Genomic DNA, 57,389 nt, shown 5'->3' with positions numbered 1-57,389 from the left:
CTGAGCCAGCCGGATGCAATCAACAGCATGCTTAGCGCCTGCCTCGGCTCAAGCAACGAGGAAACCCGCCGACTGGGGCAATTACTCGCCCAATACAGCGAACTCCCCTTTGCCCACGCCAGCCCTGCACCACGCATACAAGCCGGGCATCCGTTGCTGGTGGAAGACCCCAGCCACAAACCCGCGAGCACCTCGGTACGGATGTATCGCGGGCAGCGGGTCTACGCCTGAGTCAACGCGGTGGCTGCGTCTGCCACCAGGCGCAGAATTCATCCAGCGCCCTCCATAGGCTGACCCTGGGCTCGTACTCTAGGTACTGCTGCGCACGGCTAATATCCAAAGAGAAATCCTTGGCCATCACCGCCATACCCAAACGGAATAGCGTTGGTTCCGGGCGGCCAGGTAATAGCGTGCACAGCCCTTCATTCAACGCCGCAGCGCCATACGCCAAAGCATAGGGCAGATGACGGATCACCGGCGGCAGGTCGAGCTTCCTAAACACATAATTGATCACATCCCACAGCGGCACGGGCGCACCATTGCTGATGTTGTAGACCTGCCCGAGCGCTGGCCCCGCCGCTAGCAAACAGCTCATCAACGCCTCGTTAAGGTTGTGCATGCTGGTGAAGTCGACCTTATTCAGGCCATTACCGATGATCGACAAACGCCCCTTGCGCTGCATGTTGATCAGCCGCGGAAAGATGCTGGTATCACCCGCTCCGGTGACGAAGCGCGGACGCAGCGCCAGCACCTCCAGGCCGAACTCCTGGGCGGCGAACACGTGCTGCTCGGCCAGGTACTTGGTTTTGCCGTAGTGATCGGAAAAGCGCTTGGGCAACTGCTCTTCCTTCAAACCGACATGCGCCTGGCCGTCGAAATACACAGACGGTGAAGACAGGTGCACCAGCCGCCGCACTTTCTGTTTCAGGCAGGCGTCCACCACGTTTTCAGTGACGCTGACGTTGGCCTGGTAAAAGTGCTCGTAACGCCCCCACACCCCAACCGCGCCGGCGCAGTGCACAACTGCATCGACACCCCGGCACAGCTGCTGCACCAGCGCCGGATCAGACAAGTCACCTTGGATAAACTCCGCACCGCGCGCACACAGGTGCTCAACGCCCTCGGCACGGCGACCGTTGACCCGTACGCTCAAGCCCTGCTCTAGGGCAAAACGGGCAAAGCGCCCACCAATAAAGCCACTGGCCCCGGTTACCAAAATCTTCATTAACGCCCCCTTTAGCTGAACTCAGGCCACTCTAGCAGCGCGCACCAACCACCACCGTGGCATTGCCGGCCAGAACAACGACTGTGTGCACCCTGCACTAGCCGAACAGCAAGGCACACAGCAGCTAAGCTATTGCCCCACCCCACACAACATAGGAGCCGCCGATGGCCACGCATTGGATGATCTACGGAGCCAACGGCTACACCGGCCACCTGCTGGCCGCCGAAGCCAAGCGCCAGGGTCTGACGCCCATCCTGGCCGGACGCAACCCGGCCGCAGTCCACGCCCTCGGCAGCTTGCTGGGGCTGGAATGCCGGGTGTTCGACATCCAACAGCCAGAACGTGCCAAGGAAGCATTGGCCGATATCGCCGTGGTCGCCCACTGTGCCGGGCCGTTCTCGACCACCAGTGCACTGATGCTTGATGCCTGCCTGGCGAGCACTACCCACTATGTCGACATCACCGGTGAGATCAGCGTGTTTGAGGCCGCGCAGCACCGTGATCAACAGGCGCGCGAACAAGGCGTGGTGGTCTGCCCCGGCGTAGGCTTCGACGTAATCCCCAGCGACTGCCTGGCCGCCTGCCTGCATCAGGCCCTGCCCGATGCCACGCACCTGGCGCTGGGTTTCGACAGTGGCAGCGGGTTGTCACCCGGCACCGCAAAAACCTCGGTGGAAGGCCTCAAACTTGGCGGCAAGGTGCGCCGTGCAGGCGTTATTACCGATGTGCCCCTGGGCTATAAGCGCCGTGCCATCAACTTTGGTCGAGGCGAAAAGCCAGCGGTAACGATTCCCTGGGGCGATGTCTCCACCGCCTACCACTCCACCGCTATCGACAATATCGAGGTGTATCTGCCGACCCCAACAGCCGCCGCGATCGTTATGCGCCTGATCGACCCGCTGCGCGCGCTGCTGGGGCTGAATGCTGTGCAGAACTGGCTCAAGCGACTGATCGAGAAACGCGTCAACGGCCCTGATGAAAGCACCCGCGCCCGCCAGCGCACCTGGCTCTGGGGCGAGGCGCGTAATGCTGCTGGGGTGGTGAAAACCGCGCACCTGGAAACCGCCAACGGCTATGACGTGACCGTGCACGGGGTTCTGCTGGCGGTACGGCACCTGCTTGATTACCAGGGCCCCGGCGGTTACTTCACCCCGTCCAAACTACTTGGCGAGCGCTGTATTGAGCAGCTGCCAGGGTCAAAGGCCATCCGCATCAGTTAAACCGCGCTAACACGCCGGGGCTACCAAGCCCCGCGCCTCCTTTCGACACAAACACGCCTGAAGCTGCCCAAGATGGGTGCCTTGTAAACGTATCCGCGCCATCCATCCCTCTCTCGCCCTAAAGCACGCCCTCGCTCAGCCAGACAGCCGCTCGGTTGTTTTATTTTACGAGTCGTCAATTAACTCGCACGATTCTTGCAGAATATTTTACAGCGCACGAACTGTAACCCTTCTACCCGCGGAGCCACCGGACATGCCGTTACGCTTGAAACTTGCCCTGAGCTACTTGCTCATTGGAATTCTTCCCGTATTGGCCATGGCTGCAACGGTGTACTTTCATGCCAGCCAGGCCCTGCAGGAACAAACGCTGAACGCCCTCGAGGCCGTAGCAAATATCAAACAAAGACAGCTACTGGATAACCTGCAGGACCGCCGCGATCAACTCAGCACCCTGGCCAGTAATCTGGGTACCAGCTACAGCGGCCTAGACGAGCCAGCCCTCATCAGCGCGGCCAACTATGACCAACCGATCTTCAAGAACTTTATCCAGACCTATAGCTACCGAGACCTCAAGCTGATCTCCGCAGGCGGCAAAGTGATCTTCAGTGTGCTGCGCGGTGATGACTATCAACAGAACCTCAGCCAGGGCGTCTGGCGCGAGCAATCGATGGGGCGCTTGTTCAACGCCAGCCTGAATAACCGCAAAAGCCTGATCAGTGACCTGGCGATCAACCCGCAATCCGGCGAGCCCAGCCAATTTCTGATAACCCCCATAATCAGTGACGGAGAACTGATTGCCCTATTGATGCTTGAACTGCCCATCGAGCCGCTCAATAGCGTGATGCAAACACGCCAGGGGCTGGGCGATGCAGGGGAAACCTACTTGGTAGGTGCCGATGGTCTGCTGCGCTCGGACTCCATCCGTTTCGCGCAACATCAGGTATCGCGCAACGCCCAGCAAGCCACTGCGCTACAGGGTGAGGCCATCACCCGTGCCCTACAGAACAAGCAAGGCCGCCTGGCTGAGCCCGGTTTGAATGATCAACCCGCACTGAAAGCCTTCGTCCCCCTAGAGTTCGACGGCCAACAATGGGCACTGGTCGCCGAAATGGATCAAGCACAGGCCTTCGCCCCGGTCCGTGAATTAATGTGGCAAGTGTTGTTGCTCGGCGTACTCACCGTGGCTGGCGTTCTGCTAGCGACCTGGCTGGTCAGTCGTAGCGTGATGCGCCCGCTGGGCGGCGAACCGGGCAATATGGCCGCGCTGGCCGAGCGGCTAGCCGCCGGGGAGCTGCAACTACCTGCACAACTGAGCCAAGGCAACGGCCTGATGCTGGCACTACGCGAAATGGCCAATGCCTGGCGTACGGTGATCGAGCAACTGCGCCAAGCCAGCAGTGCCGTTGAACATGCCAGCGGCGATATTCTCAACGCGGCCGGACAAACCAGTAGCCGCCTCGATCAACAGCAGGAAGCCCTGGAGATGGTGGTCAGCGCGGTCGACCAGATGGCCGCCACCGTGCAGGAAATTGCCGCCAACGCCAGCCAGAGCGCCGACAGCAGCGAGGCCGCGCGCGGTGCCTTCAGCACTATGCAGGCGACCCTGCAACGCATGATTGGCCGCCAGGACCAACTTCTCGATGGTCTGCGCGAAGCCGACCAGGTCGTACAGACACTCGCTGGCAACAGCCAGCAGATCGCCTCGGTACTCGAGGTCATTCGTGCGATTGCCGAGCAGACCAACCTGCTTGCCCTGAATGCCGCAATCGAAGCCGCACGGGCCGGCGAACAGGGCCGCGGCTTCGCCGTGGTCGCCGACGAGGTCCGCAGCCTGGCCATGCGCACACGCACCGCCACCGAGGAAGTCGTACAGATCATCGGCACCCTCGCCGACTCCTCCAACCAGGCGTTGGCCAGCATGCACGGCTCGACCGAACAGGCCCGCGCCCTGGAAGATGAAACCCAGGCCGTGCTCGGCTCCCTCGGCCACCTCGATGAGTCCCTGCAAACCTTACATGGCCTGGCCTTCCAGATTGCTGCGGCTGCCGAGCAACAGGCCACCACCACTCAGGAGGTCAACCAGCACATGCATCAACTTAGCGCCATGACCGGCGATAACCGGCAGAACGCCGCGCATACGCGTCAATGCGGCGAGCATCTGCAAAGTGTCGCCGATAACCAGCAACAACTCTTGGCGCACTTCCAGCTGTAGCGCACTCAGCTGGCTGCGGTCACCAACTGGGTGACCGCATGGCGCTGCAAATGCTGAGTCAAGGCGCTCAGCAGCTCGCCGCCGCTGCGCCAATGATGCCAATACAGCGGAACATCCAGCGGACGCTCAGGCAGTAACTCACACAGCTTCCCCGCCGCCAGCTCTGCTTGCACCTGCAACTCAGGCATCAGCCCCCAGCCAAAACCGGCCTCGGCCAGGCGCACAAAACCTTCGGACGACGGACACAGGTGATAGGCCAGTCCACCTTCTACGCCCAGCGCAGACAGGTAGCGATGCTGCAGCAGATCATCCGGACCAAAGACAATCGCCGGTGCCTGAGCCACGCCAGCGGCCGTCACTCCATGGGGAAAATGCCGGGCAATAAAATCCGGACTGGCCAAGGCACGATAACGCATGCTGCCCAACAACAATGCCCGCGCCCCGGCTACAGGGCGTTCGCTGCCGCACACGCAGGCCGCCACTTCACCAGCGCGCATACGCTTGAGACCGACATCCTGATCTTCCACCACGAGTTCAAGCAGCAAACCCTGCGCCGTACAGAAGCTACCCACGGCTTGCGCCCACCAGGTCGCCAGACTGTCGGCATTTAAGGCGATACGCAGACGTTCCGGCGGACCGCCCTCATCCAGCCCTGGTACCTGCGCCTGAATATCGCGCTCAAGCAGCCGCACCTGTTGCACATGGTTAAGCAAGCGGCGACCGATTTCCGTTGGCACCGGTGGTAGCGCCCGCACCAGCACTGGCTGCCCCACCCGTGCTTCTAGCAGCTTGATCCGCTGTGACACCGCCGACTGCGACAAGCCCAGCACCTGAGCGGCGCGCTCAAAGCCGGCCTGCTCCACAACCGCCGCCAGGGCAGCCAGTAATTTGTAATCGAGCAAATCAGTTTTCCTAATGAGCGATCAACACTATTGGTTTCTCTTATACAGCCTGACGCCACAGACTCGCCACACTCCTCACCCTAATCAGGACATCCACATGGCCGGCGAAACCTCATTGACGACCTTATTACGTAGCATGACGCCGGCGCTGAATGAGGGTGCCTACGTCTTTTGCAGCCTGACTGATGCCAGCCAACTGCAAGGCGTGCAGCCACTGGGCAGCTTCCAGGAACGCGAAGGCCTGAGCGTGATACTGCAGCAGCAGCAGGCCGAACAACTGCAACTTGAGATCGACTATGTAGCAGCCTGGCTGACCCTCGAAGTGCACTCGGCCCTGGCGGCAGTGGGGCTGACGGCGGCAGTGGCCGGAGCGCTGGCCAACGCGGGGATCAGCTGCAACGTGATCGCCGGCTACTACCACGATCATCTATTCGTCGCCCATGCCGATGGCCCGCGCGCCCTTGGCGTACTGCAGCAACTGGCCGATGGTACGGAGTAATTGGTATGTGGCAAAGCTATAGCAACGGTCTACTCATCGCCGCCGGGCTGATCATCGCCCTCGGCGCACAAAATGCGTTCGTCCTGGCGCAAAGCCTGCGCCGCGAGCATCACCTGCCTGTGGCCCTGCTGTGTGTGGTCTGCGATGCCCTGCTGGTCACCGCCGGGGTATTTGGCCTGGCCGCCGTACTGGCGCAGAACCCCATCTTGCTGGGCGTAGCGCGCTGGGGCGGCGCGGCCTTTCTGCTCTGGTATGGCGCCCAGGCGCTGTTGCGCGCCTGCCGCCCGCAGGCGCTGAATCAAACGGGCGAAAGCGGCCCTCGCTCACGTCGTGCAGTACTGCTGGCAGCCCTCGCGGTAACCCTGCTTAACCCGCACGTATACCTGGACACCGTCTTGTTGATCGGCTCGCTCGGCGCGCAACAACCGGTACCCGGCGCCTATGCCCTAGGAGCGGCCAGTGCCTCACTGATATGGTTCTCGTTCCTGGCACTGGGCGCGGCCTGGCTCGCCCCTTGGCTGGCGCGCCCGAGCACCTGGCGGCTTATCGATCTGGGCGTCGCATTGATGATGTTCAGCATCGCCTGGCAACTGCTAAACAACCCCGGCATGCTCTGAAACGACCATGCGGAGCACAGGCGAGAACACGCAGAGGCGGTTTCCCACACAGTTGCTGCGTGTTTAAGGCGCTGGGCCAGTGCTATGATCTGGGGCTTGCGGCGCATAGAGATAACTCACGCCGCTTAGATGGCCGCCCGTGATCGGCCTCGCGCACACCGCACCTGACCTGATTAGGAGATAAACCATGGCTTTCGAATTGCCGCCGCTGCCTTACGCTCATGACGCCCTGCAGCCGCACATTTCCAAGGAAACCTTGGAATTCCACCACGACAAGCACCACAACACCTACGTCGTGAACCTGAACAACCTGGTACCTGGCACCGAGTTCGAAGGCAAAACCCTGGAAGAGATCGTCAAGACCTCCTCGGGTGGCATCTTCAATAACGCCGCCCAAGTCTGGAACCACACTTTCTACTGGAACTGCCTGGCACCGAACGCCGGCGGCCAACCGACTGGTGCCCTGGCTGACGCGATCAACGCCGCCTTCGGTTCGTTCGACAAGTTCAAAGAAGAGTTCAGCAAGGTTTCCATCGGCACCTTCGGCTCCGGCTGGGGCTGGCTGGTTAAGAAGGCCGACGGCTCCCTGGCCCTGGCCAGCACCATCGGCGCAGGCTGCCCGCTGACCAGCGGCGACACCCCGCTGCTGACCTGCGACGTCTGGGAACACGCTTACTACATCGACTACCGCAACGCGCGTCCGAAGTACGTCGAAGCGTTCTGGAACCTGGTTAACTGGGACTTCGTAGCGAAAAACTTCGCCGCCTAAGCACCTGCGCAACCCCACAACAAACCCGGCCCAGTGCCGGGTTTGTTGTTATACGGAGACTGCCTCACCACAACCCGCACCACCGGCGAAACCCGCCAGGCCATCCGCAGCGAAAACACTGAGCAGGGCCAAGCAATGCCGGCAGATGAATATTCGCACTTAACAAGCTAAGGTCTGACATGCATTTCCAGACGCTCCGACATTGCCAGCAACGCGACCAAGTACAAAAAGCCGCCCAACGGCGCTCAAGCCACCGACAACCCGAGCCGATACAGTCACGCCATCGCCGCGCAACCGAGAATAAGCTTGCCCCACTTGAGTAATGGCCCTTTGACGGCAAGCGCGACTTTGCCAATACTCAGTGCGTCTGATGCGAACGGCTTCGAACAAGGAACCGCCACTTGAAGCTGGAACTCAAAAACAGCTTGTCACTTAAATTGCTCCGCGTAGTGCTGCTCTCAGCGCTGATCGTCGGCGTGGTCTTGAGCGTTGCGCAAATCGTTTTCGATGCGTACAAAACCCGCCAGGCCGTCGACAACGACGCGCACCGAATCCTTGGCATGTTCCGTGATCCGTCCACCCAGGCGGTGTATAGCCTGGACCGGGAAATGGGGATGCAGGTCATCGAAGGTCTGTTCCAGCACGACTCAGTGCGCATGGCCGCCATCGGCCACCCCAACGAGCCGATGCTGGCGGAAAAGTCCCGCGAACAGGTCAACAGTTCCATGCGTTGGATGACTGACCCGATCCTCGGTAAAGAGCAGCAATACACCACTAAGCTGGTAGGTCGTGGCCCGTACAGTGAGTACTACGGCGATCTCAACATCACCCTCGACACCGCGCCCTATGGCGAGAGCTTCGTTACCAACTCGATCATCATCTTTATCTCCGGCGTATTGCGCGCCTTAGCGATGGGCCTGGTGCTGTATTTGGTCTACCACTGGCTGTTGACCAAGCCCTTGTCGCAAATCATCGAGCACCTGAGCAACATCAACCCGGATCGCCCCAGCGAGCACAAGCTGCCGATGCTCAAGGGCAACGAGAAGAACGAGTTGGGCTTATGGATCAACACGGCCAACCAACTGCTCTCCTCCATCGAGCGCAACACCAGCCTGCGCCGTGAAGCGGAAAACAGCTTATTGCGCATGGCTCAGTACGACTTCCTCACCGGCTTGCCGAACCGCCTGCAACTGCAGCAACAACTCGACAAGATTCTCGAAGATGCCGGACGCCTAAATCGCCGCGTGGCCGTTCTGTGCGTGGGCCTGGATGACTTCAAAGGCATTAACGAGCAATTCAGTTACCAGACCGGCGACCAACTGCTCTTGGCCCTGTCCGACCGCCTGCGCAGCCACAGCGGCCGCCTCGGTGCCCTGGCCCGCCTCGGTGGCGACCAATTCGCCCTGGTTCAGGCCGACATCGAGCAGCCCTATGAAGCCGCCGAGCTGGCGCAAACCGTGCTCGACGACCTCGACACCCCGTTTATGCTCGACCAGCAGCAAGTGCGCCTGCGCGCCACCATCGGCATCACTCTGTTCCCTGAAGACGGCGACAGCACCGAGAAGCTGCTGCAAAAAGCCGAACAAACCATGACCCTGGCCAAGAGCCGCTCGCGCAACCGCTACCAGTTCTATATCGCCAGCGTCGACAGCGAAATGCGCCGCCGCCGCGAGCTGGAAAAAGACTTGCGCGACGCCCTGACCTTGAAGCAGTTGCACCTGGTCTATCAGCCCCAGATCGATTACCGCGACCATCGCGTGGTCGGCGTCGAGGCACTGCTGCGCTGGCAACACCCGCAACATGGCCTAGTACCGCCGGATCTGTTTATTCCGCTGGCCGAACAGAACGGCAGCATCATCCCGATCGGCGAATGGATTCTCGACCAGACCTGCCGCCAGCTACGCGAATGGCATGACCAGGGCTTTACCGAGCTGCGCATGGCGGTCAACTTGTCCACCGTACAGCTGCACCACGTCGAGCTGCCGCGAGTCGTGAACAACCTGATGCAGGTTTATCGTCTGCCGATGCGCAGCCTGGAGCTGGAAGTCACCGAGACCGGTTTGATGGAAGACATCAACACCGCCGCCCAACACCTGCTCAGCCTGCGCCGCTCCGGCGCGCTGATTGCGATTGATGACTTTGGTACGGGCTATTCCTCGTTGAGTTACCTGAGAAGCCTGCCGCTGGACAAAATCAAGATTGATAAGAGCTTTGTCCAAGACCTGCTGCAAGACGAAGACGATGCGACCATCGTGCGCGCCATCATTCAGCTGGGTAAGAGCCTCGGCATGCAAGTGATCGCCGAGGGCGTGGAAACCGTTGAGCAAGAGGCCTACATCATCGCTCAGGGCTGCAACGAGGGCCAGGGCTACCTGTACAGCAAGCCACTGCCGGCCCGCGAGCTGACGGCCTATTTGAAGCAAGCCCGACGCCTAAACAGCGCCGCCAATCCCGCTACAATCTAACCCAGATACATACGCAAAAGCCCGCCAATTGGCGGGCTTCTTGTTGCGCCGTCCTGTTCGCTTAGACGCTGTTGATCCCCAGCAGCCAGGCCGCTGCCAGCGCGCCCGCCACACACAGCAACACCCCGCCAGCCGCCTGCCAGTAGAACAAGCGCACCAGTTCATCCTCGCCAGCGCAGGAAAGAATAAACGGCTGCGCCTCAAGCGGTTTACCCAGGTGATGTTGCACCGCCTGAGTACTTTGCTGGCGATGACGGTCTTCGGCTTCCAGGCTCGCGGCAAGCTGCACCCGCTGCCATTCGCGCTCATCCAGCTGACCATTACCGTCGCTGTCAAAGCGCTGCAACAGGCCGGCGAAGTCACCCTTCCACTGACGAATCACCGCGCCTTGCGCTGCCGCCAAATCCAGGCCCTGACGCCCGCCACCGCTGCTGCGAAAGTTGCCTATGGCATACAAGGGCTGGCCAGCATGCAAGCGCTCCTCGGTATAGCGGTAGCGCTGGCCGTCGCTAAACAACGCGCGCCAAGCGCTTTTGTCCGCGCCAAGAGGATGGCGCAAACGGCCTTTCCAAACGTCGCGGGTCTGCGGCCGTACTTGCGCGCCGCGCGGGTCAATCAGGCAGCTGCCGGTGCTGTCATCGAGTTGCAGCAGGGCTTCGCTGCTGCCGCTTTCCAGGGTGCGCCAGCTGCGTTTTTTGCCGCTTGAAGTGTATTCCTCGATTTTGTAACGCCACCACAGGCAAGGGGTATTGGTCAGCGGCCCGAGCAACTGCGCCTCGCCACGCTCATGCAGAACACCGTAGAACTCGACATAGCCCTGGGCGGCCGATCGAATCTTCGAGGTCGGCGTATCGAGCAGGTGCCGTGCTTGCGAGAAACGCCGCAAGAACCACCAGGCCCCGCCAGCGCTAACCGCCACGCTGCAGGCCACGCCGATAACCTGTCCCTGAATATCCACGGCCTAGGCAAACAGCGACTTGAGATCGACATCGGCCTTTTCCGCCTCGCTGAATTGCAACAACACCGCCTCTTTGAAGGCAAATACGCGGGCAATCAGCACATCGGGAAACTGCTCGATGCGCACGTTGTTCAGGTTGACCGCCTCGTTGTACAACTCGCGGCGGTCGGCAATGCCGTTCTCCAAACCGCTGATGCGTTGCTGCAGGTGCTGAAAGCTCTCGTTGGCTTTCAGTTCGGGATAGTTCTCGGCCAGCGCAAACAGCTGGCCAAGCCCCGCCCGCAAGCCCGTCTCGGCCTGGCCCAGCGCATTCATGTCGGCTTTGGCCTGCGCGTTGGAAACCGCCTGGCGCGCAGTAATCACCGCCTCCAGCGTACTGCGTTCATGCTGCATGTACTGCTTGCAGGTTTCGACCAACTTGGGCAGTTCCTCGTGGCGCTGCTTGAGCATCACCTCGATATTCGACCAGGCTTTGCTGACACCGTGCTTCAACCGCACCAATGCGTTGTAGAGCATCACGGCATAGGCGGCGAGCAGGATCAACAGCACACTAATGACGACACTGGTAAGGCTCATGCAGTACTCCGAGCGGTTATCAAAAAGCAATTCAGCTGGGCATTTTAGCCCTATCGACTTGTCCCAACGCAGACTTCAACCACAGCGTAGGGCAAAAAAAACTGCATGAACCCTTTGCGCATAATGCAAATCTTTCGCATTATGCTTTGCCTTTTGCACTCAGACGCATGAGTGTTTCACCTAACTTGTAAAGGATTTCGCCATGCTCCGTATGCCCCTGGCCTCTGCCAGCCTGCTTGCCATCGCCATTTCACTCGCCGGTTGCGGCGAAGATAAAGCGCCAGCCAACCAAGCCGCCGCACCCGCGGCCAGCAGCGCCAGCGCGGCGGCGGTAACCGCCGGGCAGATTGATCAGGCAGCAGCTAAGGCAGTAGTCAGCCACTATGCGGACCTGGCTCTGGCCGTCTTCAGCGACGCCGCCAGCACCGGTAAAGCGCTGCAAAGCGCAATTGATACCCTGCTCGCCACGCCCAATGCTGACACCCTGCAAGCCGCCCGCGAAGCCTGGTTAGCCGCCCGCGCGCCCTACATGCAGAGTGAAGTATTCCGTTTCGGTAACGCTGTGGTCGACGATTGGGAAGGCCAGATGAACGCCTGGCCGCTGGATGAAGGCCTGATCGATTACGTCGCCAAGGACTACCAGCACGCGCTGGGCAACCCAGGCTCCAGCGCCAATATCATTGCCAACACCGAATTGCAGATTGGCGAAGATAAGCTCGATGTCAGCACCCTCACCCCAGAACTGCTGGCCAGCCTCAATGAGCTGGGCGGCTCCGAAGCCAACGTTGCCACCGGCTACCACGCCATCGAATTCCTGCTGTGGGGCCAAGACCTGAACGGTACCAATCCAGGCGCTGGCGAGCGCCCGGCGACAGATTTCGTGGTGGGTGACGGTGCTACCGGTGGCAACAACGAGCGTCGTCGCGCGTTCCTTAAAGCTGCGACCGACCTGCTGGTCAGCGATCTGGACGCCATGGTCGTGCAGTGGCAAGCCGGCAATGCCGACAACTACCGCGCCACCCTGGAAGCCGAATCGGCCGAGAACGGTTTGCGTAAAATGCTCTTTGGCATGGGCAGCCTGTCCCTCGGCGAACTGGCTGGTGAGCGCATGAAAGTCGCGCTGGAAGCCAACTCCACCGAAGACGAGCATGACTGTTTCAGCGACAACACCCACAACTCGCACTTCTACAACGGCAAAGGTATCCGTAACGTTTACCTCGGCGAGTACAAGAAGGCTGATGGCACCACCCTGACCGGCCCAAGCCTGTCCTCCCTGATCGCCAAAGCTGACGCCGCCGCCGATGACACCCTCAAGGCTGACCTCGCAGCGACTGAAAGCAAACTGCAGGCCCTGGTCGACAGCGCCAACAACGGCCAGCACTTCGATCAGCTGATTGCCGCGGAAAACACCGCTGGCCAGCAAATCGTCCGTGACGCCATCGCCGCCCTGGTCAAGCAAACCGGTGCTATTGAGCAAGCTGCCGGCAAGCTGGGCATCAGCGACCTCAACCCGGACACCGCTGACCACAGTTTCTAAGCCACATAGCGGCCTGGTCCACGCCAGCGCCTCGACTTGCAAGCCGCACTCTGCAAAGGGTGCGGCTTTTTTCTGGACGCTGCGCCGCCACCTTTCGGGGCCGGCGCTAGGCGACGACAGACCGCATTCGGCGATGTTGACGCCCTGCGGCGTTTAGTCATCAGTGATAATGCAAATCCGTCTTATTTAAACCATTGCAGACTGGTAATATCTGCCGCCTGTTTTCTGCTGTGGATGCTCTCCCATGTTTGCGCTGCATCGCGTCGCGCTGCTACTGGCCCTCGGGCTGAGCCTGACGGCCTGTGACAAGCCGCCACGCTTCACCCAAGCAGAGCCCGGCGAAGCCTTGTCTGGCGGCAGCGCCACCGTGCGTAAAGCAGATCAGAACGCTTTTTCGTTACCGTCTGCCAACCTGTCACCGTTACGCCGCCTGGACTTCAGCGTCGGTAACAGCTTCTTCCGCAACCCCTGGGTCACTTCACCGGCCACCACCACGGCGCGCGACGGTCTTGGCCCGCTGTTCAACACCAACGCCTGCCAGAACTGCCACATCAAGGACGGCCGTGGCCATCCACCGGCGCCTGAGGCACAAAGTGCGGTGTCGATGCTGGTGCGCCTGTCGATCCCTGCGGGCAGCGAGCATACGGCGATTATTCAGCGTCTCGGCGTACTGGCCGAACCGACCTACGGCAGCCAACTGCAAGACATGGCCAACCCTGGCACGGCGCCTGAAGGCAAGGTACGCGTCAGCTACAGCCCCCAGTCGGTTAGTTTTGCCGACGGCCTGCTGGTTGAGCTGCGCCAACCCAGCCTGGATATCAGCCAGCTCGGTTACGGCGCGCTGCATCCCGACACCTTGCTCTCCGCCCGTATCGCCCCACCGATGATCGGTCTCGGCCTGCTCGAGGCCATTCCCGAGGCCGCCATCCTGGCCAATGCCGACCCCGAGGACAGCAATGGCGATGGTATTTCCGGGCGCGCCAATCAGGTCTGGGACCGCGCACAACAGCGCACGGTACTTGGCCGCTTCGGCTGGAAAGCCGGGCAACCCACCCTAAACCAGCAAAATGCCGAAGCCTTTGCCAACGACATGGGCCTGACCAGCACGTTGATTGCCCAGGACAATTGCAGCGAGGCGCAGCTGGACTGCCGCAATGCAACCCATGGCGGCAAGCCTGAGGTCAGCGACAGCATTCTCGCCAGCGTGCTGTTCTACACCCGCAACCTGGGGGTTCCGGCACGCCGCGAGGTTGATTCGCCACAGGTCCTGATGGGTAAAAACCTGTTCTATCAGGCCGGTTGCCAGGGTTGCCACAGTGCGACCTTCACCACCGCAGCCGACGCGGCCGAGCCGGAGTTGTCCAACCAGGTTATTCGCCCCTACAGCGACCTGTTGCTGCATGACATGGGCCCAGGGCTGGCCGACAATCGCCCGGAGTTCCTCGCCAGCGGCCAAGAATGGCGCACCCCGCCGCTGTGGGGCATTGGTTTGACGGCAACGGTTAACGGCCACACTCAGTTTCTGCATGACGGCCGCGCGCGCAACCTGCTGGAGGCCATTCTCTGGCATGGCGGTGAAGCCGAAGCGGCCAAACAACACGTCCTGACTTTCAACGCCGATCAGCGCGCCGCGCTGTTGGCCTTCCTGAACTCGCTGTAAGGAGTCACTCATGATCCGCTCCCCCCTGGGCCTGGCCCTGCTCAGTTTGACCCTCACCGCCTGCAGCCCAGCCGATCCACAGCAGCAGGTCAGTCAGGCACTGACCGATGGCGTAATCCTGCCCATTTATAGCGCCTGGCATGAGGCCGACCGCCAGCTGGCGGCCAGCGCCCTGGCCTTCTGCAGCGACCAACAGAACCTCGCCGAAGCGCGCCAGGCCTTCGCCACTGCGCAGAGCGCCTGGGCCGCTGTGCAACCAGCGCTGCTCGGCCCCCTGGCGGAAGGCAACCGGGCCTGGCAAGTGCAGTTCTGGCCCGACAAAAAGAACCTGGTTGCGCGCCAGGTTGAAGCTCTGCTCAACAAAAAGCCTGACATCAGCCCAACCGATCTGGATAAATCCAGCGTGGTGGTGCAAGGCCTGACCGCCTACGAATACCTGCTGTTCGACGCGGCACTTGACCTCAACAACCCCGAGCAGAAAGCCCGTTACTGTCCGCTGCTTGTTGCCGTCGGCGAACATCAGCAAGCGCTCGCAGCTGACGTGCTGGCCAGCTGGCAGAGTGACGAGGGTATCGCTGCGCAGCTAAAGCGCTTCCCCAATGCACGCTACGCCGAAGCCCCGGAAGCGCTGGCAGAATTGCTGCGCACCCAGGTCAGCGCCATCGACGGGCTGAAAAAGAAGCTCGGCACGCCCATGGGTCGCCAAAGCAAAGGCCAGCCACAGCCTTATCAGGCCGAAGCCTGGCGCAGCCAGGCCAGCCTGAGCAACCTCGCCGCCAGCGTGGCGAGTGCCGAGCGCATCTGGCTGGGCGCCGAACAGGATGGCATCCAGGCGCTGCTTAACGCCGAGCAAACCGAGCTGAAACAACGTATCAATGCCGCCTACAGCGACACCCGTCAGCGCCTGGCCAACGCACAGCGCCCGCTCGGCGAACTGCTCAGCGACGAAGCCGGTCGTGCCGAGCTGAACGCTTTGTATGACAGCCTGAGCGCCCTGCATCGCCTGCACGAGGCTGATTTGGCCAAGACTCTGGGCATTCAACTGGGCTTCAACGCCCATGACGGTGATTGATCCATGCCAATCAACCGCCGCACCTTTCTCGGCTTAGGCGCCACGGCCCTCGCCGCCACTGCGGTAGCCGCCAGTACCTTGGGTGGCTGGACGCTGACGCACAGTGGCCCGCAAGCACTGCTGCTGTCGGCGCGCAATGATGCCGCCGGCCAGCACTTCGCCGTCGGCTACCGGCTGGATGGCAGCCAGGTATTCGCGACTGCGGTCAGCGAACGCTGCCACGATGTCATCGCTCATCCGTTTCTGCCGATGGCGCTGTTTGTCGGGCGCCGTCCGAGCACCGAGAGCTACCTAGTCGATACCCGCGACGGCCGCCTGCTGCAAACCCTGCGCGCGCCCGCGCAGCGCCACTTCTACGGCCATGCGGTGTTCCACAAGAGCGGTGAATGGCTGTACGCCACCGAGAATGACACCCGCGACCCCGGTCGCGGTGTACTGGGGGTTTACCGCCTCCAAGGCGAACAGCTGCAACGCAGTGACGAACTCTCGACCCACGGCATCGGCCCGCACCAATTGCTCTGGCTGCCAGACGGCGAAACCCTGGTAGTGGCCAACGGCGGCATCCGCACCGAGGCCGATAGCCGAGTGGAGATGAACCTCAACAGCATGCAGTCGAGCCTGGTATTGCTGCAGCGCGACGGCAGCCTGGTGAGCAAGGAGCAACTGCCCGAACAGATGAACAGCGTGCGCCACCTGGCCGTGGCCAGCGATGGCACCGTCGTCAGCGGCCAGCAATATATGGGCGAACTCAGCGACAAGGTGCCGCTGTTGGCGATCAAGCGTCCCGGCCAGCCCTTCCAGCACTTTCCCGTCGCCGATGCGCAGCGCCAGCTGATGAACCAGTACACCGCCAGCGTGGCAATCCACAGCGAACTGCGCCTGCTGGCCCTGACTGCACCGCGTGGCAATCGGGTATTTATCTGGGACCTGGACAGCGCCGCACTGCGCCTTGATGCGCCCCTGGCCGATTGCGCCGGCGTCGGCGCGGTAGCCGATGGTTTTGTCGTCAGCAGCGGCGTGGGGCGTTGCCGCCTGTATGACTGCCGTGGCGAGCGCATCACCAGCCAGCCCCTGCAACTGCCCGCCGGGCTCTGGGACAACCACCTACGCCTGGCCTGACACCAGGCTTTAGCCCCAGCGATTTTAAAGCGCTAAAACGCTAAAACGCTTACGACACGCTCAAGAATACTGTCGCCGCGCCGATCTATATGTCCAGTCCGCCGCTGCCTCTTGGCAATCCGGCCCAGCCGATACCAGTCGATAGGGATTTTCGCAGTTATGACGCACTCAGCGTCATCGGCATTCTGCTTTCCACATTCCGAGGTATCCATGTTTCTGCAAAAATCCTTGCGCGCACAAATTCTCGCGCTGCTGGGCGGTAGTCTGGCGCTGATTCTGCTCACCGCACTGGCCTGCTTCAGCCTCCTCTCCAATGGTATGCGCGATTACCGCGGGCTACTCGAAGGCCCACTGGAACAGTCGACATTGATCGGCGTCGCCAACCTCGACTTCAAGACCCAGATCCAGGAGTGGAAGAACGTCCTGCTGCGCGGCTCCGACAGCGCTCAACTGAATAAGTACTGGAGCCAGTTCGAGGCACAGGAACGCAAGGTTCAGGACACCCTGAGCAAACTCAGCCTGCTGGCCAGCAACGATCTCGACCTCAAGCGCAAGGTCGATAGTTTGCGCAACGAGCACCAAAACTTGGGCAGCAAATACCGTGCAGGCCGCGATGCTTTTATTGCTGCGGGGGCTGACGCCAAAGCCGGCGACACCGCAGTTGCGGGCATCGACCGCAACACCACCGAGCAAATGGACGCACTGGCCGCACAGCTGTACAAACAGAGCCTCGACCAGGCCAGCCTGATCAATGCCGCGGCGGATCGCACCATACTCGTCGGCATCCTGGCGATGCTCGGTGCCACCCTGCTCATTGCCCTGCTCAGCCTATGGTTGATCAACCGTAATCTGATCAACCCCATCCGTGAACTAATCGCGCACATCGCCCTGCTCAGCCAGGGCAATTTCGGCAAGCGCGTGGACGCCAGCCGTCAGGATGAACTGGGTAACCTGGCCGTGGCCGCCAATATCCTGCGCGACTTTCTCGCCGATACGTTTACTCGCCTAAAGCGCACGACCAGTGACCTCGACACCGCCAGCGGCGAACTCAACGCCATCGCCACCCTGATGGGCCAAGGCACCCGCGAGCAGTTCTCGCGTACCGACCAAGTCGCCACGGCGATGCACGAGATGTCTGCCACCGCCCAGGAAGTCGCGCGCCACGCAGCCGAAGCGGCAAATGCCGCCGACGATGCCGACAGTGCAGCACGCCAGGGCGAGAAAGTGATGCAGGCGACCATCAAGACCATCACCGATATTCGTGGCGAAATCAGCAGCACCTCCGCGGTCATCCGCCGCCTGGAAGGCGACACGGGGCGCATCGGCAAGGTGCTGGAAGTGATTCGCGGGATCGCCGAACAAACCAACCTGCTCGCACTCAACGCGGCCATCGAAGCCGCCCGTGCGGGCGAGCAGGGCCGTGGCTTTGCGGTAGTGGCTGACGAAGTGCGCACCCTGGCCCAGCGCACGGCCGAGTCCACGGCAGAAATCCACCAGATCATCGACACCGTGCAAACCGGGGCAGTCAATGCTGTGCGGGCAATTGAGAGTGGCCAGCACCGCAGCGAGGAAGGTGTGACCCAAGTCACCGAAGCCGGGGCCAACCTGCAACTGATCACTCAAGCCGTGGAGGCCATCCGCGACATGAACCGGCAGATTGCCACCGCCGCCGAAGAACAGACCTCGGTCGCCGAGGATATCTCACGCAACCTCACCGAGATCACCGCCATTGCCACGGCGAATCAGGAGAACGTGCAGCGCACCGAAAGCGCCGGGCAGAACCTGCATGAGCTGTCCGGCCAGCTCGGTGAAGTGACCCAACGCCTAAGCGCCTGAGCACAGCCGCTGTAAACCAAAACTCGATAAGTCAGAGGCACACCTAGAGGGGCCTAGTGGCGCGGATTGGCTTGATCCGCAAGCAGCTGCGCCGTGAGCAAGGCCTGTCTCCGCGCATAACCTCGAAGGGGGTGACCAACAAGGATGGCAGCCCACAAAAAAGCCCTGCATTGCAGGGCTTTTTACTGCCTGAAAATCAGGTGATGCACAACGCCCGCTCAGGAGCGAAGACCTTGGGACAGGCCGAACATAAACAACAACAGGTCCTGATCAGGCTTCAATACATCCGCTTCATGCGCTTGCGGCGGGAGCAAGCAGTAACCCGCAGCATTCTCACTAATAACCTGAGGCGTAGCTTCCTGCCAGGCCGCTGCCGCGAGTGAGGCCACGCTAAGCGCGCCGACCAAGAACAAACCTCGTGCGATTTCTAACTTCATAACTGCAACCTCTTGATAGCGCTGCCAAACGCCGTTTACTTACCCTAGACCACTGATAACCCTGGCGTCGCGATTAGCGACCAATGGTGGTTACTGGAACGCTGCTTACAACCACCCGATCACCTTGATTCGCCGGCAAGCCATTGGCAGGCCACGCCTTCGAACCGTATTCAGGCCGATAGTTCAACCCAACAACTGAGCAGGCACAGGGCGTATCACGCACCTAACGGTAACAACCTCAGGGTCACTTAATTGCCCAATTGCAGCAGAGCGGTGCGTCATACAACCTGCAGCGTTAAAACAGGCGCCGGAAAACCGTAACCGACACAATCTCCGCCCACCCTGCAAAGCAGCGTGGTAGAGCACATCCAGGTGAGGTCAAAACAAGAAGTGGCCATGCTGCAATGCAGCACCGCACAAATTGACAGGCTCCAGTCCGGGAGCAGGCATTAACCAAAGCAATTGGCATACCGCTTTGCCGCGCGGGACTGTTATAGCCGATAAAAATGAAAACCCCGTGACAGGCACGGGGTTTTCTTTACAGCGTGCAAACCGCCTGGCGGCGGCCTGCTAGGGGCCAGGCTGGCTTACATCATGCCGCCCATGCCACCCATACCGCCCATGTCTGGCATGGCCGGTGCAGCCTTGTCATCAGCCACTTCGGCGATCATCGCTTCGGTGGTGATCATCAGGCTACCGATCGAAGCAGCAGCTTGCAGCGCCGTGCGGGTAACCTTGGCCGGATCGAGAATACCCATCTCGATCATGTCGCCGTAGGTGTCGGTGGCGGCGTTGAAGCCGAAGTTACCCGAACCCTGCTTGACCTTGTCGACCACTACGCTTGGCTCGCCGCCAGCGTTGGAAACGATCTGACGCAGCGGCGCTTCAACAGCACGGCGCAGCAGCGCGATACCGACGTCCTGATCGGCGTTTTCGCCTTTCAGTTCGCTGATGGCCTGCAGAGCACGTACCAGTGCCACGCCACCGCCAGGTACCACGCCTTCTTCAACGGCTGCGCGGGTGGCGTGCAGGGCGTCGTCAACGCGGGCTTTCTTCTCTTTCATTTCAACTTCGGTGCCGGCACCGACTTTGATCACCGCAACACCGCCAGCCAGTTTGGCCAGACGCTCTTGCAGCTTCTCTTTGTCGTAGTCGGACGAAGTGTCTTCGATCTGCTTACGGATCTGCAGAACGCGCGACTCGATATCAGCCTGAACGCCAGCACCGTCGATGATGGTGGTGTTTTCTTTGCTGAGGATCACGCGCTTGGCGTTACCCAGGTGCTCCAGGGTGGCGCTTTCCAGGCTCAGACCGATCTCTTCGGAGATTACGGTACCGCCAGTCAGCACAGCGATGTCCTGCAGCATGGCCTTGCGACGATCACCGAAGCCTGGTGCCTTAACGGCAGCGACTTTAACGATACCGCGCATGTTGTTCACAACCAGAGTCGCCAGGGCTTCGCCTTCAACGTCTTCAGCCACGATCAACAGCGGACGGCCAGACTTGGCCACAGCTTCGAGAACTGGCAGCAGCTCACGGATGTTGGAGATTTTCTTGTCGACCAGCAGGATCGCTGGAGCATCAAGCTCGGCAACCATGGTGTCTGGCTTGTTGATGAAGTACGGGGACAGGTAGCCACGGTCGAACTGCATGCCTTCAACAACCGACAGTTCGTTTTCCAGGCCCGAGCCTTCTTCAACGGTGATCACGCCTTCTTTGCCGACTTTTTCCATGGCTTCGGCAATGATTTCGCCGATGGAGCTGTCGGAGTTAGCGGAGATCGAACCAACCTGAGCGATAGCCTTGGTGTCAGCGCACGGCTTGGACAGGTTCTTCAGCTCAGCAACGATAGCGATGGTCGCCTTGTCGATGCCGCGCTTCAGATCCATTGGGTTCATGCCAGCAGCAACGGCTTTCAGGCCTTCGCTAACAATCGCCTGAGCCAGAACGGTGGCGGTGGTGGTGCCATCGCCGGCCGCATCGTTAGCCTTGGAGGCCACATCTTTTACCAGCTGGGCGCCCATGTTTTCGAACTTGTCTTTCAGCTCGATTTCTTTGGCAACGGAAACGCCGTCCTTGGTGATCAGCGGAGCGCCATAGCTCTTCTCGATGACCACGTTACGGCCTTTCGGGCCGAGGGTAGCTTTTACCGCGTCAGCCAGAACGTTAACGCCAACGAGCATTTTTTTACGGGCGGAATCGCCGAATTTAACTTCTTTAGCAGCCATGATGGTTATTCCTTGATTCGTTCAAATAGAGCGGAATTCGTAGCGACAGAGCGCTGCAATCAGCCTTCGATAACGGCGAGAATTTCGTTCTCAGCCATTACCAGCAGGTCTTCGCCGTCAACTTTGACGGTGTTGCTGCCCGAGTACGGGCCAAATACCACTTTGTCACCGACCTTGACGGCCAGCGCACGAACTTCACCGTTGTCCAGCACGCGGCCAGTACCGACAGCGAGGACTTCACCGCTGTTGGCTTTTTCAGCAGCGGAACCTGGCAGCACGATGCCACCGGCGGTTTTCTTTTCTTCTTCGCTGCGACGGATTACGACGCGGTCATGCAGAGGACGAAGCTTCATGGTCGATCTCTCCCAATAGTTTATTTTTCGGCCGGTGTAGTCACCGACGGGTTAGCAAAATCCGGCTAGGCCGGTAGCGCTACGCCAGGCGCAGCGCTGAAGTCTGATTTGTCTGAATGACAAAAAACCTTGCGGTGACCGCTACATAAGGGCGCACAGGGGGATTTCAAGGGCTGAGGACGAAATCTTTATCGAAAATTACCCGCCGAGGCACTCACTCACGACGCTCGTACTCGCCTTCCAGCACATTTGCCTGGGTTGGCCTGGAATGGGCCGCCTGGTCGTCGAAAAAGGCGCGCTGGCGCATGGCTTGCTCAGCGGCGCGCAGGCGCACCTTGTTGACCAACAGGCGACGAGTAAAGGGGATCAGGCAGAAGATCCCGAAGAAGTCACTGATAAAGCCAGGCAACAGCAGCAGGCCACCACCGACAGCGATCAGCAGGCCTTCGAGCATTTCCTGCTCGGGTAACTCACCACGCGCAAGCCGTTCACGCGCACGCCAAGCCGTGGCAACACCGGCCACCCGCAACAGCACACTGCCGAGCACCGCCGAGCCGACGACCAGCAACAGGGTCGGCAAAACCCCGATCGCACCGCCTACCTGGATCAGTACGGCCAGCTCAATGATCGGGAAGAGTAAAAATAAAAACAGAAAAGCGCGCATCAAAAGTTCCTTAACGGAAGATCAGCTTCCAGTAAGAGTGAAGTATGGGGGGTTACGCTGAATTCAAGCTGAAGCCCGACCGTCGGTCGGCCACACCGTTGCCCGCGCCAGCGCTACCAGGGCCTGACGCACCGTAAGCGGACTGTTACAGGATGTTGGAAAGGCCAGCCAATAGACACCCTGAGCGATGCGCAGATGGAAGCCTTCGCTGTCGATACCGACCAACTCAGCCGGCACCTGATTAGGCAAGCCTGCCAGCTCGACATAGTGAGCGATAGCTGCCGCGTGGTCGCTGTTCATATGCTCGAGCATGCTGACTTCACTGTCCCCGGCAAAGGGGTTGGCCTGAGCCACATGATCCAGCCAGTGAATCGCGCCAAAACCACCGATATAACGCCAGCGCACCGGCTCCAGCCGCCAGAAGTCGAAATCATGGGCCTGATGATAACCGCGGGAGTCGGGAAAGTAGCGGTAATAGCGTTGCGCGGCGGCGGCAATCTGCTGCTCATCCTCCAATTGCCGGGCTTCTGCCAGCAGCGTCAGCCGTCCAACCGCCTGCACATCCTCGGCCCCACGCTCGCTGACCAGCAGCGAACACTTGGCGTCCTGCTTGAGGTTGTGAGTGTGTTGGGCTATGCGGCTGATCAGCAGCAGCGGGTAGCCATCCGCATCCAGGCAATAGGGCACCACTGATCCGAAAGGGAAACCCGGCATCGACTTGGAATGGGTGCTGAGCACGCCCCGGTATTCCTTGAGCAGCAATTCTCGGGCATGCTTACCGGCTTTCACGCTCACCTTATGACTCCTTGGATAGAATCCGTCGTTAACGGACAGGCGCTTTAGGATAACGGTTACAGCGCCGGCAAGGTTACACCGATGAACCAGTTGAGCCTCTCGCACGCTGGGCCAAATACTCGTAACGCGTTCTGGCCGGCGCACAGCAGTGGTTGCAGCGGTTCGAATTACTTGGGGATAGGCAATGCAACTCAAAGACAAAGTTATCGTGATCACCGGCGGCTGCCAGGGCCTGGGTCGTGCCATGGCGGAATACCTGGCAGAAAAAGGCGTCAAGTTGGCGCTGGTCGACCTCAACCAAGAAAAGCTCGACGAAGCCGTGGCGGCCTGTAAAGCCATGGGCGTGGAAGCACGTTCTTACCTGTGCAACGTCGCCAATGAAGAACAAGTGACTCAGACCGTGGCGCAGATTGCTGAAGACTTTGGCGCGATCAACGGCCTGGTCAACAACGCCGGCATCCTGCGCGACGGCCTGACCATCAAGGTCAAGGACGGCGAAATGACCAAGCTGAGCCTGGCTCAGTGGCAGTCGGTAATCGACGTCAACCTGACCGGCGTGTTCCTCTGCACCCGCGAAGTGGCGGCGAAGATGATCGAGCTGAAAAGCGAAGGCGCGATCATCAACATCTCGTCTATCTCGCGTGCCGGCAACATCGGCCAGGCCAACTATTCCGCGGCCAAGGCCGGGGTGGCCGCTGACACCGTTGTGTGGGCCAAGGAGCTCGCGCGCTACGGCATCCGTGTCGCCGGCGTGGCACCAGGCTTTATCGAAACCGAGATGGTTGCCAGCATGAAGCCCGAAGCGCTGGAGCGCATGACCTCGGTGATCCCGCTGCGCCGCATGGGCAAACCGGCCGAGATCGCCCACTCGGTGGCCTACATCCTGGAAAACGACTATTACACCGGTCGGATTCTGGAACTGGACGGCGGCCTGCGCCTCTGATCCGCTAGTTCGAGAACACTGAATACAAAAAGCCCCGCTCTGCGGGGCTTTTTGTATTGCTTAGAACCTGTTCACGATCTCGCGAGCTAGGATCCTGCAAGGCGCTACGTAGTAACAGCCTTCTGCTGGCCAAAACAGCGAGGAAGCGGAGTGTACTTTTGTACATGAGCATTACTCGCTTCACTCGCCCTTCGGGCCGCGCTAAACCGCGTTAGCCGCAAGCGGCTGCCGAGCCTGTTTTTAACGCAGCAGGGCCGACGCGCAGCAGATCGATGCTCTAACACTTACCAGCCGACACCAAATCCTAGGCTATAGCGGGTTTCGTCCAGCTCGCCTTGCGAGCCGCTGACCAAGTCCTTCTCGGCCTTCATATTCAGCGAGGCCCAGTCGGTCAGCTTGTAACGCAGTCCGAGTGCTGCATCCAAGGTGTAATCCGCCACACCGTTCAGCGGTTTGCCCACTTCACCATCACTGAACAGCTCGACACTTTTACCGATCAGGTAACGGTTGTAATCCCACTTCATGCTCACCGCATAGAAGTTATCACGCTCACCAGTGTCATATTCATAGTCGGTGCGGTTGAGCAGGCCGGCCACGGAGAAAGCCCCCAGCTCGTTATCCCAGAACTGGTAACCCGGACCCGTACCGACCGTGCGCTGACGGCGCACCTCTTCGATCAGGTCGCGCTTGTATTCCAGGCGCCCCTGCCAGAACCAATGCTCGGTGATGAAGCGGTCGAGGGCATATTCCACACCCCAGTTATCGGTGGTGACCACGTCATTCTGGAATTCGCGGGAGTAGTCCGCTTCTCCGTTATGCCGCCACAGGCCATGGCGCGCCTTGGTCTTCAGGCTGATGTCGTAGTCGTCGGTGTCGGATTCGGCACGCTTGTAATCCAGTCCCGCATCGATATTGCCCTTCCAGACGAAGTCTTCAATTAACGGCTTGGGCTTGAGCATCTGCTGGATACTGGCCAATTCGATTGTTTTGGGCGCGTCACCGTTGACTAAGGTGACCTTACCCGACTCGGCTGGGCGCAGCGATTTAGCCCGCTCACCCACCACAGCATTCTCTTTGATCAACAGCTCCTGGTCGCTTTCGAGGGTGGCGATCTTGTCCCAGCTCAAGGCAATAGCGCCGCCGTAGTCGGTGGCCAGCACCAGCTTGCCACCGTCGTAAAACTTGATCTTGCCGGTCAAACGGTCACCGTTTTTCAGCCAAACGGTGTCCGCTAATGCGGGTGTGGCAGCGAGCGTGAGGGCCAGGCAAAGCAGGGATCTGGAAAACATAAGGAGGGGCTTTCTATCTAGGGGTGTGCGGAAGGCCGAGCATTATCCGTAAGCGCGGCAGCAGAGCAAGCACTGACCGACAGAAGCACCGCGAGTTCACCCGCAGCCCCTACCAGCCGACCCCCACACCCAAGAGATAACGCCGCTCGCTCGATGACTGGCCAAGCCCGCGCACTTGATCGAGCTCGTACAGCAGCGATAGCCGCGCCCAATCATTCAGGCGGTAACGCAGGCCGATTTCACTGTCGAGTACGTAGTCGATCTGCTCGATATCCGGCAGCTGCACCTCGGCTGTGCTGTAAAACTCCAGCCGGGTGCCCCAGAGCAGGCGCTTGAAGTCCCACGCCAGTGAATAGGTATTGAGCGCCAGCTCAGCATCACGGGTTTGCAATTGCAGGCGATTAAGCTGGCCCACCACATCCAGCCGGCCCAACTCGTTATCCCAGAAGCGATAACCTGGCCCGGTACCCAGCGAGCGCTGGCGGGTGAAGAAAGCGAACTCATCCTCGTTTTGCTCGGCACCGACCCGCCAGAACCAGTTGTCCGTGATAAAGCGGTCAAGGTCGTACTCCAGCTGCCAGTTGTCAGCGGTTTTTGCCTGATTTTTGACCTTGCGCTCCAACTCGCCGCTCATCACGTGACGCCAGCGACCGTGCTCAATACGTGTGTTGCCCTTTAGCTTCCACTCGTCGGTGTCGTCATCATCACGCTCCATGTCGAGTTTGGCGTCCAGATTGCCTTCCCAGAAGCGATCCTGCAGCACCGGGCGAGGCGGTATAAGCCGTTTAATGCTGGCCAACGGCACCGTCTGCGTGCGCTCACTGACCACCCGCACCATGCCCTTGCCTGCGGCCTCCAGCTGATTACTGCGCTCGCTGTCGAGGCCCTGACGGCGAATCAGCAAGGGCTTGTCCGAGCGCAGAGTGTCGATATCCTTCCAGGCAATCAGCACCTGGCCGGCATACTTGGTTCTCAGGGCCAGCTTGCCGCCATCGAGTAGAACTATCTCGCCGCTCAGGCGGTCACCATTGTTCAACCACACCGTATCCGCCCACGCCGACGTGGCCAAACCAAGAATCAGTAAACACAACAGAGTACGTAGCAGCATGTTGGAGAAGCCAGATAGCGAACCAGAACAGGTGCCGAAGCATGCCGCGCCAGGCCAGCCCACAGCAAGCCAGAGCGAGCGGCGCACGGCACTTTATGCGGCGCTGGCCCAGGTGCCCGCTGGCTGCGTGGTGAGCTACGGGCAGCTGGCCGCCTATTCCGGCCTGGGCCGCGCTGCGCGCTGGGTCGGGCGCAGCCTCAGCCAACTGCCGGACGGCACGAGCCTGCCGTGGCATCGGGTGATTGGTGCAGACGGCCGTCTCAGCTTGCCGGCCGGCAGCCACTCCGGCGCGGAGCAACGCAGCCGCCTTCGTGAGGAGGGGGTGCCAATCGAAAATGATCGGGTGGATATGCCGCGCTATGGCTGGCGCCCAACAGAGCACAGCGGTTAGAGTGCGCCCTTTGTCCGATAAAAATCAGGCTGATACCCCTTCAATGCCCCGTAAAAGCTGGCGTGACGCCATTGCTGCTTATTCCAGCCCCTCGACACTGGTGCTGCTCCTGCTAGGGTTCGCCGCCGGCCTACCCTACATGCTGGTGTTCTCCACTCTTTCCGTCTGGTTACGCGAGGCCGGTGTGGCGCGCGACACCATTGGCTTTGCCAGCCTGATCGGGCTGGCCTACGCCTTTAAATGGGTCTGGTCACCGCTGCTCGACCAATGGCGCTTACCCCTGCTGGGCAAGTTGGGGCGCCGACGCTCCTGGTTGGTGCTGTCCCAGGTTCTGATCGCCATCGGCCTGGCAGGCATGGCGCTGTGTGATCCGCAAACCCACCTCACCTGGCTGATTTCCCTGGCTGTACTGGTAGCCTTCGCCTCGGCCACTCAGGACATCGCCGTTGATGCCTACCGTCTGGAAATTGTCGACGACACCCGCCAGGCCGCGCTAGCCGCTAGCTATATGGCCGGTTACCGGGTTGCCGCCCTACTGGCCACCGCCGGCGCGCTGTATTTCGCCGAAGGCTTTGGCTCCACTGCCCTGCTCTACCAGCACGGTGCCTGGGCTGGCACCTATCTGGTGTTTGCCCTACTGATGTTGCCCGGCTTGCTGACCAGCCTGTGGATGCGCGAGCCCGACGTACCGCTGCGCACCCAACTGGCCGCCGCACGCTATGGCTTTAGCCACCAGATTGCCTCGGTACTGGTGTTGATTGTGCTGCTGGTGTCGGTACCGGCGATGTTCACCCAGTTCTATTACACCGACTTCGCCAGCCTGATTAATGGTCAGAACAGCCTGCTCGACCTGTTACTGGAGGACCGCGCCTTTCTACGCGCCCTGCTCTACACCGTGCTCAGCGCCCTGTGCCTGTCGTCCATGGGCCGTCGCGGCTTGGCGCCAGTCCTGACGCCGGTCAATGACTTTATCGTGCGTTACCGCTGGCAGGCTTTCCTGCTGCTGGGCCTGATCGCCACCTACCGCATGTCAGACACCGTGATGGGCGTGATGGCCAACGTGTTCTATATCGATCAGGGCTTTACCAAGGATCAGATCGCCAGCGTCAGCAAGCTGTTTGGCCTGGTGATGACCCTGGTTGGGGCAGGGTTCGGCGGCTTGCTGATCGTGCGCTTCGGCATTATGCCGATCCTGTTTATCGGCGGCGCCGCCTCGGCAGCGACTAATCTGCTGTTCCTGATGCTGTCCGGCATGGGCGCGGATCTGCAGATGCTGATCGTGACTATTTCCGCCGATAACTTCAGCGCGGGCCTGGCAACTGCGGCATTCGTCGCCTATCTATCGAGCCTGACCAACCTGAAGTTCTCCGCCACCCAATACGCCCTGCTCAGTTCGATCATGCTATTACTGCCGCGACTGATCGGTGGCTACTCAGGTGTTATGGTGGAGTCATTCGGCTACGCCCAGTTCTTTCTAATTACCGCCGTGCTTGGCATCCCGACCTTGATCCTGATCATTCTGCAATGGCGGCGTGAGCAGCCACAGCACAATGATGTCAGCGGAGTGACCTCAACCGAACGACAATAAAACCAATCCGAGAATGGCCGTATCAGCCCGCCAAGGTAAGTTGCACGGGCGGCTGATACCCTATTAAGGGCAGATTATGGCAATAACACTCAGCACCCCGAACACCTCAGACCACCCAACCAGCTTCGACAGTTGGTGGCAGACCCAGGGCGAATGGGTCGAAGAACCCAACGACCGCCGCGGCGGTTACAGCGGCGTTCAACGCATCAACAAAGACGGCATGTTGCTCTATGCCAAGCGCCAAACAGGCCATATCCACCGCAGCCTGCTCCATCCTTTTGGCCGGCCCACCGTACTGCGCGAGCAAGAAGCGCTGCTCGGTGCCCGCAAGGCCGGCGTCAGGGTCCCCGAGATTGTCTACTGCGCCGCAGAGCAAACATCCCAAGGCTGGCGCGCGCTGCTCGTGACCAAAGCACTCGACGGTTTTCAGCCGCTTGATCAGTGGTACGCCGGCAACGGCCGCGAGCAGTATGGCGAGGCCCTGCACCAGCAATTACTGGTGACAGTAGCGAACACACTGGCACGCTTACACACTGCGCGCTGGCAGCATGGCTGCATGTATATCAAGCATATTTTTGTGCGTATCAGCGGCTCGGGGCAGGCACTGACTGCCGAGGTCGCCTTACTCGACTTGGAGAAGTGCCGGCGCCGCCTGACCAGCAAGCAAGCCGCCATGCATGACATGCTGCAACTGCGGCGCCACTCGCCCTGGGACCAGAGCGACTGGCAAAACCTGATCAGTCATTACCAGCAAGCAATGGGCCGCAACTTCAACCTGCTGTACAACGCCACTCGCCGCTAGCGCGGCGAGTGCTCAAGCAGGGCTCAACTGCTCTGCTGTACCAGGTGCACCACGCGCTGCGGGAACGGAATACCAATGCCCGCCTCGTCCATGCGCTCCTTGGTCTGCTCGGTAAAGGCAAAGGTAACCGGCCAGTAATCCGGCGTCGCCACCCACACCCGCATAGACAGGTTGACCGCACTGTCGCCCAAACCAGTCACAAACACCACGGGAGCGGGCTCGCTGTGCACTCGCGGGTCCTTGGCGATTTCCAGCAGTACGTCACGGGCCTTTTTGATATCACTGGAGTAATCGATACCCACATTGATATCGACACGTCGCTTGGGCTCGCGCGAATAGTTGGTGATATGGCCATTCGACAAGCTGCCGTTGGGCACGATGACCACTTTGTTATCGGCAGTTTTCAGCGTGGTATGGAAAATCTGAATGCTGTCGACACTGCCCGCTACGCCTTGTGCCTCGATCCAGTCGCCTGCGCGGAACGGGCGAAACAGCATGATCAAGACCCCGCCCGCAAAGTTCGCCAGACTGCCTTGCAGTGCCAGGCCAATGGCCAGGCCTGCGGCACCGATCACCGCGATAAAGGACGTGGTTTCCACCCCGATCATCGAGGCGACACTGACCAGCAGCAACACCTTGAGCACGATGCCGACCAGGCTGCGGATAAAACTCCCCAGCGCGCGGTCGACCTGACGCATATCCAGCAAACGGCCAATGCTGCTGGTGAGTTTGCCAACCAGCCACCAACCGATCAGCAGGGTGATCAGGGCCAGCGTCAACTTGCCACTGTATTCCAGTACGACCGGTAGCCAGGCTTCCGACATTTTCACGAGTTGTTCGAGGTTAAAGTCCATCTAATAATCCTTGTAAAGCTTAAAAACAAACCGCCACGGCAAGCCGTGGCGGTTTTTACTGCACGTGCAGCGTTGCGACGCCGGCACGACCACAAGGTTCAATACTCACGCCTTAATCGCGGAAGTTATTGAACTGCAAGGGCATACCGAACTCCTTGGCCCGCAGGGCGGCAATCGCCTCCTGCAGGTCATCACGCTTCTTGCCGGTGATGCGCACCTGCTCGCCCTGAATCGCCGCCTGGACCTTGAGCTTGCTGTCCTTGACGTGCGCAACGATTTTCTTCGCCAGTTCTTTTTCGATGCCTTCACGCAGAATCACTTCCTGCTTGACGCTCTTGCCCGACGGATAAGCGTCCTTAAACTCCAGGCACTGCACATCAATCTTGCGTTTAATCAGGCTGAGCTTGAGAATCTCAACCATCTGCTCCAACTGAAAATCCGCATCGGCGGTCAGATTGACAGTCAGCTCTTTCAGCTCAAAGCTACCTTTACCGCGCAGGTCATAACGACGCTCCAACTCTTTGATGGCATTGTCGATGGCGTTGGTAACTTCATGTTTGTCCAACTCGGACACCACGTCGAACGAGGGCATGGGCTTACTCCTGATAGACGGCGCGCCCTGCATCACGAACGGGGCACGCCTGGCTTGACGGTAAAAAAACCAGACCATTATATAGTGGTAGCGACACACACTGCCCGGCGAAGTACCGGGCTCACGTGATTTCCCCCTAGCGAGCCTGCCCATGCCTAACCCCCACCTGAGTATTTTGGTCGTCGATGACGCCAAGTTCTCCAGTGCCATGATCGGGCGCGCCCTCAGCCAGGCGGGCTATCAGGATCTCCGTTTTGCCAGCAGCGCGGCTGAAGCCATCAAACTGCTCGAACAGCGCCCCGCCAGCGTCTTGCTGGCCGACTGGCTGATGCCGGAGATAAATGGTCTGGAACTGACCATGCAGGTGCGCCAGTACGACGAAATGGCTCACCACTACACCTACGTCATCCTGCTCACGGGTAAAGAAGGCGAAAACGTGCTGGGCGAAGCCTTCGACAGCGGTGTCGATGACTTCATCAGCAAAGCCGCAATGAACGAGCAACTGGTGCCGCGGGTCTACGCCGCCGACCGCCTGTGCAACACCCTGCAACGCCTGCTGCAGGAAAACCGCCTGCTCACCGACAACATTGCCAGCCTGGAACAGCGCAACCTGATTGACCCGCTCACGGGCCTGGGCAACAACCGTTACTTACATCAAAAGATGCACCACAGCCTGCGCCAGGTCGAATCGCGCGGCGGTGCACTGTGCTACCTGCTGATTGGTTTGCCGGACATCCACGCACTGCATCAACAGCATGGCGAGGGCTTCTACAACGAACTGCTCAGCAGCGTAGCCCGCCGCCTGCAACAGTTGGTGCGGCCGCTGGATGTGCTGGTGCGCCTGGATGAAAACCACTTTGGCCTGATCACCCTGCTGACTGATCTGCAGCAGTGCACACCCAGCAGCTTCAAGCGCCTGTACGAGGGCATCAACCTCAAAGCCTTCAAAACCAGCGAAGGCTTTATCAGCCTCAAAGCCGGGATCAGCCTGGTTGGCCTGGATGCCAAAGGTTTGCCGTGCACCCCGGAGAAAATCATCCAACACACCGAAAAATTGCTGCCAGAGTCTTACACCAGTGGCCGGGTGACGGCCCTGCGCCTGCCGTTGCTGCAGTAACTCTCCCTCAGCATGTGGCATATCCTTGGGGCCGGCAGCCTTGGCACTCTATGGGCAACCCGCCTGGCGCGGGCCGGCCTGCCGGTGCAGCTGATCCTGCGTGACCCGCAGCGCCTGCACAGCTACCAACAGGCCGGTGGCCTGACCCTGGTTGAGCACGGTCAGGCGCAACGCTACGCCATCGCCGCACAGACAGTCGATCACCCGCAACCGATCCAGCGCCTGCTACTGGCCTGCAAGGCCTATGACGCCGCCGCAGCAGTAAGCCAACTGGCACCCCGCCTGGCGGCAGGGGCGGAAATTCTGCTGCTGCAAAATGGCCTGGGCAGCCAGGACGAGGTCGCTCGCGCAGCGCCCCAGGCGCGCTGCATTTTTGCCTCCAGCACCGAAGGCGCGTTTCGTCAGGCGGATTTTCAGGTGGTGTTTGCTGGCCACGGTCATACCTGGCTCGGTGACCCGCTTGATCTTCAGCCGCCCACGTGGCTGGCAGAGTTACACCAGGCCGGGATTGCCCATGGCTGGAGCCTGGATATCCTCAGTCGCCTGTGGCGCAAGTTGGCGCTGAACTGCGCGATCAACCCGCTCACCGTGCTGCATGACTGCCGCAATGGCGGGCTGCACGAACACCCGGCGCACGTAGCCTGCCTGTGCAGTGAACTGGCTGAGCTACTGCTCCGCTGTGGCCACAGCAGCGCCGCCGAAAACCTGCATGACGACGTACAACGGGTGATCCAGGCCACCGCAGCAAACTACTCATCCATGCATCAAGATGTCAGACAGGGTCGGCGCACGGAGATCGCCTACCTGCTGGGTTATGCCTGCAATGCCGCACAACGCCACCAACTGCCGCTGCCACATCTGCAAGCCCTGCACCGCCAGCTGCTGGCTCACCTCGAAGCACGCGGATTGCCCAGCCACTGAGCCACGCGTTAACCTGCCGACACGCTCACCACCGACCCGCCTTGCCATGCCCCTGCGTCAGCGCCTTGAAAACTTACCGGTCGGCCGCAAACTGCTGGTCGCCCTGCTGGCTTTGCTGGCCACCGTCCTACTGGTAGCCAACCTGGCCTTTATCAGCGCGGCTTACTGGATCTCCCAGGAAAGCGTGGCACCCCAAGCCCTGCACACCCTCGGCCGGCTGATTGCCAGCCCACAACTGAGCAGGCATGCGTTGAGTTCGCCCGCCGCCGCCGAGGCCTTGCTCAAGCGCCTGGATGACTACGCCCCACTGCGCGCAGCGATGATCTATGACGCCGAGGGCCTGAGCCTGGCGCAGCTGCAGCGCGGCAGCAAACTGCAATTGCCGCAGCGCATCGAAGAGGTCGAGTCCTGGCGTCACAGCGAGTTCCGCATCAACCAACTGGTCGAGCTGCCGCAAGCCACAGGCAATTCCGGCTATTTGCTGCTGGTGGCCTCCAGCGAACTACCAGGGGTGTTCTACACCGGTACGCTAACCGCCAGCCTGGTGATTCTCGCCCTCAGCGTCGTGCTCTGGCTGATCGTCTCGCGCCAGGTACGCCGGCTGATTACCCGACCGATCCGCCGCCTGGAAGAACTCTCGCGCCAGGTCACCCGCGAAGAGAACTACGCCCTGCGCGCACGCCGCGGCAACGCCGACGAGATCGGCAGCCTGGCGGATGCCTTCAACACCATGCTGGTGCGCATCGAGGCCCGTGAGCAGCAGCTCAAGCGCGCCCGTGATGACGCCCAGCAAGCCTTCGACCAAGCCCAGAACCTGGCCGAAGAAACCCGCCACTCCAACCGCAAGCTGGAGCTGGAAGTGCAAGTGCGCAGCAAGATTGAGAAGAAGCTCACCGGCTTTCAGAACTACCTCAACAGCATCATCGACTCCATGCCATCGGCGCTGATCGCCCTCGACGAACAGCTTTATGTGACCCAATGGAACCAGGAAGCCAGCAGCCTCTCCGGCACCCGCCTGGACGAGGCCTTGAACCAACCGATCTTCCTCGCCTTCCCGCCGCTCAAGCCCTTCCTGCCGCAACTAAAACGCACCGTCGAACAGCACCAAGTGGAAAAGATCGAGCGCGTGACCTGGGGCAGCAACGAACAACCGCTGTACTACGCCCTGACCTTCTACCCACTGACCGGCGGCAGCGGCCGTGGCGTGGTGATCCGCATCGACGACATTACCCAGCGCCTCAACCTCGAAGAAATGATGGTGCAGTCGGAGAAAATGCTCTCGGTCGGCGGCCTGGCCGCCGGCATGGCGCATGAGATCAACAACCCTCTCGGGGCCATCTTGCACAACGTGCAGAACATTCGCCGGCGCCTGTCACCCGAGCTGGAAAAAAACCGTGAACAAGCCGAGCAGACAGGCATCAGCTTGCAAGCCATCGACCGCTACCTGCAGGCCCGGGAGATTCCGCGCCTGCTTGACGGCATCCAGCAAGCCGGCAGCCGCGCGGCGAAGATCGTCAGCCACATGCTCAACTTCAGCCGGCGCAGTGATCGCCAGCTCGCCCCGTGCCACTTGCCAGCGCTGATCGACCAAGCCGTGGAAATCGCCAGCAACGACTTCGACCTGACCGACAGCTTCGACTTCAAGAGCCTGAACATTCAACGCGAGTTTGCCAGCGACCTGCCCGCCGTACCGGCCACCGCCAACGAACTGGAACAAGTGCTGCTCAACCTGCTGAAAAACGCCGCCCAGGCCATTCACCAACGCAGCGACAGCGCCGCCCCCGGGCAGATCATTCTGCGCGTGCGCCTGGCCGGACCCTGGGCGGAAATTCAGGTTGAAGATAACGGCGTGGGCATGCCCGAGTCGGTGCGCAAGCGCATCTTCGAACCGTTCTTCACCACCAAGGAAGTCGGCCAAGGCACTGGGCTCGGCCTGTCGGTTTCCTACTTCATCATCACCAACAATCACAAAGGGCAGATGGAGGTGCAGTCCAAACCGGACCAGGGCACCTGCTTCACCTTGCGCCTGCCACTGCCAACCCCCACTCCTGATACAGGCCTCTGAATATGGGTTACCGACTCTCGAAGATTTACACCCGCACCGGCGACGCCGGCGAAACCGGTTTGGCCGACGGCCGCCGCGTGACCAAGGATCACCCGCGCGTGGACGCCATGGGCGAGGTCGATACGCTGAACAGCCAGGTTGGTCTGCTACTCGCCGACCTGGCCGAGCAACAAGGCCAATACCCAGGACTGACTGAGATCATCGAGGTGCTCGCCCCCTGTCAGCATCGCCTGTTCGATCTGGGTGGCGAGCTGGCGATGCCTGACTATCAGGCCCTGCAAGCACCGGAGATCGAACGCCTGGAAGCGGCCATCGACCGCTGGAATGAAGAAGTCGGCCCGCTGGAGAATTTCATCCTGCCCGGCGGCTCACGCTTGATCGCCCAGGCTCACGTCTGCCGCAGCCTAGCGCGCAGCGCCGAGCGCCGCTGCCAGCACCTGAATGCCGTAGAGCCGATTCGCGGCGTTGGCCTGGCTTACGTTAACCGTCTGTCTGACCTACTGTTTGTCGCCGCCCGGGTGATCGCCAAACGCCAGCAGATTGATGAGGTGCTGTGGCAGGCCGCCGCCAAACAGCCGCAAAGCTAAAGTAGGCTGAGTCGGCTCTCGAAGCTGCGCCGCTCGCCGCTCAACGGGTCAGCAAACGCCAGGCCGCGAGCCAGCAGCTTTAGCGGCTTGCTGTAGTCATCGGGAGTGCCCGGCGCATCGGTGACCTCGGGGTAGAACGGGTCATTGAGGATCGGCGCACCCAGCGCCGCCAGGTGCACACGTAACTGATGCTTCTTACCCGTCACCGGGTAAAGCCGGTACAACCAATACTCACCCAGGCGCTGGGCCACTTCAATGCGGGTTTCAGTGTTGGCAACCCCAGCCACTTCCTGCATACGAAAGAACGGCTCAGCCGCGTCCAGGCGCGTCGCACGCACCAGCGGGAAGTTCAGCTGCGGCAGGGCTGGGGCCAATGCCTCGTAGCACTTCTCCATCTGCCGCAGGCGAAACAGTGCCTGGTACTGGCCACGACTCTGGCGGTTGGTGGAAAACAGCACCAGGCCGGCGGTATGCCGATCAATCCGATGCAAGGGCACCAAGTCGGCATTCCCCAAACGCTTGGCCAGCCGTGCCTGCAAGGTCTGTTCGACATACTCCCCCGCCGGCATCACCGGCAGAAAGTGCGGCTTATCGGCGACCAGCACATGCTCATCGACATACAGCACGCTCTCCTCGAAAGGAATCGGCGTCTCTGCCGGCACCTCGCGAAAGTAATGCACCTTGAGCCCTTCACGGTAAATGGCCTCGATAGCGAGTGGCTGCCCTTGAGCATCCAGCACGCGCCCCCGCGTGAAGCGCTCTAACCAGACCTCACGGCTAATAGCCGGAAAGTGCCCGCACAGGCAGTCGAGCACCGTAGCCCATGGCCCTCTGGGCAAGTGCAGGGTGCTGGGACGCATATTCGACGGGGAGCGGAGTTCTACGGACACAGGCATTCTCAACCAGTAAACAGTGCATAGGAGCCTACAGCAAACGTTTGCACGGGCGTCGCGATCAGCCGACCGAGACGCAGGTGTCTGCGCCTTGCAAAGACATACGGAACATTGCGGCCAGCAGGTCGGTCTGGCTGACAATCCCCACCACTCGCCGCTCTTCGTCGACCACCGGAACCTGATGCACATCGCCATCGGTGAACATCTGCAGCAGGTAGGTGACCGGCCAATCCGCGCGACAGGTGGGCACCTGGCGACGCATGCACGCGCCAACATCCTCGGCACCCGTGGGCGCCTGCAACACCTCATGCAGCCCGAGCATGCCGAGCAACTCGCCCTGGGCGTTGACCACCGGCATCGCGGTTAAACAGTGCTCATGCAGGCTGGCACGGGCTTCGCCAAGCTCCGCAGTCGGACCCAGTGTTTGCACATCGCGGGACATGATATCGACGCAGCGCACCTCGCCAAACCGTCGCTGATAGGCACGCGCCTCAGTCTGCAGGAGAATTTCCTCGAGGTCCTCACGGGAAATATCGAGCAGCTCGCCACGGGCTTCGAGCACCGCGTCCAGATCGTCCGGGGTAAAGCCCAAGCGCTCACGCGGGATCGGGTCACGGGTCTTGTGCACGTTGCCATGCGCAAGGGCTTGATGCGGGTATTGCCGGCGCAACGCGTTATTGAACAGCAGCGCAATCAGCAGCAGCCCCAGGGAGTTCAGCGCAACAGGATAAAGCGCGAAGTGATAACCCAACTGGGCCACTTCAGGGCCTGCCAGCACGGCGGTCAAGGCCACCGCGCCGCCAGGCGGGTGCAGGCAGCGCAGGGCAAACATCGCGGCAATCGCCAGACCACCGGCCAGCGCGGCCACCGGTGCGCTATGGCCGAGCCAGGCGGCACAACTGACGCCGACCAGGGCGGAGAACAGGTTACCGCCAACAATCGACCAAGGCTGCGCCAGGGGGCTGGCCGGCACGGCAAACAGCAACACCGCCGATGCGCCCATGGGGGCAATCAGCCAAGGGCTGGCACTGCCCAACGCCTCGCGGCATAGCCAGCCACTGAACAGCAATCCCAGCACCGCCCCAACACAACTCAGCACCCGCTCGCTCAGGCTGACTGCCATAGGAGCCGGCCAGAAGCCTTTCAACCACCCCGTGATGCTGTGCCCCATTAACCGCTCACCTATCGCGCACCATTTGAGGGCGCGACTATAGCGCTGTTTAGCTGATGGTTGCCATTCCAGGGCTTACTCCGGCCAGAACGCCCGAATACCGGCCACACCCTGAGCTCCGACCTGCCAAGCCCGCTCAGCGTCGCCCGGGGTCACCCCACCCAACAGGTAGGCTGGCTGATTAAAGCCCTGCAATAATTCGGCAACCTGCGTCCAGCCCAGCGGCTGGGCATCGGGATGGGTGCGCGTCGCCTGCACCGGCGACAAGGTGATGAAATCCACGCCCATCTGCGTCGCCAGCGCGAGTTCGTCGGCCGAGTGACAGGATGCAGCCAACCAGCGCTCGCGCGGGAACGGCCGCCCTCCGGCACTCAGCTCACGCAATTGCTGCGCCGTCAGGTGCCAGCCAGCCGCGGGAAAGTCGCCCAACCACTCCAGCGGGCCTTTAAGCATTAGTTGCGCCTTGCCGGCACACAGGCCGAGGGCATCCACGGCAATGTCGCGGTACTGCGCGTCGAACATCGCCGGGGCGCGCAACTGCAGCAAACGGATGCCGCTTGTCAGCGCCGTCTGGATACCCCGTAACAGCTCTGGCCCACTCAAGCCCTCCGGGGTGATCAGGTAACGCTCGGGTAAACGTGCAGCGGTGACAATCGGCCGATTGGCCGCCGGGAATTCATAGTCGCCCAACTGCCGGGGGCTGACCCAGGCCAGCGGCTGACCTTCCGCGCCATGCGGTTCGCCGGTGAAAGCCGAGACCTCCCAGACATCCAGCAACACCTGCTTGTCTGGGTAATCATGCCGCACCTGAATCAATGGCCGCGCCGTGCTGGGGCGAATGCCCAGCTCCTCTTCCAGCTCGCGAGCCAGGGCGACCGGAACAGCTTCACCGACTTCAACCTTGCCGCCAGGAAACTCCCAGAGGCCGCCCTGGTGTTTATCTTCAGGGCGTTTGGCGAGCAGGATCTGCCCGTCGGCACCGCGAATGACGGCGGCGGCTACATGAATACGTTTCACCCCAGTTGTTCCTCTTGAGCAGCCTGGAACCAGCGCTGGAACGCTGGCCACTGGTAAATAGTCTCGACATAAGCGCCCGCCTCAGCCGGCAACGCCACCTGATAACTGTGCAGGCGCGCCGCCACGGGAGCAAAAAAAGCATCCGCAATACTGGGCCGGCCAAACAGGAAGGCACCGCCCTGAGCAAATCGCTGCCGACACTCGGCCCATAGCTCGCAGACGCGGTGAATATCGGCCAGGGCCTCGGCCGGTATTGCTGCCAATGCCTGGTTACGCTTGAGGTCCATCGGCATATGCGTGCGCAGGGCGAAAAACCCACTGTGCATTTCGGCGCAGGCACTGCGGGCCAACGCTCGGGCAGCGCGTGCCTGCGGCCAGAGTTGCGCCGCTGGAAACCGTTCGGCCAGGTACTCGGCAATCGCCAGCGAATCCCAAATCGCGCCGTCGTCGCTGATCAGCAGCGGGACTTTGCCAGTGGGCGAATAACGCAAAATCTGTGCACGGGTATCCGCTTGATACAACGCAATCAGCTGCTCGCTGTAGGCTGCCCCGGTCAACTCTAGGACCAGCGCCGCACGCAGCGACCAGGACGAATAGGTTTTGTCGCCGATCACTAAAGTAAGGGACATGGCTGCACTCCGGGCGAGAAGATCGAACGACCTTAGAAGGCGCCCCCCTCAATAGCAAATTCCCGTTGCTTATGCGGGCATAAACAACGGGAATGCGGAGAGTCAGACAGCCAGCAAGTGAATGATCAGGTGCGGTATTCGGCGTTGATCTTCACGTACTCATGGGACAGGTCGGTGGTCCAGATGGTCTCGCTGCAACCACCGCGACCCAGCTCGATGCGGATGGTGATTTCTTCCTCGGCCATCACCGCAGAACCCTGCGCCTCGGTGTAGCTGGCCGCACGACAGCCGCGGCTGGCAATGCACACCTCACCGAGGAACACGTCGATCAGGCTGACATCCAGTTGCGCCACACCGGCACGACCGACAGCGGCGAGAATGCGCCCCCAGTTCGGGTCAGAGGCGAACAGCGCGGTCTTGATCAGCGGCGAATGCGCTACGGCATAGCCGACGTCCAGGCACTCTTGATGAGTAGCCCCGCCATTCACCTGCACAGTGACGAACTTGGTTGCACCTTCGCCGTCACGCACGATGGCCTGCGCCACCTCCATGCATACGCCGAACACGGCTTCCTTGAGCTTAGCGAACAGATCACCGCTGGCCTGGGTGATTTCGGGCAAGGCGGCCCTACCCGTAGCAATCAGCATGCAGCAGTCGTTGGTCGAGGTGTCGCCGTCGATGGTGATGCGGTTAAACGACTTGTTCGCCGCATCGCGCAGCAGGTCCTGCAGCACGCCTTGGGCGACCTTGGCGTCGGTGGCGATGTAGCCGAGCATGGTCGCCATGTTCGGCTTGATCATGCCTGCACCCTTGCTGATACCGGTGACGGTTACCGTCACGCCGTCATGCACAAACTGGCGGCTCGTGCCTTTGGGCAAGGTATCGGTGGTCATGATGCCGGTCGCCGCATCCGCCCAATGGGTTTCGGAGAGGTTAGCCAACGCAGCCTGCAGCGCGCCCTCGATCTTCTCAACCGGCAACGGCTCACCGATAACCCCAGTGGAGAACGGCAGCACCGCACTCTCGTCCACTCCAGCCAGTTTGGCCAGGGCCGCGCAGGTACGCTGGGCATTCAGCAGGCCCGGCTCACCGGTACCGGCGTTGGCATTCCCGGTGTTGGTCAGCAAATACCGCACGCTGCCCAGCACGCGCTTCTTGGCCAGAATCACCGGGGCGGCGCAGAACGCATTGAGGGTGAATACACCCGCTACGCTGGAGCCCTCGGCGCAGCGCATGACTACCACATCCTTGCGCCCAGGACGCTTGATGCCCGCAGAAGCGATGCCCAATTCAAAACCTGGAACCGGGTGCAGGGTAGACAACGGGCCAAGACCAACAGCCATGGGAACGCTCCTAGAGGTGGTAGGACAGAATGAGATGGTAAAACGCCGCGAGCGGTCAGACCGTTCGCGGCGTTAATCAAGCTGAGCCCAGCATAGCCAACTTCACTGCCGGCTCAACCCATGCGACACGATCGGTTTAATTCACCTGACCGTGACAATGCTTGTACTTCTTGCCGGAGCCACACGGGCAGCTCTCGTTACGGCCAATCTTCGGCTCGGTGCGCACAGGCGCCACGGCAACCGCGACATCACCCTCTTCGTCAGTGGCGGGCTGCGGCAAGGCCGACGCGTCTGCGTGCTGGAACTGCATGCGCTCAGCCAGGGCTTCAGCATCTCGACGCAGACGAGCTTCTTCTTCGGCCGGATCTTCGCGGCGTACCTGCACATGCGACAGCACGCGGATGGTGTCGCGCTTGATCGAGTCCAGCAGCTCCTGGAACAGGGTGAAGGACTCGCGCTTGTATTCCTGCTTCGGGTTTTTCTGCGCATAACCGCGCAGGTGAATGCCGTGGCGTAGGTGATCCATGGTCGACAGGTGGTCTTTCCACAGGTCATCCAGCACACGCAGAAGGATCTGCTTCTCGAAGGTGCGCAGCGCCTCGGCGCTGGCCTCGATTTCCTTCTCGTTGTAGGCCGTGATCAGCTCTTCGAGAATGCGCGCACGCAGGGTTTCTTCGTACAGCTTATGGTCATCATCCAGCCACTGCTGGATTGGCAGACGCAGGTTGAAGCTGGTGAACAACGCTTCTTCCAGGCCGGCGATATCCCACTGCTCTGGCAGCGACTGCGGCGCGATATGCTCGTTGATCAGGCTCTCAAGCACTTCCTGACGGAACTCGGCGATGGTTTCGCCAATGTTGTCCGCAGCCAGCAGCGTGTTGCGCATGTGATAGATCACTTTGCGCTGCTCGTTGGCCACGTCATCGTATTCCAGCAGCTGCTTACGCATGTCGAAGTTGCGCCCTTCAACCTTGCGCTGGGCTTTTTCGATGGCATTGCTGACCATGCGGTGCTCAATGGCTTCACCGGACTGCATGCCCAAGGCCTTCATAAAGTTCTTCACCCGGTCGGAGGCGAAAATGCGCATCAGGCTGTCTTCCAGCGACAGGTAGAAACGGCTGGAACCCGGATCACCCTGGCGGCCGGCACGGCCACGCAGCTGGTTGTCGATGCGGCGCGACTCATGGCGCTCGGAAGCGATCACATGCAGGCCGCCCGACTCAATCACCTGCTGGTGACGCTTCTGCCAGTCGGCCTTGATCTGCGCGATTTGCTCGGGCGTGGCGTTTTCCAAACTGGCAACTTCGACTTCCCAGTTACCACCCAGGAGGATGTCGGTACCGCGACCGGCCATATTAGTGGCAATGGTTAGCGCGCCTGGGCGGCCGGCCTGGGCAATGATTTCCGCTTCTTTCTCGTGGAACTTGGCGTTGAGCACCTTGTGCGCAATGCCTTCCTGGTCGAGCAGCCTGGACATGTGCTCAGACGTTTCAATGGTGGCCGTACCAACCAGCACCGGCCGCCCTTGCGCCATGCTTTCCTTGATGTCGGTGACGATGGCCGCGTACTTCTCATCCGCAGTCAGGTAGACCAGGTCATTGAAGTCCTTACGCGCCAACTCACGGTTGGTCGGGATCACGATCACCGCCAAGCCGTAGATCTGATGGAACTCAAACGCTTCGGTATCAGCAGTACCGGTCATGCCGGACAGCTTGTTGTACAGACGGAAGTAGTTCTGGAACGTGGTCGAAGCCAGTGTCTGGCTCTCGGCCTGAATCGGCAGGCCTTCTTTGGCCTCGATGGCCTGGTGCAGGCCCTCGGACAGGCGGCGACCCGGCATGGTGCGGCCAGTGTGTTCGTCGACCAGCAGTATCTGGTTGTTCTGCACAATGTATTCAACGTTACGGTTGAACAGCTTGTGCGCGCGCAGGCCCGAATAAACGTGAGTCAACAGGCCCAGGTTGTGCGCCGAGTACAGGCTTTCGCCCTCGGCCAATAGGCCAACTTCGGTGAGCATCTCTTCGACGAACTGGTGGCCGGCTTCGTTCAGCTCAACCTGGCGCGCCTTCTCGTCAAGCTTGTAATGGCCTTCCTGAGTGACGATGCCTTCCTCTTCCTCGACATGCAGCTTGAGGCGCGGAATCAGTTTGTTGATTTCACTGTAGAGACGCGAGCTGTCTTCGGCCTGGCCGGAGATAATCAGCGGGGTACGTGCTTCGTCGATGAGGATCGAGTCAACTTCGTCGATTACGGCGAAATTCAGCTCACGCTGGAATTTATCTTCCAGGCTGAAGGCCATGTTGTCGCGCAGGTAATCGAAACCGAATTCGTTGTTGGTGCCGTAGGTGATGTCAGCCGCATAGGCTTCACGCTTCTCTTCCGGCGGCATAAACGGGGTGACGATACCCACCGACATGCCGAGGAATTCATACAGCGGGCGCATCCAGTTGGCGTCGCGGCGGGCCAGGTAGTCGTTGACCGTGACCACGTGCACGCCTTTGCCCGACAGCGCATTGAGGTACACCGCCAGTGTCGCCACCAGGGTCTTGCCCTCACCGGTGCGCATCTCGGCGATCTTGCCTTCGTGCAAGGTCATGCCACCGATCAACTGCACGTCGAAGTGGCGCATGCCCATCACTCGCTTACCGGCTTCACGGGCAACCGCGAAGGCCTCAGCAAGCAACTGATCAAGGGTTTCACCTTGGCTCAGGCGGGCCTTGAACTCATCTGTCTTGGCACGCAGTTGCTCATCGGAGAGGGCAAGCATCTGCTCCTCGAAGGCATTGACGGCAACAACCGCCTTGAGCATGCGTTTAACTTCACGCTCGTTCTTGCTTCCAAAGAGTTTTTTCAACAAAGGCGCAAACATATCGACAGGATCTTCCAGGCGTATGGATTGAGGGCTACTGAACAGCGACCCATGCAGCCCTTAAGGCTGCGTGCGAGGTGGGCATTCTACTCGGAAACGCCAATGAGGAAAGCGGCGTTATTCGACATCGCCAACTCGGGCGATGTAGCTGGCCGGATTGACCACCCGGCCATTCTTGGTGACTTCGAAGTGCACATGATAGCCGCTGGCGCGCCCGGTGCGCCCAACCTTGGCAATCGTCTGGTCGCGTTGTACCAGGTCACCGATCTGCACCAGGTTGCTCTGATTGTGCGCATACAGCGTGGTGTAGCCGTCTGCGTGACTGAGCTCAACGACATTGCCATAACCCGACTTGACTCCGGAGAAGCTCACCACCCCAGCAGCGACAGCCACCACATCACTGCCCGGTTTGGCGGCAAAATCGACACCCTTGTGCTGAGTATTGCGCCCGGTCAGCGGATGTATGCGCCGACCGAAGGATGAGGACATGTAGCCGTGACGCACCGGCATACCGGAAAGGTATTCAGCCTCACTCAGTTGGCGCTCGCCGATCAACTGCTCGAGCACTTCCAATAACTGCTCACGGCTGTCCAGGCGCAAGCTTAAGCGGTCGAGTTCATCCATAAACTGCGGTGGCGCATAAGCCGCCTCGCCCAAAGAATCTTCGGCACCGCCCTGACCGACATTGAGCGAGAAGTCGAATTCACTGGCATCCAGATCCGCCAATTCAGTCAGTCGCTCACCCAGGGCATCCAGGCGCGTCAGGCGCGCCTGCAGCTCGGCCACATGCACCGCGAATGCATCCAACTGACGCTGCGCATCTAAGCGCACGGCACCGACCTCAGCGCGCTGCTGATCCAGCACCTGATTGATTTGTGTGTCGTCTTGCACCCTCACGGTGGCAGGTGCCCACCAGGCACCTACCGCCACACCACTGGCGAGCGCGACAGCCAGCGCCAGTAATATCGTCAACAGTAACCCGCGTGAATCCAGGCGAATTGAGCGTGCGGCACCGTGGTGCCGACTGAGTAAAATGATCTGCACAACTTTCCCCTAACGGTGAAGCCACAGCCGGTAGCAGCGATTCTGCTACCATGGCGGCCTCACTTTATCAGGCGTCCTGCCATGACATTTCGTCCTTTGCCGGCCCGGGCTCCCGCCGCGCTGTTGCGCGAAGCGAAGCCTCTGAAAGCGCTGTTCAATCAAGCGCAACGCATTGATCGTCTGCAGCACTTACTGGAAAGCCAGCTACAGCCGGCTGCTCGCGAACACTGCCATGTAGCATCATGGCGCGAGGGTTGCCTGCTGCTGATAATCACCGATGGCCACTGGGCCACGCGCCTGCGCTATCAGCAAAAACGCTTGCTGAAACAGCTGCAGTCACTCGAAGAGTTCGCGACCTTAACGAAGATCCTGTTCAAGGTGCAACCTCCGACTGCCGAAAGGCGCGCACCAGGTCGCACAATCAGCCTGTCCAGCAGCGCAGCGGAAAACATCCAGGCCACCGCCGACGGCATCAGCGATCCCAAGCTGCGCGCCGCCCTCGAGCGCCTAGCCAAGCACACACAAAGCGACAAATCAGCCGACTAAACAGCAGGCGAAAAATGCTCAGCCTGCATTTTTCGCCTCATGCAGTGACTGGCCGAGTACTGCCCACCCGCATTGCTTATCGATAAAAAAAGGCCACCCTAGGGTGGCCTCAGAAAACAAAGAAGGAGGGTATTGCGTTACACCGCCGCAACCGGGCGCATGTAAGAGATTGGCGCGGTATTAGGGTCGTCGAAGGTGACAACTTCCCACGCATCGGTCTGCTCGATCAGGGTACGCAACAAAAGATTATTCAGTGCATGCCCCGACTTGAAACCTTTGAACTCGCCAATCAGGCTGTTACCTAGCAGGTAAAGATCGCCGATCGCATCGAGAATCTTGTGCTTAACGAACTCGTCCTCATAACGCAGGCCGTCTTCGTTCAACACGCGGAACTCATCCACCACGATGGCGTTATCCACGCTGCCGCCGAGTGCCAGGTTCTGTGAACGCAGGAACTCGATATCACGCATAAAACCGAACGTACGCGCGCGACTCACTTCCTTCACGAAAGACGTGCTGGAGAAGTCAACGCTGGCCGACTGGGTGCGATTGCGAAAGACCGGGTGATCGAAATCGATCTCGAAGGTCACCTTGAACCCTTCGAAAGGCACGAAGGTGGCGCGCTTGTCGCCCTCTTCAACTGTGACTTCGCGAAGAATACGGATGAACTTCTTGTGGGCATCCTGCTCTTCCAGACCTGCCGATTGAATCAGGAATACAAAGGGACCAGCACTGCCATCCATGATCGGTACTTCGGATGCGGAGAGCTCGACGTAGGCGTTATCGATGCCCAGGCCAGCCATGGCCGAAAGCAGGTGCTCTACCGTATCCACCTTGACATCACCATTGACCAAGGTGGTCGACATGGTGGTTTCACCGACATTACCTGCACGCGCGGGAATTTCCACGACAGGGTCCAAGTCGGTACGACGGAACACGATACCGGTGTCCACAGGGGCCGGCTTCAGGGTCAGGTATACCTTCTCCCCGGAATGCAGGCCAACGCCAGTGGCGCGGATAATGTTCTTCAGGGTGCGTTGTCTGATCATGGATTGGACCGCTATAGCACTAGTTGCGAATAGTTTTCAACAATGGCCGGCGATGATAGCAGAACCGGCCTTTGCTGAACACCAATCGTCCTAATACTCCTGATACATTTCATCAATCGGCCTGACGACGCAGGAAGGCCGGAATATCCAGGTAATCCATATCGTCCTGTGGGTTCATCTTGGCCGCAGTGGCCGCACCGCCGTGGCTTTGACGCTGCACGGTGGGACGCTCGTAGTCCTTGTAATTGACGCTTTGCTCGCTACGCGCAGGTGCGGTTGCGTTGCTGTGGCCGCTGGCAGAAACCTGCACAGTATTGTCGATAACCTTGACCGGCTTCTCGATACGCGCACCCAGACCAGTGGCAACCACGGTGACATGCAGCTCGTCGCGCATGTCCGGATCGATCACGGTGCCGACCTTGACGGTGGCGTGCTCGGAAGCGAACTGCTCAATGATGTTACCCACGTCGGAGTACTCACCCAGGGACAGGTCAGGACCGGCGGTGATATTCACCAGAATGCCGCGTGCGCCTTGCAGGTTGACGTCTTCCAGCAGCGGGTTGCGAATCGCCGCCTCGGTGGCTTCACGTGCACGGTTCGGACCGCTGGCGCAGCCAGTGCCCATCATTGCCATGCCCATTTCGCTCATCACGGTTTTCACGTCGGCGAAGTCGACGTTGATCATGCCCGGACGCTTGATGATGTCGGAGATACCGCGCACCGCACCGGCGAGTACGTCGTCTGCCTTGGCGAAAGCCGACAGCAGGCTGGCGTCTTTACCGAGGATGGTCAGCAGTTTTTCGTTAGGAATGGTGATCAGCGAGTCAACGCTTTCTGCCAGGGAGCGAATGCCCTCCTCGGCGATCAGCATGCGCTTTTTGCCTTCGAACGGGAACGGACGGGTCACCACCGCAACGGTGAGAATGCCCATTTCCTTGGCCACCTGAGCGATGACTGGAGCCGCACCGGTACCGGTACCGCCGCCCATGCCGGTGGTGATGAAGACCATGTCGCAACCCTGCAACACCTCAGCGATACGCTCGCGGTCTTCCATCGCCGCCTGGCGGCCGACTTCGGGATTAGCACCGGCGCCGAGGCCTTTGGTCACGGCCGTACCCAGCTGCAGGACGGTACGTGCACCGACGTTTTTCAGCGCCTGCGCATCCGTGTTGGCGCAGATGAACTCAACGCCTTCAATGTTGTTTTTCGCCATGTGATTGACAGCATTACCGCCGCCGCCGCCCACGCCGATGACCTTGATAACTGCGCTTGCTGGAGCGCTGTCTACGAGTTCAAACATTTTCCCTCTCCTTTACTTTCTAGTTATAACGCCTACTGCAAAATCAGAAATTGCCCTGGACCCAGCGTTTCAGCCGTTCCAGAACAGGTTGTTTGGGTTCATCGCTGTAGCTGCCAAGCGCAGACATCGAAACGCCGTCGGCCTGCTTCTGCAGCCCGTACAGCAACAGGCCTACACCTGTGGAATAAATGGGGTTACGCACGACGTCGGCCAATCCTTTGACACCCTGGGGAATACCCAGGCGTACCGGCATATGGAAAATTTCTTCGGCCAGCTCGACGGCTCCTTCCATCTTCGCTGTACCGCCAGTGAGGACGATCCCGGCCGGGATCAAGTCCTCGTAACCACTGCGACGCAGTTCAGCCTGAATCAGGGTGAACAACTCGTCATAACGTGGCTCAACCACCTCGGCCAAGGACTGACGCGACAAATCACGCGGCGGACGATCACCGACGCTCGGCACCTTGATGGTTTCGCCCGCACCGGCCAGTTTGGCCAACGCGCAAGCATACCGAATCTTGATCTCCTCGGCATACTGGGTTGGCGTGCGCAGGGCCATGGCGATGTCATTGGTGACCTGGTCACCGGCAATTGGAATCACCGCAGTATGGCGAATCGCGCCTTCGGTGAAGATGCAGATGTCGGTGGTGCCGCCGCCGATGTCGACCAGGCACACACCCAGCTCTTTTTCGTCGTCGGTGAGCACGGCATAGGCCGAGGCCAACTGCTCAAGAATGATGTCGTCAACTTCCAGGCCGCAACGGCGCACGCACTTCTCGATATTCTGCGCGGCATTCACGGCGCAGGTGACAACGTGCACCTTGGCCTCCAGGCGCACGCCGGACATGCCTAGCGGCTCGCGCACGCCTTCCTGGTTATCGATCACGTAATCCTGCGGCAAGGTATGCAGTACCCGCTGGTCGGCTGGAATGGCCACCGCCTGGGCGGCATCGAGTACCCGCTCAAGGTCAGCCGTACTGACTTCGCGATCACGAATAGCGACGATGCCGTGGCTGTTGAGGCTACGGATATGGTTACCGGCCAGGCCGACAAAGGCCGAGTGGATACGGCAACCGGCCATCAGCTGGGCTTCTTCGACGGCGCGCTGGATCGATTGCACGGTCGACTCGATATTCACCACCACGCCCTTTTTCAAGCCGCGCGACGGATGGGTACCGATGCCGACGATTTCCAGCTGGCCGTCCGCATTCACTTCACCGACCAACGCCACCACCTTGGAGGTACCGATATCGAGACCGACGATCATCTTGCCGCTCTGCATATTTGCCATGGCTCTTGCCTTCTCCTGATTCACTGCACGACAGCGGTTGGTGCCGCCGTGGGCGCGACCGGCTCACGCCATGCCACGGCCAGGCCGTTGGCGTAACGCAAATCGATCCGCGCGATATTCGCTTGTTGCTCTTTCAAGGCCTTGCCATAAATGGCGGTGAAGCGCCGCATTTTTTCCACCAGGTGGTCACGTCCCAGCAGCAGCTCAATGCCCTGTCCGGTGGAGAGGAACCAGCTACCACGCTCACGCAACTCCAGGCGCGCCACGGAAAAGCCCACGGGGCGCAGCATCTGGCTGATCACCTGGTATTGCTGCATCACTTGCTGCTGCGCCCGCTTAGGGCCATACAACTGCGGCAGGTGTGGATAATTCGCCAGCTCCTGCGGGGCGAATGCCTCGCCCTGGTTGTTCAGCAGCGCCTCATCGCCCCAGCGGGCAATCGGTAATTGTTCTTCCAGACGCACCACCAGTTGATCCGGCCATACCCGGCGCACTTGGGCACTGGCAATCCAGGGCATCGTCTCCAGCTCACGGCGCATACTCAGCAAGTCAACACTGAAGAAGCTGGCGCTGGCGTAAGGCGCAATGCGCTGCTGTACGGCCTGCTGATTGACGTAACTGAGATCACCCTCGACGCTGATTTTGGCAATCGGCTGATCGGCATAGGGCAAGGCGCGCAATGACAGCTCATAGGTGCCGTAGCCCAAGCCCAGCAGCAACAGCGGCCAAGTCAGACGCTTGAGCCAGGCGCCAAACCCGAGAAGACGGGCTTTCGGCAGGCTCACCCGCAGGCTGATCGGCTCCCTGGCCACCAAACGGCTGGCGCCGCGCTGCACAGGCTTGCCGCGCACGGGGGCGCGGGAAGAACCTGGCTGGTGACGCAAGGTGACGGTCATGGGTTAACCCCGCGCTTCTAGGCTGTCGGCAAGAATCGCCAACACCAGTTGTTGAAAATCCAGACCTGCGGCCTTCGCCGCCATCGGCACCAGGCTGTGATCGGTCATACCGGGAACCGTGTTGACTTCCAGCAACCAAAAACGCCCATCGGCATCCTGCATCACGTCCGCACGGGCCCAGCCCTGAATACCGACGGCTTCGCACGCGCGTGCGGTGAGCTGCACCAGCTCCGCTTCCTTCGCAGCATCCAGGCCGCAGGGAATGCGGTACTGGGTGTCATTGGCCAGGTACTTGGCGTCGTAGTCGTAAAAGCTGTGCGGAGTGCCCAGGGCAATCGGCGGCAGCACCTCACCGCGCAGCACGGCGATGGTGAACTCCGGCCCGGCGATCCATTGCTCAACCAGCACCTGCGAGTCGTAGCCACTGGCATCCTGCCAGGCCGCAATCAACGCCTGCAGATCACCAACCTTGGCCATGCCAATGCTGGAGCCTTCATGCGCCGGCTTGACGATCAGCGGGAAGCCCAGATCAGTTGCCGCCGTTTCACAATCAGCAGCCGAGGCCAATACCGCATGGCGCGGAGTCGACAAGCCAAGGCTCTGCCACACCTGCTTGGTGCGCAGCTTGTCCATCGCCAAGGCCGAAGCCAGGATGCCGCTGCCGGTGTAAGGAATCCCGGCACACTCAAGCAACCCTTGCATCGCGCCATCTTCACCGCCACGACCGTGCAGGACGATAAACGCACGATCGATTTTTTCATCATTCAAGCGCTGTAGAAAATCAGCCTCGACATCAATACCAAAGGCATCCACGCCGGCGGCTAGCAGCGCTTGCAGCACGGCATTTCCGGACTTCAGCGACACTTCACGCTCGGCGCTCTTGCCGCCAAACAGCACCGCCACACGACCAAAGGCGCTGACCGGGTATTGGCTCTTCAAATGCTCGGCACTCATTTCGATTGACCTCCAGCGACGGCGAACAGCGGGCTTTGCAACAACTGCGGAGCCAGCCCGCCGATGTCGCCAGCGCCCTGGCAAAGCAGAATGTCGCCGGCACGCAGCAGTGGTTTGACGATCGGCGCGAGGTCCACACCGCGCTCGATGTAGATTGGGTCGAGCTGGCCGCGCTGACGAATGCTGTGGCACAACTGACGGCTGTCGGCACCCGGAATCGGCTCTTCGCCCGCCGGGTAGACAGCCATCAGCAGCAACACGTTGGCCTCGCCCAAGACCTGCACGAAGTCGTCATACAGGTCGCGGGTGCGGCTAAACCGGTGCGGCTGGTAGACCATCACCAGGCGGCGCTCCGGCCAACCGGCGCGTACCGCCTTGATCACCGCGGCGACCTCGCGCGGGTGGTGGCCGTAATCATCGACCAGCATCACACTGCCGCCATCAACCGGCAGCTCGCCATACACCTGGAAACGCCGGCCGACACCCTGGAAGCCTGACAGGCCCTGGATAATCGCCTCATCGCTGATGCCCTCATCGGTGGCAATGGCGATGGTCGCTAGGGCGTTCAAGACGTTGTGGTTGCCGGGCATATTGACCGACACATCCAAAGGTTCACGGTCACGGCGCAACACGGTGAAGAAGGTCTGCATGCCCTGATGGCGCACATTGATGGCGCGCACATCGGCGCCTTCATCAAAGCCATAGGTGACGATGGGGCGCGACACCTGCGGCAAAATTTCACGCACAAACGGGTCATCCACACACATCACGGCCAAGCCGTAGAACGGCAGGTTGTGCAGGAACTTGACGAAGGTGGCCTTCAACTTGTTGAAGTCACCGCCGTAGGTGCTCATGTGGTCCATGTCGATATTGGTGACGACCGAGACCATCGGCTGCAGATGCAGGAAGCTGGCATCGCTTTCGTCGGCTTCGGCAATCAGGTAACGACTGCTGCCCAACTGGGCATTGGTGCCTGCTGCATTTAGCCGGCCACCAATCACAAAGGTCGGGTCGAGGCCGCCGGCAGCGAACACCGAAGCCAGCAAGCTGGTGGTGGTGGTTTTGCCGTGGGTACCGGCGACGGCAATACCGTGGCGGTAGCGCATCAATTCGGCGAGCATCTCGGCGCGCGGCACCACCGGAATACGCCGCTCCAGAGCGGTAGCAACTTCCGGGTTGCTGGTATTAATCGCACTGGAGACCACCAGGACATCGGCTTGCTCGGCGTTTTCGGCGCGGTGACCAATAAAAATCTGTGCTCCGAAGCTTTCCAGACGCTCAGTCACTGCGGAAGTTTTCAGATCGGAACCGGACACTTCGTAGCCAAGATTGAGCAGCACTTCGGCGATACCGCACATGCCGGCACCACCGATGCCGACGAAATGGATACGCCGGATACGGCGCATACGGCGGATTTCCGAACGAGCAGCAGCGGGAGACTTAGCCACGGGCAACCTCCAGGCAGATATCGACAACGGTGCAGGTTGCATCGGGTTTGGCCAGGCGGCGAGCCGTCTGCGCCATTTGAATGAGTTGTTCGGGGTGCATCAAAACCTCGGTCAGCTGCGCGGCCAGCTTGGCGGCGTCAGTGGAACGTTGTGGCAACAGTACGGCAGCGCCGGCACTGGCCAGATAATCGGCATTGCGGGTCTGGTGGTCGTCAATCGCATGCGGCAGTGGCAACAGAAACGCTGGCAAGCCGGCTGCAGCAAGCTCGCTGATGGTCAACGCACCGGCGCGGCACACCACCAGATCCGCCCAGGCATACGCACGGGCCATGTCTTTGATGAATGGCGCGACCTGCGCTTCGACGCCAACTGCGCGATAGCGTTCAGTGGTAATTGCATCATGTTGCTTACCGGCCTGATGGAACACCTCAGGGCGCAGTTCAGCCGCCACTTGCGACAACGCTTCGGGAAGCAATTTATTCAGCGGTTCGGCCCCCAAACTGCCGCCCAGCACCAGCAGGCGTGGCTGGCGGTTGCGCAGCGAATCACGTGGGGTTTCCAGGAACAGCTCTTCGCGCACCGGATTACCGGTGGTGCGGCGCTTGGCGCTGTGGCCAAAGGTATTCGGGAAGGCCTCACAGACGCGGCTGGCAAACGGCACCAGGCTACGATTGGCGGTACCGGCTACGGCATTCTGTTCGTGAATGATCAGCGGCGCGCCATTCATCCGCGCCGCTAAGCCGCCGGGACCAGTGACATAACCGCCCATGCCCAGTACGCACACCGGCTGCAGTTCACGCATCACCTTGCGCGCCTGAAGCAGCGCCTTGATCAGCTGGAACGGCGCCTTCAGCAGGGACAACTTGCCCTTGCCACGCAGCCCGCTGACCTCAATCAGGTGCAACGGCAGGCCAGCAGCCGGCACCAACTCATTCTCAATGCCGCGCGGCGTGCCCAGCCAATGCACGCTGTAACCACGCGCCTTGAACTCACGGGCACAGGCCAGCGCTGGGAACACATGGCCGCCGGTACCGCCGGCCATAATCAGGACATTACCGCGCATGCTGAACCTCCACGGCGGCTTGGCCTTCGAAGAAGTCGGATTCGTTAAAGTCGACATCCGCGCTACCTAGTTGCGTGCGGCGCTCCCACTCAATGCGCAACAACAACGCCAGGCTGACGCAACAAATCACCAGCGAGCTGCCGCCGTAGCTGAGGAACGGCAAGGTCAGCCCCTTGGTCGGCAGCAGGCCAACATTCACACCAATATTGATCAGCACCTGACCGATCCACAGGAACGCCAGGCCATAGGCCACATAGGCCGAGAAGAACTGCTTGGCCTTCTCCGCCCAGAGACCGATATACAAAGCGCGCACGCTGACGAAGACGAACAGGCCGACGGTAATCAATGCGCCGATCATGCCCAACTCTTCGGCCAGTACGGCAAACACGAAGTCGGTATGCGCTTCCGGCAGGTAGAACTGCTTTTGCACGCTGTTACCCAGACCGACGCCGAACCACTCGCCACGACCAAAGGCAATCAGCGCCTGGCTCAACTGGTAGCCAGCGCCATATTGGTCCGCCCACGGGTCGACAAAGTTGGTCAGGCGCTCCAGGCGATAGGCCTGACTGGTCATCACCCACACGCCAAGCCCCAGCACACCGGTGGCCAACGGAATAAAACGCAGCAGGTTGACCCCACCGAGGAACAACATGGCGATGGCCGCGCCAACCAACACCACGGTGGCGCCGAAGTCCGGCTCGGCCAGCAACAGAAAGGCAATCGGCCCCAGCACCAGCATTGGCTTGAGAAAACCGGTGAGTTTCTCGCGCACCTCTGCTTGGCGTCGCACCAGGTAGGCGGCGATAAACATCACGCTAAACAGCTTGGCCAGCTCGGACGGCTGCAGGTTGAAAACCCCTAAGCCAATCCAGCGCTTGGCACCGTTGACTTCACGACCAATACCCGGCAGCAGCACCAGAATCAGCAACACCACGGCCACCAACAACAGCATGCCGCTGTAACGCTGCCACAGCGCCATGGGCACCAGCAGCGTGGCCAGTGCAGCACCGGTGCCGATGGCCAGATAAATCAGGTGGCGAATCATGTGGTACAGCGGGTTACCCGTCTGCGCCGCCGCCACTTCCGAGGACGCCGAGGTGATCATCACCAAGCCCAAGCCGAGCAACGCCAGGCAACCGGCCAGCAACGGGAAGTCGATGTCGATACCGCGACGGGTATGCAGCGGCGATGGCGCCGCGAGCAGACGGGCTAGCATCAGTGCAAACCCTCCACGGCCTGGGCGAATAGACGCCCGCGCTCTTCGAAATTCTTGAACATATCCAGACTGGCGCAGGCCGGCGACAACAGCACCGCATCGCCCGCCTCGGCCAGCTCGGCAGCGCGCTGCACGGCTTCTGCCAAGGTCTTGACCCGGATCAGCGGTGCGGCGTCACCCAGTGCAGTCGCCAGTAACTCAGCATCACGGCCGAGCAACACCACCGCGCGGCAGAACTTGCCGACGGGCGCTTGCAGCGCGGAGAAGTCAGCGCCCTTACCGTCGCCACCGGCGATCAGCACCAGCTTGCCGTCGATATCAGCGCCCAAGCCGTCAATGGCCGCCAGCGCGGCACCGACGTTGGTGGCCTTGGAGTCGTCGTAATAGCTCACGGCATTGCGCTCGCCGACCCACTGACAACGATGCGGCAAGCCGGCAAAGCTACGCAGGGTTTGCAACATGGCTTCGAACGGCAGGCCAACGGCGTGGCCCAACGCCAAGGCCGCCAGGGCATTGGACTGGTTGTGCGCGCCACGGATTTTCAGCTCGCGCACTGGCAGCAAGGCGGCGAACTGATAACCCAGACACTTCTCGCCGTTTTCTTCGAGCAAGCCAAAGCGTTTGAAATCCGGCTTACCCAGGCCGAAATACCAGCACGGCAATTGATCGGCCACCAGCGGACGCGACAACGCGTCATCGCGGTTCACCACCACCTGCCGCGCACCACGGAAGATCCGGTGCTTGGCCAGGTGATAGGCCGGCAGGCCGGCGTAGCGATCCATGTGGTCTTCGCTGATATTCAGGCAAGTGGCCACTTCGGCATTGAGCTGGTCGGTGGTTTCCAGCTGGAAGCTCGACAGCTCCATGACATACAACTCGACATCGTCACTGAGCAGGTCCAGCGCCGGGGTACCGAGGTTGCCACCGACGGCGACCTTCTTGCCGGCCGCTGCGGCCATCTCGCCGACCAAGGTGGTCACGGTGCTCTTGGCGTTGGAACCGGTGATCGCCACAATCGGCGCCTTGGCATAGCGGGCAAACAGGTCGATATCACCCGACAGCTTCACGCCGCGCGCAGCCGCCGCCTGCAGCGCAGGCGTGGCAACGGCCAGGCCCGGGCTGATCAGCAGCTCGCTGGCGCGGCAGAGGAACTCCACGTCCAACTCACCACAACGCACTTCAACCTGCGGGAACTGCTCACGCAAGGTGGCGAGCTCCGGCGGGTTGGCACGCGTATCGACCACGGCAAACGGCAAGCCCTGACGTGCGAGGAAACGTACCAGGGACATGCCGCTCTTGCCGAGGCCGACAACGATGCGGAAGTGGTCAGAAGCGATCAGGGTCATGGGGTCCTCAACGCAGTTTCAGGGTGGCAAGGCCGATCAACACCAGAATCACGGTGATGATCCAGAAGCGCACGATCACGCGCGGCTCAGGCCAGCCTTTGAGTTCGAAGTGGTGATGGATCGGTGCCATACGGAACACCCGCTTACCGGTCAATTTGAACGACGCGACTTGAATGATCACCGACAGGGTTTCCACCACGAAGATGCCGCCCATGATGAACAGCACCACTTCCTGACGGACGATTACCGCGATGGTGCCAAGCGCTGCGCCGAGGGCCAGTGCGCCGACATCACCCATAAACACTTGCGCCGGGTAGGTGTTGAACCAGAGGAAGCCCAGGCCCGCCCCGACCAACGCGGCGCAGAACACGATCAACTCTCCCGCGCCCGGCACATAGGGAATAAACAGGTACTCGGCGAACTTCACGTTACCCGACAGGTAGCAGAAGATCCCCAGCGCGCCGCCAACCATTACGGTGGGCAGAATCGCCAGGCCATCCAGGCCGTCAGTCAGGTTGACCGCGTTGCTCGAACCGACGATGACGAAGTAGCTCAGCACCACAAAGCCCAGGCCCAGTTCGAGGCTGAAGTCCTTGAGCATCGGCAGAATCAGGGTGGTTTCCACCGGGCTCTGCGCCGTCATATACAGGAACAGTGCCGCGCCGAGACCGAACACCGACTGCCAGAAGTATTTCCAACGGCTCGGCAGGCCCTTGGAGTTTTTCTCGATCACCTTGCGGTAGTCATCGACCCAACCGACCGCACCGAACAGCAGGGTCACGGCCAGCACGGTCCACACGTAGCGGTTGGACAGATCAGCCCAGAGCAGGGTGCTGACGGCAATAGCCGAGAGAATCAGCGCGCCGCCCATGGTCGGCGTGCCTTTTTTCGACAGGTGCGACTGCGGACCGTCGTTACGCACCGACTGGCCGATCTGGCGAATTTGCAGGGTGCGAATCATCCACGGGCCGAGCCACAACGCCATCGCCAACGCTGTTAGGACACCGAGGATGCCGCGCAGTGTCAGGTACTGAAACACTGCAAAACCCTTGTGGAACTGTTGCAGGTACTCCGCCAGCAGCAGCAGCATTAGTGAATCTCCCCGGATGTGCCACACAGGGCCGCGACAACCTTTTCCATCGCCGCGCTGCGTGAACCTTTAATTAGAAGGGTGGTATCGCCCTGCTCGCCTTGCAGCGCGGCAATCAGGCTGGCTTGGTCGGCAAAATGCCGACCATTTGTGCCGAATTCTTCAATGGCATACGCCATCAGTGGGCCCACGGCATACAGCGCATCAACTTTGCCCACGGCGTAAGCGCCGACCTGACGATGGCCCTGCTCGGCCCACTCGCCCAACTCGCCGATATCGCCCAACACCAGCACCCGGCGACCCGGGAAACCGGTAAGGATATCGATGGCCGCGCAAACGGATGTCGGATTGGCGTTGTAGCTGTCGTCAATCACGCGCAAGCCATTCGGTGCAAGCTGCGCGACGGCGCGGCCGCTGACCGGCTGCAGGTTTTCCAGCCCGGCTTTGATCGCCGCTGGCGCAATGCCCAACGCCTGGGCAGCCGCAGCAGCCGCCAGGGCGTTAGCTACATTGTGCTCGCCCAGCAGGTTGAGCTGAATACGCGCCTGACCGCCGGCACACTGCAGGGTAAAGGCCGAGCAACCACGGGGATCGCGCGCCAGCTCACTGGCGTAGACGTCGGCGGCCGGGTTGCGCAGTGCAAAAGAGCGGATCGTCCGGCCCTTGGCGCGCTGCTGCCAAATGCTAAATGCCTGGTCATCCAGGTTGAGCACGGCCACGCCGTTGTCGCTCAGCCCTTCAATAATTTCGCCCTTGGCTTCGACAATTTTCTCTGGCCCGCCAAACTCACCGACATGCGCGGTGCCGGCATTGTTGAGAATGG

The 57,389-nt window shown here is 60.6% G+C and carries 52 protein-coding genes (2 of these 52 cut by a window edge); 21 read left to right on the top strand and 31 right to left on the bottom strand.

The window, feature by feature from the left end; genetic code table 11:
- On the top strand, positions 1-231 hold the 3' portion of the coding sequence (locus Q0V31_RS09785) for a hypothetical protein (RefSeq protein ID WP_298187419.1). It extends 81 nt beyond the left edge of the window; only the last 231 of its 312 coding nucleotides appear in the window; its start codon lies beyond the left edge, outside the window; its stop codon occupies positions 229-231.
- A 1-nt stretch (position 232) separates the two neighbouring features.
- Here Q0V31_RS09785 and Q0V31_RS09780 read toward each other — a convergent pair whose 3' ends face one another.
- A complete protein-coding gene (locus Q0V31_RS09780) occupies positions 233-1,225 on the bottom strand; it encodes an NAD(P)-dependent oxidoreductase (protein ID WP_298187418.1) in 993 nt (330 codons plus the stop codon).
- Positions 1,226-1,389: 164 nt separating this feature from the next.
- Here Q0V31_RS09780 and Q0V31_RS09775 point away from each other — a divergent pair, with 164 nt between their 5' ends.
- Positions 1,390-2,445 carry a saccharopine dehydrogenase NADP-binding domain-containing protein gene (locus Q0V31_RS09775; protein WP_298187417.1) on the top strand — a complete coding sequence of 352 codons (1,056 nt, stop codon included), beginning with the start codon at positions 1,390-1,392 and terminating at the stop codon, positions 2,443-2,445.
- 253 nt (positions 2,446-2,698) lie between these two features.
- Complete coding sequence (locus Q0V31_RS09770; protein ID WP_298187416.1) at positions 2,699-4,657, top strand: methyl-accepting chemotaxis protein; 1,959 nt, start codon at positions 2,699-2,701, stop codon at positions 4,655-4,657.
- A 5-nt stretch (positions 4,658-4,662) separates the two neighbouring features.
- Here the strand turns inward: Q0V31_RS09770 and Q0V31_RS09765 are convergent, their stop codons facing one another.
- The gene (locus tag Q0V31_RS09765) at positions 4,663-5,559 is read right to left on the bottom strand and encodes a LysR family transcriptional regulator ArgP (protein WP_298187415.1); all 897 of its coding nucleotides are present in this window, start codon (positions 5,557-5,559) and stop codon (positions 4,663-4,665) included.
- 97 nt (positions 5,560-5,656) lie between these two features.
- Here Q0V31_RS09765 and Q0V31_RS09760 point away from each other — a divergent pair, with 97 nt between their 5' ends.
- From Q0V31_RS09760 to Q0V31_RS09745, 4 genes are all read left to right on the top strand, one after another.
- The gene (locus tag Q0V31_RS09760; RefSeq protein WP_298191018.1) at positions 5,657-6,058 is read left to right on the top strand and encodes an ACT domain-containing protein; all 402 of its coding nucleotides are present in this window, start codon (positions 5,657-5,659) and stop codon (positions 6,056-6,058) included.
- A 5-nt stretch (positions 6,059-6,063) separates the two neighbouring features.
- A complete protein-coding gene (locus Q0V31_RS09755) occupies positions 6,064-6,675 on the top strand; it encodes a LysE/ArgO family amino acid transporter (protein WP_298187414.1) in 612 nt (203 codons plus the stop codon).
- A 187-nt stretch (positions 6,676-6,862) separates the two neighbouring features.
- Positions 6,863-7,444, top strand: coding sequence for a superoxide dismutase [Fe] (gene sodB, locus Q0V31_RS09750; protein WP_298187413.1), 582 nt, complete (start codon positions 6,863-6,865; stop codon positions 7,442-7,444).
- 401 nt (positions 7,445-7,845) lie between these two features.
- Entirely contained in the window at positions 7,846-9,909 is a 2,064-nt protein-coding gene (locus tag Q0V31_RS09745; RefSeq protein WP_298187412.1) for a bifunctional diguanylate cyclase/phosphodiesterase, read from the top strand.
- 61 nt (positions 9,910-9,970) lie between these two features.
- Here Q0V31_RS09745 and Q0V31_RS09740 read toward each other — a convergent pair whose 3' ends face one another.
- Together Q0V31_RS09740 and Q0V31_RS09735 are read right to left on the bottom strand one after the other, a co-directional pair.
- The gene (locus Q0V31_RS09740) at positions 9,971-10,867 is read right to left on the bottom strand and encodes a GIDE domain-containing protein (RefSeq protein ID WP_298187411.1); all 897 of its coding nucleotides are present in this window, start codon (positions 10,865-10,867) and stop codon (positions 9,971-9,973) included.
- A gap of 3 nt (positions 10,868-10,870) precedes the next feature.
- Positions 10,871-11,443, bottom strand: a complete 573-nt coding sequence (locus tag Q0V31_RS09735) for a LemA family protein (RefSeq protein ID WP_298187409.1) — start codon at positions 11,441-11,443, stop codon at positions 10,871-10,873.
- A gap of 202 nt (positions 11,444-11,645) precedes the next feature.
- Here Q0V31_RS09735 and Q0V31_RS09730 point away from each other — a divergent pair, with 202 nt between their 5' ends.
- From Q0V31_RS09730 to Q0V31_RS09710, 5 genes are all read left to right on the top strand, one after another.
- Positions 11,646-12,980 (top strand): imelysin family protein, encoded by a 1,335-nt coding sequence (locus Q0V31_RS09730; RefSeq protein WP_298187407.1) that lies wholly within the window; start codon positions 11,646-11,648, stop codon positions 12,978-12,980.
- Between the two features lie 244 nt (positions 12,981-13,224).
- On the top strand, positions 13,225-14,640 hold the full coding sequence (locus Q0V31_RS09725; RefSeq protein WP_298187406.1) for a di-heme oxidoredictase family protein: 1,416 nt from the start codon (positions 13,225-13,227) through the stop codon (positions 14,638-14,640).
- A 10-nt stretch (positions 14,641-14,650) separates the two neighbouring features.
- Positions 14,651-15,712 (top strand): imelysin family protein, encoded by a 1,062-nt coding sequence (locus Q0V31_RS09720; RefSeq protein WP_298187405.1) that lies wholly within the window; start codon positions 14,651-14,653, stop codon positions 15,710-15,712.
- 9 nt (positions 15,713-15,721) lie between these two features.
- Positions 15,722-16,831 carry a DUF1513 domain-containing protein gene (locus Q0V31_RS09715; RefSeq protein ID WP_298191016.1) on the top strand — a complete coding sequence of 370 codons (1,110 nt, stop codon included), beginning with the start codon at positions 15,722-15,724 and terminating at the stop codon, positions 16,829-16,831.
- Positions 16,832-17,041: 210 nt separating this feature from the next.
- Entirely contained in the window at positions 17,042-18,667 is a 1,626-nt protein-coding gene (locus tag Q0V31_RS09710; RefSeq protein ID WP_298187403.1) for a methyl-accepting chemotaxis protein, read from the top strand.
- A gap of 218 nt (positions 18,668-18,885) precedes the next feature.
- Here Q0V31_RS09710 and Q0V31_RS09705 read toward each other — a convergent pair whose 3' ends face one another.
- The 5 genes from Q0V31_RS09705 to Q0V31_RS09685 all read right to left on the bottom strand — a co-directional run bounded on the left by Q0V31_RS09705 (position 18,886) and on the right by Q0V31_RS09685 (position 23,144).
- Positions 18,886-19,104 (bottom strand): hypothetical protein, encoded by a 219-nt coding sequence (locus tag Q0V31_RS09705; protein WP_298187401.1) that lies wholly within the window; start codon positions 19,102-19,104, stop codon positions 18,886-18,888.
- A 587-nt stretch (positions 19,105-19,691) separates the two neighbouring features.
- Positions 19,692-21,332, bottom strand: coding sequence for a chaperonin GroEL (groL, locus tag Q0V31_RS09700; protein WP_298187400.1), 1,641 nt, complete (start codon positions 21,330-21,332; stop codon positions 19,692-19,694).
- Between the two features lie 59 nt (positions 21,333-21,391).
- Entirely contained in the window at positions 21,392-21,685 is a 294-nt protein-coding gene (locus tag Q0V31_RS09695) for a co-chaperone GroES (RefSeq protein ID WP_008032125.1), read from the bottom strand.
- A gap of 214 nt (positions 21,686-21,899) precedes the next feature.
- Positions 21,900-22,349 (bottom strand): FxsA family protein, encoded by a 450-nt coding sequence (locus Q0V31_RS09690; RefSeq protein WP_298187395.1) that lies wholly within the window; start codon positions 22,347-22,349, stop codon positions 21,900-21,902.
- Positions 22,350-22,412: 63 nt separating this feature from the next.
- Positions 22,413-23,144 (bottom strand): DUF2470 domain-containing protein, encoded by a 732-nt coding sequence (locus Q0V31_RS09685; RefSeq protein WP_298187392.1) that lies wholly within the window; start codon positions 23,142-23,144, stop codon positions 22,413-22,415.
- Positions 23,145-23,328: 184 nt separating this feature from the next.
- On the opposite strand from Q0V31_RS09685, the gene Q0V31_RS09680 reads away from it, so the two are divergent.
- On the top strand, positions 23,329-24,087 hold the full coding sequence (locus Q0V31_RS09680) for an SDR family oxidoreductase (RefSeq protein ID WP_298187390.1): 759 nt from the start codon (positions 23,329-23,331) through the stop codon (positions 24,085-24,087).
- Between the two features lie 284 nt (positions 24,088-24,371).
- On the opposite strand, the gene Q0V31_RS09675 is transcribed toward Q0V31_RS09680, so the two are convergent.
- Both Q0V31_RS09675 and Q0V31_RS09670 read right to left on the bottom strand, forming a co-directional pair.
- Positions 24,372-25,376: a DUF481 domain-containing protein gene (locus Q0V31_RS09675; protein ID WP_298187388.1), complete on the bottom strand. Its 1,005-nt coding sequence runs from the start codon at positions 25,374-25,376 to the stop codon at positions 24,372-24,374.
- Positions 25,377-25,485: 109 nt separating this feature from the next.
- Positions 25,486-26,484: a DUF481 domain-containing protein gene (locus Q0V31_RS09670; RefSeq protein ID WP_298187387.1), complete on the bottom strand. Its 999-nt coding sequence runs from the start codon at positions 26,482-26,484 to the stop codon at positions 25,486-25,488.
- On the opposite strand from Q0V31_RS09670, the gene Q0V31_RS09665 reads away from it, so the two are divergent.
- The 3 genes from Q0V31_RS09665 (at position 26,483) to Q0V31_RS09655 (ending at position 29,265) form a co-directional block, all read left to right on the top strand.
- Positions 26,483-26,875, top strand: a complete 393-nt coding sequence (locus Q0V31_RS09665) for an MGMT family protein (RefSeq protein WP_298187385.1) — start codon at positions 26,483-26,485, stop codon at positions 26,873-26,875. The two genes, Q0V31_RS09670 and Q0V31_RS09665, sit on opposite strands and share 2 nt — an antisense overlap.
- Positions 26,876-26,918: 43 nt before the next feature.
- Positions 26,919-28,463, top strand: a complete 1,545-nt coding sequence (locus tag Q0V31_RS09660; RefSeq protein ID WP_298187384.1) for an AmpG family muropeptide MFS transporter — start codon at positions 26,919-26,921, stop codon at positions 28,461-28,463.
- Positions 28,464-28,539: 76 nt separating this feature from the next.
- On the top strand, positions 28,540-29,265 hold the full coding sequence (locus Q0V31_RS09655; protein ID WP_298187382.1) for a lipopolysaccharide kinase InaA family protein: 726 nt from the start codon (positions 28,540-28,542) through the stop codon (positions 29,263-29,265).
- A 23-nt stretch (positions 29,266-29,288) separates the two neighbouring features.
- On the opposite strand, the gene Q0V31_RS09650 is transcribed toward Q0V31_RS09655, so the two are convergent.
- Complete coding sequence (locus tag Q0V31_RS09650) at positions 29,289-30,119, bottom strand: mechanosensitive ion channel domain-containing protein (protein WP_298187380.1); 831 nt, start codon at positions 30,117-30,119, stop codon at positions 29,289-29,291.
- Positions 30,120-30,231: 112 nt separating this feature from the next.
- Positions 30,232-30,711: a YajQ family cyclic di-GMP-binding protein gene (locus tag Q0V31_RS09645; RefSeq protein WP_298187378.1), complete on the bottom strand. Its 480-nt coding sequence runs from the start codon at positions 30,709-30,711 to the stop codon at positions 30,232-30,234.
- Between the two features lie 151 nt (positions 30,712-30,862).
- Here Q0V31_RS09645 and Q0V31_RS09640 point away from each other — a divergent pair, with 151 nt between their 5' ends.
- Genes Q0V31_RS09640 through Q0V31_RS09625 form a run of 4 tightly spaced genes read left to right on the top strand, consistent with a single transcriptional unit; the run spans position 30,863 to position 35,401 of the window.
- The gene (locus Q0V31_RS09640) at positions 30,863-31,828 is read left to right on the top strand and encodes a response regulator (protein WP_298187377.1); all 966 of its coding nucleotides are present in this window, start codon (positions 30,863-30,865) and stop codon (positions 31,826-31,828) included.
- A 12-nt stretch (positions 31,829-31,840) separates the two neighbouring features.
- A complete protein-coding gene (locus tag Q0V31_RS09635; RefSeq protein WP_298187376.1) occupies positions 31,841-32,749 on the top strand; it encodes a putative 2-dehydropantoate 2-reductase in 909 nt (302 codons plus the stop codon).
- A 46-nt stretch (positions 32,750-32,795) separates the two neighbouring features.
- Positions 32,796-34,814: an ATP-binding protein gene (locus Q0V31_RS09630; protein ID WP_298187374.1), complete on the top strand. Its 2,019-nt coding sequence runs from the start codon at positions 32,796-32,798 to the stop codon at positions 34,812-34,814.
- A gap of 2 nt (positions 34,815-34,816) precedes the next feature.
- On the top strand, positions 34,817-35,401 hold the full coding sequence (locus Q0V31_RS09625; RefSeq protein WP_298187372.1) for a cob(I)yrinic acid a,c-diamide adenosyltransferase: 585 nt from the start codon (positions 34,817-34,819) through the stop codon (positions 35,399-35,401).
- Here the strand turns inward: Q0V31_RS09625 and Q0V31_RS09620 are convergent.
- The 7 genes from Q0V31_RS09620 to Q0V31_RS09590 all read right to left on the bottom strand — a co-directional run bounded on the left by Q0V31_RS09620 (position 35,398) and on the right by Q0V31_RS09590 (position 44,367).
- Positions 35,398-36,297, bottom strand: a complete 900-nt coding sequence (locus tag Q0V31_RS09620) for a pseudouridine synthase (RefSeq protein WP_298187371.1) — start codon at positions 36,295-36,297, stop codon at positions 35,398-35,400. The two genes, Q0V31_RS09625 and Q0V31_RS09620, sit on opposite strands and share 4 nt — an antisense overlap.
- A gap of 58 nt (positions 36,298-36,355) precedes the next feature.
- Positions 36,356-37,417 (bottom strand): HPP family protein, encoded by a 1,062-nt coding sequence (locus Q0V31_RS09615; protein WP_298187369.1) that lies wholly within the window; start codon positions 37,415-37,417, stop codon positions 36,356-36,358.
- A gap of 123 nt (positions 37,418-37,540) precedes the next feature.
- A complete protein-coding gene (locus Q0V31_RS09610; protein WP_298187367.1) occupies positions 37,541-38,482 on the bottom strand; it encodes a Nudix family hydrolase in 942 nt (313 codons plus the stop codon).
- Positions 38,479-39,111, bottom strand: coding sequence for a glutathione S-transferase family protein (locus Q0V31_RS09605; RefSeq protein WP_298187366.1), 633 nt, complete (start codon positions 39,109-39,111; stop codon positions 38,479-38,481). Before Q0V31_RS09605 ends, Q0V31_RS09610 begins: the two co-directional genes overlap by 4 nt.
- Positions 39,112-39,236: 125 nt before the next feature.
- On the bottom strand, positions 39,237-40,454 hold the full coding sequence (argJ, locus tag Q0V31_RS09600; RefSeq protein ID WP_298187365.1) for a bifunctional glutamate N-acetyltransferase/amino-acid acetyltransferase ArgJ: 1,218 nt from the start codon (positions 40,452-40,454) through the stop codon (positions 39,237-39,239).
- 136 nt (positions 40,455-40,590) lie between these two features.
- Complete coding sequence (gene secA, locus Q0V31_RS09595) at positions 40,591-43,323, bottom strand: preprotein translocase subunit SecA (RefSeq protein WP_298187362.1); 2,733 nt, start codon at positions 43,321-43,323, stop codon at positions 40,591-40,593.
- 117 nt (positions 43,324-43,440) lie between these two features.
- Positions 43,441-44,367: a M23 family metallopeptidase gene (locus Q0V31_RS09590; protein ID WP_298187359.1), complete on the bottom strand. Its 927-nt coding sequence runs from the start codon at positions 44,365-44,367 to the stop codon at positions 43,441-43,443.
- A gap of 81 nt (positions 44,368-44,448) precedes the next feature.
- On the opposite strand from Q0V31_RS09590, the gene Q0V31_RS09585 reads away from it, so the two are divergent.
- Positions 44,449-44,913, top strand: a complete 465-nt coding sequence (locus Q0V31_RS09585) for a DciA family protein (RefSeq protein WP_298187356.1) — start codon at positions 44,449-44,451, stop codon at positions 44,911-44,913.
- Positions 44,914-45,050: 137 nt separating this feature from the next.
- On the opposite strand, the gene lpxC is transcribed toward Q0V31_RS09585, so the two are convergent.
- The 11 genes from lpxC to murF form a co-directional block, all read right to left on the bottom strand.
- Positions 45,051-45,962 (bottom strand): UDP-3-O-acyl-N-acetylglucosamine deacetylase, encoded by a 912-nt coding sequence (gene lpxC / locus Q0V31_RS09580; RefSeq protein ID WP_298187353.1) that lies wholly within the window; start codon positions 45,960-45,962, stop codon positions 45,051-45,053.
- A gap of 112 nt (positions 45,963-46,074) precedes the next feature.
- The gene (ftsZ, locus tag Q0V31_RS09575; RefSeq protein WP_298187351.1) at positions 46,075-47,262 is read right to left on the bottom strand and encodes a cell division protein FtsZ; all 1,188 of its coding nucleotides are present in this window, start codon (positions 47,260-47,262) and stop codon (positions 46,075-46,077) included.
- A 43-nt stretch (positions 47,263-47,305) separates the two neighbouring features.
- Entirely contained in the window at positions 47,306-48,553 is a 1,248-nt protein-coding gene (gene ftsA, locus Q0V31_RS09570; protein ID WP_298187349.1) for a cell division protein FtsA, read from the bottom strand.
- Positions 48,554-48,573: 20 nt separating this feature from the next.
- The gene (locus Q0V31_RS09565; protein ID WP_298187347.1) at positions 48,574-49,449 is read right to left on the bottom strand and encodes a cell division protein FtsQ/DivIB; all 876 of its coding nucleotides are present in this window, start codon (positions 49,447-49,449) and stop codon (positions 48,574-48,576) included.
- 3 nt (positions 49,450-49,452) lie between these two features.
- Positions 49,453-50,403, bottom strand: a complete 951-nt coding sequence (locus Q0V31_RS09560; protein WP_298187345.1) for a D-alanine--D-alanine ligase — start codon at positions 50,401-50,403, stop codon at positions 49,453-49,455.
- A complete protein-coding gene (gene murC / locus Q0V31_RS09555; protein ID WP_298191014.1) occupies positions 50,400-51,809 on the bottom strand; it encodes a UDP-N-acetylmuramate--L-alanine ligase in 1,410 nt (469 codons plus the stop codon). The genes Q0V31_RS09560 and murC overlap by 4 nt, the downstream gene beginning before the upstream one ends.
- A gap of 34 nt (positions 51,810-51,843) precedes the next feature.
- A complete protein-coding gene (gene murG / locus Q0V31_RS09550) occupies positions 51,844-52,914 on the bottom strand; it encodes an undecaprenyldiphospho-muramoylpentapeptide beta-N-acetylglucosaminyltransferase (RefSeq protein WP_298187341.1) in 1,071 nt (356 codons plus the stop codon).
- Complete coding sequence (ftsW, locus tag Q0V31_RS09545; RefSeq protein ID WP_298187340.1) at positions 52,904-54,130, bottom strand: putative lipid II flippase FtsW; 1,227 nt, start codon at positions 54,128-54,130, stop codon at positions 52,904-52,906. The genes murG and ftsW overlap by 11 nt, the downstream gene beginning before the upstream one ends.
- Complete coding sequence (gene murD, locus Q0V31_RS09540) at positions 54,130-55,476, bottom strand: UDP-N-acetylmuramoyl-L-alanine--D-glutamate ligase (RefSeq protein ID WP_298187338.1); 1,347 nt, start codon at positions 55,474-55,476, stop codon at positions 54,130-54,132. The genes ftsW and murD overlap by 1 nt, the downstream gene beginning before the upstream one ends.
- Before the next feature lie 7 nt (positions 55,477-55,483).
- Positions 55,484-56,566: a phospho-N-acetylmuramoyl-pentapeptide-transferase gene (gene mraY, locus Q0V31_RS09535; RefSeq protein WP_298187336.1), complete on the bottom strand. Its 1,083-nt coding sequence runs from the start codon at positions 56,564-56,566 to the stop codon at positions 55,484-55,486.
- Positions 56,566-57,389 carry the 3' portion of a UDP-N-acetylmuramoyl-tripeptide--D-alanyl-D-alanine ligase gene (murF, locus tag Q0V31_RS09530; protein WP_298187333.1) on the bottom strand. The gene runs 547 nt beyond the window's last position, so 824 of the gene's 1,371 nt are visible here — the last part of the coding sequence; its start codon lies off the right edge, out of view; the stop codon is at positions 56,566-56,568. The genes mraY and murF overlap by 1 nt, the downstream gene beginning before the upstream one ends.

The sequence above is a fragment of the uncultured Pseudomonas sp. genome, from assembly GCF_943846705.1.
GTDB lineage: Bacteria > Pseudomonadota > Gammaproteobacteria > Pseudomonadales > Pseudomonadaceae > Aquipseudomonas.
The sequence above is the reverse complement of the archived record's forward strand: the minus strand, read 5'-3'. Positions and strand labels throughout refer to the sequence as shown.

What these genes read in the sequence shown, in the direction of transcription:
- ftsW (WP_298187340.1), bottom strand. Translation starts at nt 54,130, where the DNA reads ATGCTAGCCCGTCTGCTCGCGGCGCCATCGCCGCTGCATACCCGTCGC.
- groL (WP_298187400.1), bottom strand. Translation starts at nt 21,332, where the DNA reads ATGGCTGCTAAAGAAGTTAAATTCGGCGATTCCGCCCGTAAAAAAATG.
- murD (WP_298187338.1), bottom strand. Translation starts at nt 55,476, where the DNA reads ATGACCCTGATCGCTTCTGACCACTTCCGCATCGTTGTCGGCCTCGGC.
- secA (WP_298187362.1), bottom strand. Translation starts at nt 43,323, where the DNA reads ATGTTTGCGCCTTTGTTGAAAAAACTCTTTGGAAGCAAGAACGAGCGT.
- murC (WP_298191014.1), bottom strand. Translation starts at nt 51,809, where the DNA reads ATGCGCCGTATCCGGCGTATCCATTTCGTCGGCATCGGTGGTGCCGGC.
- Q0V31_RS09615 (WP_298187369.1), bottom strand. Translation starts at nt 37,417, where the DNA reads ATGGCAGTCAGCCTGAGCGAGCGGGTGCTGAGTTGTGTTGGGGCGGTG.
- ftsA (WP_298187349.1), bottom strand. Translation starts at nt 48,553, where the DNA reads ATGGCAAATATGCAGAGCGGCAAGATGATCGTCGGTCTCGATATCGGT.
- mraY (WP_298187336.1), bottom strand. Translation starts at nt 56,566, where the DNA reads ATGCTGCTGCTGCTGGCGGAGTACCTGCAACAGTTCCACAAGGGTTTT.
- Q0V31_RS09780 (WP_298187418.1), bottom strand. Translation starts at nt 1,225, where the DNA reads ATGAAGATTTTGGTAACCGGGGCCAGTGGCTTTATTGGTGGGCGCTTT.
- Q0V31_RS09585 (WP_298187356.1), top strand. Translation starts at nt 44,449, where the DNA reads ATGACATTTCGTCCTTTGCCGGCCCGGGCTCCCGCCGCGCTGTTGCGC.
- Q0V31_RS09770 (WP_298187416.1), top strand. Translation starts at nt 2,699, where the DNA reads ATGCCGTTACGCTTGAAACTTGCCCTGAGCTACTTGCTCATTGGAATT.
- Q0V31_RS09655 (WP_298187382.1), top strand. Translation starts at nt 28,540, where the DNA reads ATGGCAATAACACTCAGCACCCCGAACACCTCAGACCACCCAACCAGC.
- Q0V31_RS09730 (WP_298187407.1), top strand. Translation starts at nt 11,646, where the DNA reads ATGCTCCGTATGCCCCTGGCCTCTGCCAGCCTGCTTGCCATCGCCATT.
- Q0V31_RS09755 (WP_298187414.1), top strand. Translation starts at nt 6,064, where the DNA reads ATGTGGCAAAGCTATAGCAACGGTCTACTCATCGCCGCCGGGCTGATC.
- Q0V31_RS09635 (WP_298187376.1), top strand. Translation starts at nt 31,841, where the DNA reads ATGTGGCATATCCTTGGGGCCGGCAGCCTTGGCACTCTATGGGCAACC.
- Q0V31_RS09690 (WP_298187395.1), bottom strand. Translation starts at nt 22,349, where the DNA reads ATGCGCGCTTTTCTGTTTTTATTTTTACTCTTCCCGATCATTGAGCTG.
- ftsZ (WP_298187351.1), bottom strand. Translation starts at nt 47,262, where the DNA reads ATGTTTGAACTCGTAGACAGCGCTCCAGCAAGCGCAGTTATCAAGGTC.
- Q0V31_RS09645 (WP_298187378.1), bottom strand. Translation starts at nt 30,711, where the DNA reads ATGCCCTCGTTCGACGTGGTGTCCGAGTTGGACAAACATGAAGTTACC.
- Q0V31_RS09675 (WP_298187388.1), bottom strand. Translation starts at nt 25,376, where the DNA reads ATGTTTTCCAGATCCCTGCTTTGCCTGGCCCTCACGCTCGCTGCCACA.
- Q0V31_RS09760 (WP_298191018.1), top strand. Translation starts at nt 5,657, where the DNA reads ATGGCCGGCGAAACCTCATTGACGACCTTATTACGTAGCATGACGCCG.
- Q0V31_RS09735 (WP_298187409.1), bottom strand. Translation starts at nt 11,443, where the DNA reads ATGAGCCTTACCAGTGTCGTCATTAGTGTGCTGTTGATCCTGCTCGCC.
- Q0V31_RS09640 (WP_298187377.1), top strand. Translation starts at nt 30,863, where the DNA reads ATGCCTAACCCCCACCTGAGTATTTTGGTCGTCGATGACGCCAAGTTC.
- Q0V31_RS09665 (WP_298187385.1), top strand. Translation starts at nt 26,483, where the DNA reads ATGTTGGAGAAGCCAGATAGCGAACCAGAACAGGTGCCGAAGCATGCC.
- Q0V31_RS09625 (WP_298187372.1), top strand. Translation starts at nt 34,817, where the DNA reads ATGGGTTACCGACTCTCGAAGATTTACACCCGCACCGGCGACGCCGGC.
- Q0V31_RS09650 (WP_298187380.1), bottom strand. Translation starts at nt 30,119, where the DNA reads ATGGACTTTAACCTCGAACAACTCGTGAAAATGTCGGAAGCCTGGCTA.
- sodB (WP_298187413.1), top strand. Translation starts at nt 6,863, where the DNA reads ATGGCTTTCGAATTGCCGCCGCTGCCTTACGCTCATGACGCCCTGCAG.
- Q0V31_RS09565 (WP_298187347.1), bottom strand. Translation starts at nt 49,449, where the DNA reads ATGACCGTCACCTTGCGTCACCAGCCAGGTTCTTCCCGCGCCCCCGTG.
- Q0V31_RS09670 (WP_298187387.1), bottom strand. Translation starts at nt 26,484, where the DNA reads ATGCTGCTACGTACTCTGTTGTGTTTACTGATTCTTGGTTTGGCCACG.
- Q0V31_RS09695 (WP_008032125.1), bottom strand. Translation starts at nt 21,685, where the DNA reads ATGAAGCTTCGTCCTCTGCATGACCGCGTCGTAATCCGTCGCAGCGAA.
- Q0V31_RS09660 (WP_298187384.1), top strand. Translation starts at nt 26,919, where the DNA reads ATGCCCCGTAAAAGCTGGCGTGACGCCATTGCTGCTTATTCCAGCCCC.
- murG (WP_298187341.1), bottom strand. Translation starts at nt 52,914, where the DNA reads ATGCGCGGTAATGTCCTGATTATGGCCGGCGGTACCGGCGGCCATGTG.
- argJ (WP_298187365.1), bottom strand. Translation starts at nt 40,454, where the DNA reads ATGGCTGTTGGTCTTGGCCCGTTGTCTACCCTGCACCCGGTTCCAGGT.
- Q0V31_RS09705 (WP_298187401.1), bottom strand. Translation starts at nt 19,104, where the DNA reads ATGAAGTTAGAAATCGCACGAGGTTTGTTCTTGGTCGGCGCGCTTAGC.
- Q0V31_RS09680 (WP_298187390.1), top strand. Translation starts at nt 23,329, where the DNA reads ATGCAACTCAAAGACAAAGTTATCGTGATCACCGGCGGCTGCCAGGGC.
- Q0V31_RS09725 (WP_298187406.1), top strand. Translation starts at nt 13,225, where the DNA reads ATGTTTGCGCTGCATCGCGTCGCGCTGCTACTGGCCCTCGGGCTGAGC.
- Q0V31_RS09720 (WP_298187405.1), top strand. Translation starts at nt 14,651, where the DNA reads ATGATCCGCTCCCCCCTGGGCCTGGCCCTGCTCAGTTTGACCCTCACC.
- Q0V31_RS09560 (WP_298187345.1), bottom strand. Translation starts at nt 50,403, where the DNA reads ATGAGTGCCGAGCATTTGAAGAGCCAATACCCGGTCAGCGCCTTTGGT.
- Q0V31_RS09605 (WP_298187366.1), bottom strand. Translation starts at nt 39,111, where the DNA reads ATGTCCCTTACTTTAGTGATCGGCGACAAAACCTATTCGTCCTGGTCG.
- Q0V31_RS09620 (WP_298187371.1), bottom strand. Translation starts at nt 36,297, where the DNA reads ATGCCTGTGTCCGTAGAACTCCGCTCCCCGTCGAATATGCGTCCCAGC.
- Q0V31_RS09775 (WP_298187417.1), top strand. Translation starts at nt 1,390, where the DNA reads ATGGCCACGCATTGGATGATCTACGGAGCCAACGGCTACACCGGCCAC.
- Q0V31_RS09710 (WP_298187403.1), top strand. Translation starts at nt 17,042, where the DNA reads ATGTTTCTGCAAAAATCCTTGCGCGCACAAATTCTCGCGCTGCTGGGC.
- Q0V31_RS09630 (WP_298187374.1), top strand. Translation starts at nt 32,796, where the DNA reads ATGCCCCTGCGTCAGCGCCTTGAAAACTTACCGGTCGGCCGCAAACTG.
- lpxC (WP_298187353.1), bottom strand. Translation starts at nt 45,962, where the DNA reads ATGATCAGACAACGCACCCTGAAGAACATTATCCGCGCCACTGGCGTT.